At 66.5% G+C, this 54,565-nt stretch carries 58 protein-coding genes, 2 tRNA genes, 1 pseudogene and 1 riboswitch (1 of these 62 cut by a window edge); of the genes and pseudogenes, 31 read left to right on the top strand and 30 right to left on the bottom strand.

The window, feature by feature from the left end:
• The 3 genes in view from KIP79_RS49690 to KIP79_RS29020 are tightly spaced (at most 17 nt apart) and all read right to left on the bottom strand, a layout consistent with a single transcriptional unit that may run on beyond the window.
• Positions 1-985: the 5' portion of a Stp1/IreP family PP2C-type Ser/Thr phosphatase gene (locus KIP79_RS49690; RefSeq protein ID WP_214108112.1), read on the bottom strand. 296 nt of this gene lie to the left of the window's left edge; only the first 985 of its 1,281 coding nucleotides appear in the window; its start codon is at positions 983-985; the stop codon falls past the left edge of the window.
• Complete coding sequence (locus KIP79_RS29025; RefSeq protein ID WP_214108111.1) at positions 982-1,446, bottom strand: FHA domain-containing protein FhaB/FipA; 465 nt, start codon at positions 1,444-1,446, stop codon at positions 982-984. Before KIP79_RS29025 ends, KIP79_RS49690 begins: the two co-directional genes overlap by 4 nt.
• A gap of 17 nt (positions 1,447-1,463) precedes the next feature.
• A complete protein-coding gene (locus KIP79_RS29020) occupies positions 1,464-2,204 on the bottom strand; it encodes an FHA domain-containing protein (protein ID WP_214108110.1) in 741 nt (246 codons plus the stop codon).
• Between the two features lie 108 nt (positions 2,205-2,312).
• Here KIP79_RS29020 and KIP79_RS29015 point away from each other — a divergent pair.
• Positions 2,313-2,395 (top strand) — tRNA-Leu (locus KIP79_RS29015).
• Positions 2,396-2,896: 501 nt separating this feature from the next.
• Here the strand turns inward: KIP79_RS29015 and KIP79_RS29010 are convergent.
• The gene (locus KIP79_RS29010; protein ID WP_214108109.1) at positions 2,897-3,895 is read right to left on the bottom strand and encodes a hemolysin family protein; all 999 of its coding nucleotides are present in this window, start codon (positions 3,893-3,895) and stop codon (positions 2,897-2,899) included.
• Entirely contained in the window at positions 3,892-5,319 is a 1,428-nt protein-coding gene (locus KIP79_RS29005; RefSeq protein WP_214108108.1) for a hemolysin family protein, read from the bottom strand. The genes KIP79_RS29010 and KIP79_RS29005 overlap by 4 nt, the downstream gene beginning before the upstream one ends.
• A gap of 244 nt (positions 5,320-5,563) precedes the next feature.
• Between KIP79_RS29005 and KIP79_RS29000 the strand changes: the two genes are divergently transcribed.
• Positions 5,564-6,793: an LCP family protein gene (locus KIP79_RS29000; protein ID WP_308169943.1), complete on the top strand. Its 1,230-nt coding sequence runs from the start codon at positions 5,564-5,566 to the stop codon at positions 6,791-6,793.
• Here KIP79_RS29000 and KIP79_RS28995 read toward each other — a convergent pair.
• Together KIP79_RS28995 and KIP79_RS28990 are read right to left on the bottom strand one after the other, a co-directional pair.
• Positions 6,783-7,427, bottom strand: a complete 645-nt coding sequence (locus tag KIP79_RS28995) for a GOLPH3/VPS74 family protein (RefSeq protein ID WP_214108107.1) — start codon at positions 7,425-7,427, stop codon at positions 6,783-6,785. The two genes, KIP79_RS29000 and KIP79_RS28995, sit on opposite strands and share 11 nt — an antisense overlap.
• A 9-nt stretch (positions 7,428-7,436) precedes the next feature.
• The gene (locus KIP79_RS28990; RefSeq protein ID WP_214108106.1) at positions 7,437-8,045 is read right to left on the bottom strand and encodes a TenA family protein; all 609 of its coding nucleotides are present in this window, start codon (positions 8,043-8,045) and stop codon (positions 7,437-7,439) included.
• Positions 8,046-8,107: 62 nt separating this feature from the next.
• Between KIP79_RS28990 and KIP79_RS28985 the strand changes: the two genes are divergently transcribed.
• Positions 8,108-8,986 (top strand): Fpg/Nei family DNA glycosylase, encoded by an 879-nt coding sequence (locus tag KIP79_RS28985; RefSeq protein WP_214108105.1) that lies wholly within the window; start codon positions 8,108-8,110, stop codon positions 8,984-8,986.
• A gap of 6 nt (positions 8,987-8,992) precedes the next feature.
• Here KIP79_RS28985 and KIP79_RS28980 read toward each other — a convergent pair whose 3' ends face one another.
• The gene (locus KIP79_RS28980) at positions 8,993-9,367 is read right to left on the bottom strand and encodes a cupin domain-containing protein (RefSeq protein WP_214108104.1); all 375 of its coding nucleotides are present in this window, start codon (positions 9,365-9,367) and stop codon (positions 8,993-8,995) included.
• 57 nt (positions 9,368-9,424) lie between these two features.
• Between KIP79_RS28980 and KIP79_RS28975 the strand changes: the two genes are divergently transcribed.
• Together KIP79_RS28975 and KIP79_RS28970 are read left to right on the top strand one after the other, a co-directional pair.
• Positions 9,425-9,892, top strand: coding sequence for a MarR family winged helix-turn-helix transcriptional regulator (locus KIP79_RS28975; protein ID WP_214108103.1), 468 nt, complete (start codon positions 9,425-9,427; stop codon positions 9,890-9,892).
• A gap of 27 nt (positions 9,893-9,919) precedes the next feature.
• A complete protein-coding gene (locus tag KIP79_RS28970; RefSeq protein WP_372453702.1) occupies positions 9,920-10,243 on the top strand; it encodes a rhodanese-like domain-containing protein in 324 nt (107 codons plus the stop codon).
• 125 nt (positions 10,244-10,368) lie between these two features.
• Here KIP79_RS28970 and KIP79_RS28965 read toward each other — a convergent pair whose 3' ends face one another.
• Positions 10,369-11,214: an alpha/beta fold hydrolase gene (locus KIP79_RS28965; RefSeq protein ID WP_214108101.1), complete on the bottom strand. Its 846-nt coding sequence runs from the start codon at positions 11,212-11,214 to the stop codon at positions 10,369-10,371.
• A 143-nt stretch (positions 11,215-11,357) separates the two neighbouring features.
• Here KIP79_RS28965 and KIP79_RS28960 point away from each other — a divergent pair, with 143 nt between their 5' ends.
• From KIP79_RS28960 to KIP79_RS28950, 3 genes are all read left to right on the top strand, one after another.
• Positions 11,358-11,849, top strand: a complete 492-nt coding sequence (locus KIP79_RS28960) for a winged helix-turn-helix transcriptional regulator (RefSeq protein WP_214108100.1) — start codon at positions 11,358-11,360, stop codon at positions 11,847-11,849.
• 41 nt (positions 11,850-11,890) lie between these two features.
• Positions 11,891-13,057, top strand: coding sequence for a thiolase family protein (locus KIP79_RS28955; protein WP_214108099.1), 1,167 nt, complete (start codon positions 11,891-11,893; stop codon positions 13,055-13,057).
• A gap of 237 nt (positions 13,058-13,294) precedes the next feature.
• A riboswitch (TPP riboswitch) is annotated at positions 13,295-13,406 on the top strand.
• The gene (locus tag KIP79_RS28950) at positions 13,396-14,724 is read left to right on the top strand and encodes a purine-cytosine permease family protein (RefSeq protein ID WP_214108098.1); all 1,329 of its coding nucleotides are present in this window, start codon (positions 13,396-13,398) and stop codon (positions 14,722-14,724) included. It overlaps the preceding riboswitch by 11 nt.
• 21 nt (positions 14,725-14,745) lie before the next feature.
• Here KIP79_RS28950 and KIP79_RS28945 read toward each other — a convergent pair whose 3' ends face one another.
• The 3 genes from KIP79_RS28945 to KIP79_RS28935 all read right to left on the bottom strand — a co-directional run bounded on the left by KIP79_RS28945 (position 14,746) and on the right by KIP79_RS28935 (position 16,727).
• On the bottom strand, positions 14,746-15,294 hold the full coding sequence (locus tag KIP79_RS28945; RefSeq protein WP_214108097.1) for a hypothetical protein: 549 nt from the start codon (positions 15,292-15,294) through the stop codon (positions 14,746-14,748).
• 1 nt (position 15,295) lies between these two features.
• The gene (locus tag KIP79_RS28940; protein WP_214108096.1) at positions 15,296-16,063 is read right to left on the bottom strand and encodes a bestrophin-like domain; all 768 of its coding nucleotides are present in this window, start codon (positions 16,061-16,063) and stop codon (positions 15,296-15,298) included.
• An 88-nt stretch (positions 16,064-16,151) separates the two neighbouring features.
• A complete protein-coding gene (locus tag KIP79_RS28935; RefSeq protein ID WP_250214007.1) occupies positions 16,152-16,727 on the bottom strand; it encodes a methylated-DNA--[protein]-cysteine S-methyltransferase in 576 nt (191 codons plus the stop codon).
• An 88-nt stretch (positions 16,728-16,815) separates the two neighbouring features.
• On the opposite strand from KIP79_RS28935, the gene KIP79_RS28930 reads away from it, so the two are divergent.
• Together KIP79_RS28930 and KIP79_RS28925 are read left to right on the top strand one after the other, a co-directional pair.
• Positions 16,816-18,720 carry a PAS domain S-box protein gene (locus KIP79_RS28930; RefSeq protein WP_214108095.1) on the top strand — a complete coding sequence of 635 codons (1,905 nt, stop codon included), beginning with the start codon at positions 16,816-16,818 and terminating at the stop codon, positions 18,718-18,720.
• A 139-nt stretch (positions 18,721-18,859) separates the two neighbouring features.
• Entirely contained in the window at positions 18,860-19,312 is a 453-nt protein-coding gene (locus KIP79_RS28925) for an ATP-binding protein (protein WP_308169942.1), read from the top strand.
• Here KIP79_RS28925 and KIP79_RS28920 read toward each other — a convergent pair.
• Positions 19,309-19,482 carry a hypothetical protein gene (locus KIP79_RS28920; RefSeq protein WP_214108094.1) on the bottom strand — a complete coding sequence of 58 codons (174 nt, stop codon included), beginning with the start codon at positions 19,480-19,482 and terminating at the stop codon, positions 19,309-19,311. The two genes, KIP79_RS28925 and KIP79_RS28920, sit on opposite strands and share 4 nt — an antisense overlap.
• Before the next feature lie 120 nt (positions 19,483-19,602).
• Between KIP79_RS28920 and KIP79_RS28915 the strand changes: the two genes are divergently transcribed.
• Positions 19,603-20,304 (top strand): response regulator, encoded by a 702-nt coding sequence (locus tag KIP79_RS28915; protein ID WP_214108093.1) that lies wholly within the window; start codon positions 19,603-19,605, stop codon positions 20,302-20,304.
• On the top strand, positions 20,301-21,416 hold the full coding sequence (locus tag KIP79_RS28910; RefSeq protein ID WP_214108092.1) for a sensor histidine kinase: 1,116 nt from the start codon (positions 20,301-20,303) through the stop codon (positions 21,414-21,416). Before KIP79_RS28915 ends, KIP79_RS28910 begins: the two co-directional genes overlap by 4 nt.
• Positions 21,417-21,562: 146 nt before the next feature.
• On the opposite strand, the gene KIP79_RS28905 is transcribed toward KIP79_RS28910, so the two are convergent.
• On the bottom strand, positions 21,563-21,934 hold the full coding sequence (locus tag KIP79_RS28905) for a hypothetical protein (protein WP_214108091.1): 372 nt from the start codon (positions 21,932-21,934) through the stop codon (positions 21,563-21,565).
• A gap of 231 nt (positions 21,935-22,165) precedes the next feature.
• Here KIP79_RS28905 and KIP79_RS28900 point away from each other — a divergent pair, with 231 nt between their 5' ends.
• The 3 genes and pseudogenes from KIP79_RS28900 to mptB form a co-directional block, all read left to right on the top strand.
• On the top strand, positions 22,166-22,504 hold the full coding sequence (locus KIP79_RS28900; protein ID WP_214108090.1) for an STAS domain-containing protein: 339 nt from the start codon (positions 22,166-22,168) through the stop codon (positions 22,502-22,504).
• Positions 22,501-23,241, top strand: a complete 741-nt coding sequence (locus tag KIP79_RS28895; protein WP_214108089.1) for a glycosyltransferase family 2 protein — start codon at positions 22,501-22,503, stop codon at positions 23,239-23,241. The genes KIP79_RS28900 and KIP79_RS28895 overlap by 4 nt, the downstream gene beginning before the upstream one ends.
• 514 nt (positions 23,242-23,755) lie before the next feature.
• Positions 23,756-24,715: pseudogene (gene mptB, locus KIP79_RS47485) on the top strand (polyprenol phosphomannose-dependent alpha 1,6 mannosyltransferase MptB); the annotation flags it as partial.
• Positions 24,716-25,028: 313 nt separating this feature from the next.
• On the opposite strand, the gene KIP79_RS47480 reads toward mptB, so the two are convergent.
• Entirely contained in the window at positions 25,029-27,659 is a 2,631-nt protein-coding gene (locus KIP79_RS47480; RefSeq protein ID WP_308169941.1) for a hypothetical protein, read from the bottom strand.
• 350 nt (positions 27,660-28,009) lie between these two features.
• Here KIP79_RS47480 and KIP79_RS48635 point away from each other — a divergent pair, with 350 nt between their 5' ends.
• The 4 genes from KIP79_RS48635 to serS all read left to right on the top strand — a co-directional run bounded on the left by KIP79_RS48635 (position 28,010) and on the right by serS (position 32,697).
• Positions 28,010-29,413: a glycosyltransferase family 87 protein gene (locus KIP79_RS48635; RefSeq protein ID WP_372453705.1), complete on the top strand. Its 1,404-nt coding sequence runs from the start codon at positions 28,010-28,012 to the stop codon at positions 29,411-29,413.
• 136 nt (positions 29,414-29,549) lie between these two features.
• Positions 29,550-30,014 (top strand): DUF4446 family protein, encoded by a 465-nt coding sequence (locus KIP79_RS28875; RefSeq protein ID WP_214108088.1) that lies wholly within the window; start codon positions 29,550-29,552, stop codon positions 30,012-30,014.
• A gap of 419 nt (positions 30,015-30,433) precedes the next feature.
• Positions 30,434-31,354, top strand: a complete 921-nt coding sequence (gene pheA, locus KIP79_RS28870; RefSeq protein ID WP_214108087.1) for a prephenate dehydratase — start codon at positions 30,434-30,436, stop codon at positions 31,352-31,354.
• Positions 31,355-31,434: 80 nt separating this feature from the next.
• Positions 31,435-32,697, top strand: a complete 1,263-nt coding sequence (serS, locus tag KIP79_RS28865) for a serine--tRNA ligase (protein WP_214108086.1) — start codon at positions 31,435-31,437, stop codon at positions 32,695-32,697.
• A gap of 71 nt (positions 32,698-32,768) precedes the next feature.
• On the opposite strand, the gene KIP79_RS28860 is transcribed toward serS, so the two are convergent.
• Positions 32,769-32,972, bottom strand: coding sequence for a cold-shock protein (locus KIP79_RS28860; protein ID WP_030455233.1), 204 nt, complete (start codon positions 32,970-32,972; stop codon positions 32,769-32,771).
• A gap of 239 nt (positions 32,973-33,211) precedes the next feature.
• On the opposite strand from KIP79_RS28860, the gene KIP79_RS28855 reads away from it, so the two are divergent.
• Positions 33,212-34,039 carry an HAD family hydrolase gene (locus KIP79_RS28855; protein ID WP_214108085.1) on the top strand — a complete coding sequence of 276 codons (828 nt, stop codon included), beginning with the start codon at positions 33,212-33,214 and terminating at the stop codon, positions 34,037-34,039.
• A 56-nt stretch (positions 34,040-34,095) separates the two neighbouring features.
• On the opposite strand, the gene KIP79_RS28850 is transcribed toward KIP79_RS28855, so the two are convergent.
• Both KIP79_RS28850 and KIP79_RS28845 read right to left on the bottom strand, forming a co-directional pair.
• On the bottom strand, positions 34,096-34,614 hold the full coding sequence (locus KIP79_RS28850) for a bacterial proteasome activator family protein (protein WP_214108084.1): 519 nt from the start codon (positions 34,612-34,614) through the stop codon (positions 34,096-34,098).
• Positions 34,615-34,619: 5 nt separating this feature from the next.
• Positions 34,620-35,567 (bottom strand): NAD(P)H-quinone oxidoreductase, encoded by a 948-nt coding sequence (locus KIP79_RS28845; RefSeq protein ID WP_214108083.1) that lies wholly within the window; start codon positions 35,565-35,567, stop codon positions 34,620-34,622.
• 114 nt (positions 35,568-35,681) lie between these two features.
• On the opposite strand from KIP79_RS28845, the gene KIP79_RS28840 reads away from it, so the two are divergent.
• From KIP79_RS28840 to KIP79_RS28825, 4 genes are all read left to right on the top strand, one after another.
• Positions 35,682-37,841, top strand: a complete 2,160-nt coding sequence (locus KIP79_RS28840; protein ID WP_308169940.1) for a MinD/ParA family ATP-binding protein — start codon at positions 35,682-35,684, stop codon at positions 37,839-37,841.
• Positions 37,842-37,935: 94 nt separating this feature from the next.
• Positions 37,936-38,024: transfer RNA gene (locus KIP79_RS28835), tRNA-Ser, on the top strand.
• Between the two features lie 507 nt (positions 38,025-38,531).
• On the top strand, positions 38,532-39,665 hold the full coding sequence (locus tag KIP79_RS48630; RefSeq protein ID WP_214108082.1) for a DUF262 domain-containing protein: 1,134 nt from the start codon (positions 38,532-38,534) through the stop codon (positions 39,663-39,665).
• 1 nt (position 39,666) lies between these two features.
• Entirely contained in the window at positions 39,667-40,167 is a 501-nt protein-coding gene (locus tag KIP79_RS28825) for a HEPN domain-containing protein (protein ID WP_214108081.1), read from the top strand.
• A gap of 365 nt (positions 40,168-40,532) precedes the next feature.
• Here KIP79_RS28825 and KIP79_RS28820 read toward each other — a convergent pair whose 3' ends face one another.
• From KIP79_RS28820 to KIP79_RS28805, 3 genes are all read right to left on the bottom strand, one after another.
• Positions 40,533-41,333, bottom strand: a complete 801-nt coding sequence (locus KIP79_RS28820; RefSeq protein WP_214108080.1) for an AbiTii domain-containing protein — start codon at positions 41,331-41,333, stop codon at positions 40,533-40,535.
• Between the two features lie 330 nt (positions 41,334-41,663).
• Entirely contained in the window at positions 41,664-43,067 is a 1,404-nt protein-coding gene (locus KIP79_RS47475) for a tyrosine-type recombinase/integrase (protein ID WP_308169938.1), read from the bottom strand.
• Positions 43,060-43,389, bottom strand: coding sequence for an SCO3933 family regulatory protein (locus KIP79_RS28805; protein WP_214108079.1), 330 nt, complete (start codon positions 43,387-43,389; stop codon positions 43,060-43,062). The genes KIP79_RS47475 and KIP79_RS28805 overlap by 8 nt, the downstream gene beginning before the upstream one ends.
• 97 nt (positions 43,390-43,486) lie before the next feature.
• Here KIP79_RS28805 and KIP79_RS28800 point away from each other — a divergent pair, with 97 nt between their 5' ends.
• Positions 43,487-43,852, top strand: coding sequence for a winged helix-turn-helix domain-containing protein (locus KIP79_RS28800; RefSeq protein ID WP_250214004.1), 366 nt, complete (start codon positions 43,487-43,489; stop codon positions 43,850-43,852).
• A gap of 177 nt (positions 43,853-44,029) precedes the next feature.
• Here KIP79_RS28800 and KIP79_RS28795 read toward each other — a convergent pair whose 3' ends face one another.
• Entirely contained in the window at positions 44,030-44,248 is a 219-nt protein-coding gene (locus KIP79_RS28795) for a hypothetical protein (RefSeq protein ID WP_250214003.1), read from the bottom strand.
• A 146-nt stretch (positions 44,249-44,394) separates the two neighbouring features.
• On the opposite strand from KIP79_RS28795, the gene KIP79_RS28790 reads away from it, so the two are divergent.
• Together KIP79_RS28790 and KIP79_RS28785 are read left to right on the top strand one after the other, a co-directional pair.
• The gene (locus KIP79_RS28790) at positions 44,395-45,135 is read left to right on the top strand and encodes a DUF5919 domain-containing protein (protein WP_214108078.1); all 741 of its coding nucleotides are present in this window, start codon (positions 44,395-44,397) and stop codon (positions 45,133-45,135) included.
• A 2-nt stretch (positions 45,136-45,137) separates the two neighbouring features.
• Positions 45,138-45,614 carry an NUDIX hydrolase gene (locus KIP79_RS28785; RefSeq protein ID WP_214108077.1) on the top strand — a complete coding sequence of 159 codons (477 nt, stop codon included), beginning with the start codon at positions 45,138-45,140 and terminating at the stop codon, positions 45,612-45,614.
• Here KIP79_RS28785 and KIP79_RS28780 read toward each other — a convergent pair.
• Complete coding sequence (locus KIP79_RS28780; RefSeq protein WP_214108076.1) at positions 45,582-46,154, bottom strand: HD domain-containing protein; 573 nt, start codon at positions 46,152-46,154, stop codon at positions 45,582-45,584. The two genes, KIP79_RS28785 and KIP79_RS28780, sit on opposite strands and share 33 nt — an antisense overlap.
• Before the next feature lie 35 nt (positions 46,155-46,189).
• The gene (locus KIP79_RS28775; RefSeq protein WP_214108075.1) at positions 46,190-46,699 is read right to left on the bottom strand and encodes a GntR family transcriptional regulator; all 510 of its coding nucleotides are present in this window, start codon (positions 46,697-46,699) and stop codon (positions 46,190-46,192) included.
• A gap of 238 nt (positions 46,700-46,937) precedes the next feature.
• Between KIP79_RS28775 and KIP79_RS28770 the strand changes: the two genes are divergently transcribed.
• On the top strand, positions 46,938-47,663 hold the full coding sequence (locus KIP79_RS28770; RefSeq protein WP_214108074.1) for a phospholipase D-like domain-containing protein: 726 nt from the start codon (positions 46,938-46,940) through the stop codon (positions 47,661-47,663).
• 484 nt (positions 47,664-48,147) lie between these two features.
• Here KIP79_RS28770 and KIP79_RS28765 read toward each other — a convergent pair whose 3' ends face one another.
• From KIP79_RS28765 to KIP79_RS50200, 4 genes are all read right to left on the bottom strand, one after another.
• The gene (locus KIP79_RS28765; protein WP_214108073.1) at positions 48,148-48,780 is read right to left on the bottom strand and encodes a hypothetical protein; all 633 of its coding nucleotides are present in this window, start codon (positions 48,778-48,780) and stop codon (positions 48,148-48,150) included.
• Positions 48,781-49,000: 220 nt separating this feature from the next.
• On the bottom strand, positions 49,001-49,801 hold the full coding sequence (locus KIP79_RS28760) for an SMODS domain-containing nucleotidyltransferase (RefSeq protein WP_214108072.1): 801 nt from the start codon (positions 49,799-49,801) through the stop codon (positions 49,001-49,003).
• On the bottom strand, positions 49,776-50,096 hold the full coding sequence (locus KIP79_RS28755) for a GntR family transcriptional regulator (RefSeq protein WP_214108071.1): 321 nt from the start codon (positions 50,094-50,096) through the stop codon (positions 49,776-49,778). The genes KIP79_RS28760 and KIP79_RS28755 overlap by 26 nt, the downstream gene beginning before the upstream one ends.
• 534 nt (positions 50,097-50,630) lie before the next feature.
• Positions 50,631-50,927 (bottom strand): helix-turn-helix domain-containing protein, encoded by a 297-nt coding sequence (locus KIP79_RS50200; RefSeq protein ID WP_214108070.1) that lies wholly within the window; start codon positions 50,925-50,927, stop codon positions 50,631-50,633.
• A 105-nt stretch (positions 50,928-51,032) separates the two neighbouring features.
• On the opposite strand from KIP79_RS50200, the gene KIP79_RS28745 reads away from it, so the two are divergent.
• The 3 genes from KIP79_RS28745 (at position 51,033) to KIP79_RS28735 (ending at position 53,124) form a co-directional block, all read left to right on the top strand.
• Positions 51,033-51,788 carry a DUF5131 family protein gene (locus KIP79_RS28745; RefSeq protein ID WP_214108069.1) on the top strand — a complete coding sequence of 252 codons (756 nt, stop codon included), beginning with the start codon at positions 51,033-51,035 and terminating at the stop codon, positions 51,786-51,788.
• Between the two features lie 89 nt (positions 51,789-51,877).
• Positions 51,878-52,861: a three-Cys-motif partner protein TcmP gene (tcmP, locus tag KIP79_RS28740; RefSeq protein ID WP_214108068.1), complete on the top strand. Its 984-nt coding sequence runs from the start codon at positions 51,878-51,880 to the stop codon at positions 52,859-52,861.
• 77 nt (positions 52,862-52,938) lie between these two features.
• Positions 52,939-53,124: a transposase gene (locus KIP79_RS28735; protein WP_214108067.1), complete on the top strand. Its 186-nt coding sequence runs from the start codon at positions 52,939-52,941 to the stop codon at positions 53,122-53,124.
• Here KIP79_RS28735 and KIP79_RS28730 read toward each other — a convergent pair.
• Both KIP79_RS28730 and KIP79_RS28725 read right to left on the bottom strand, forming a co-directional pair.
• A complete protein-coding gene (locus KIP79_RS28730) occupies positions 53,103-53,411 on the bottom strand; it encodes a hypothetical protein (protein WP_214108066.1) in 309 nt (102 codons plus the stop codon). The two genes, KIP79_RS28735 and KIP79_RS28730, sit on opposite strands and share 22 nt — an antisense overlap.
• A gap of 266 nt (positions 53,412-53,677) precedes the next feature.
• Positions 53,678-54,394, bottom strand: a complete 717-nt coding sequence (locus KIP79_RS28725) for a GntR family transcriptional regulator (protein WP_214108065.1) — start codon at positions 54,392-54,394, stop codon at positions 53,678-53,680.
• Positions 54,395-54,565 lie beyond the last annotated feature (171 nt).

The raw sequence follows: 54,565 nt of genomic DNA, 5'->3' as shown, positions 1-54,565 counted from the left end.
AATAGCCGCCGAGCCCAAGCGCGGCGGCGATAACGGTAAGCAGGGTGACCACAAGCGGCCACGATCGTTTCTTCCTGGCCCGGCGGCCGGACGCGAGCGCCTCCGGCCGCGGACTCTCGTCCAGGTCCAGGTCGGTGATCACCGGTTGCGGGGCGGTCGCCGTGGCCGCCCGGCCGGCCGGTGTGTCCGGCGAAGGCGAGCGCATCCGGCCGGACCCGGCCGCACCCACCACTGCCGCGGCGTGGTTGAGCGCCGGCACGTCGTCGCTCTCGACGACGTCGGCCAGCACGCAGGTGATGTTGTCCGGCCCACCGCCCCGGTTCGCCAGGTCGATGAGCTGGCGCACCACGTCCTCCGGATCCTCGATCGTGGAGAGCGTGTGGTGCAGGGTCTCGGCGCTGACCACGGTGGACAGGCCGTCCGAGCAGAGCAGGTACCGGTCGCCCAGCTGGGCCTCCCGGTCCTGCAGGTCGGGGTCGACCTCGCCGCTGCCGTCCAGGGCGCGTAGCAGGATCGAGCGTTGCGGGTGGTTGGCCGCCTCCTCCTGGGTGATCCGGCCATCGTCCACCAGCGACTGCACGAGTGTGTGGTCGTGGGTGATCTGGTACAGCTCGTTGTTGCGCAACAGGTAGGCACGTGAATCGCCGACGTGCACCAGCGCGAACCTGGCGCCGTTCCACAACATCGCGGTGAGCGTGGTACCCATGCCCTTGAGGCTCGGATCGCGGGCGACCATCGTGTGCAGCTGATGGTTGGCGTCACGGACCGCGGCCTCGATCGTGCCGAGCAGATCACTCCCGTAGGCGTCCTTGTCCAAGGACGACAGTGCGGCGATGGCGACCGAGCTGGCCACCTCGCCGTGAGCATGCCCGCCCATGCCGTCGGCGACGGCCAGCAGGCGGCCGCTAGCGTACGCCGAGTCCTCGTTCCCTTCGCGGAGGAGGCCGACGTCCGAGCGGGCGGCGTAGCGGAGTGCGATTGTCATTTGCGCAATTCGATGACGGTCTTGCCGATGCGTATCGGGGTTCCGAGAGGCACCGGCGTCGGGCGGGTCACTTTGGAACGGTCAAGATACGTGCCGTTGGTGGAACCGAGATCTTCCACGATCCACTGGCCGTCCTGGGGGAAGAGCCGGGCGTGCCGGCTCGATGCGTAGTCGTCGCTGAGGACGAGCGTGGCGTCAGTCGCCCGGCCGATGGTGATGGGCGTCTCCGTGAGGTTGATGATGGTCCCTTGCAGAGGGCCACCCGTGACGACCATTTGACGAGGTTCCCCCCTCTTGGGCTTTGACACCGGTTTCGCCGGTTTGGCGGGCTTCCGTGGCGATGCCGGGGCCGTACGTGGACCGAACAAGTCTGTCCGGATCACACCGACCGCGGCAATGACAAAGAACCAGAGCACCGCCAGAAAAGCGAGCCGGATCAGCAGCAGCGTGAGCTCGGACATGGACCGTTTGTCTACCTTTAATCGCGCCGGAACACCAGAGTCGTGCGACCCAGTGTCACCCTCGTCCCGTCCTGCATCTCGATCCTGCGGACCGGTTGCCCGTTGACGAAGGTGCCGTTCGTGGAGCCGAGATCAACCAGGACCACTTGCTGACCTTCGACCCGTAGCTCGGCATGATGCCGCGATACGCCCGGATCCACCAGCCGTAGATCACAATCGGTACCCCGGCCGAGCAAAGTGACCGGAGTGGTCAGCTCGTAGGACCGCTGGCCCTGCGGATCGTCCTGGGTGGAGACCAGCAGCCGGGGATGCCCGCCGAACGCGCTCTGCCGGCCGACCGGCACATCGCTGACCGGCTGGCGGATCTCGTCCTGTTCAACCGTCGCGCCGCGGATCACCCCGGACCTGATCCGGAACAACCCCACCGCCAGGTCTTCAGCGGTCTCGAAGCGGACCCGGACCGGGCCCACGAACGAGTACCCCTGCTCCTTGGCGTACTCCCTGGCGAGATTGGCAAGTTCGTGGCTGATGCTGTCGGCGTACACCTCCAGCCGTTCGCTGTCGGTCGTGGACAGCTCCACCACGAAGTCGTTCGGCACGAGCGTGCGGCCCTGAGCGACGATCGCGGCGCGCTCGTCCATCTCTCGCTGGACGGCACTCGCGACCTCGACCGGTTGAAGGTCGGACTTGAACGCGCGTGCGAAGGCGCCTTCAACCAAGCCTTCGAGCCTGCGCTCGAAGCGCTGAAGGACTCCCACCGGTTACCTCCCTTCCTCCATCGTCTACAGGGATCGTATCCGGGTTCAGTAGCACTGGCGGTTCCGTGCTAACCTTTCACAGCACCCGAAGACGGGGGCACCCGCAAGGGGCAAGTGGCGGAATGGCAGACGCGCACGGTTCAGGTCCGTGTGTCCGAAAGGACGTGGGGGTTCAACTCCCCCCTTGCCCACGAACGACCGGCCTTGGCTGTTTGGAAGCTTCGCTTCCTTCCCGCCAGGCCGTTCTTTGTTTGTACGGGGGGGCGACCCCCCGAACCCCCCGATGTGGGGGGCTCTGCCCCCCACGCCCCCCGGCTCGTTGCCCTCTTGGGGGGTAAAATTGGTTGCCGGGTTGGCTTGTAGGTCATGTGGGTGCCCTCGCGCTTCTTGTTCCTGGTGCCCGTTGTATCTGTGATTCGTTTGGTTGCGGGCTTTGGTTTTTTTGCTGATGCGAGGGTTGTCCGCATCTTTGCGAATCCGTTGCCTTTGGTGCGTGTGACCTGGTGGGTGCGAGGTTGCTGCGGTGTCGGTGGGGTCAGTCTGGTGATCGCGGCTTTCAAATTGCTAGCTGGTTGCTTGCGAGGCCGTCTTCATTCGAATGCCGCGGACAACGCCCGGCTGCCACGGACAACGCCCGGCCCCTCCTCGCACCCCGGCAGTGATGACCTAAGAAGGCAAATGGTTCAGATGGTTCAGACGGTCAGTAGTTGTGCGGTGAGTGTGTTGAGGCTGATCACCCCTACGGGACGGCCGACTTGGTCGGTTACGGCCGCTAGGTGGGCGTGAGCGTCCTGGAGGGTGGTCAGGGCGTCGGGGATGGTGGCGGTGGCGGGGATGTGGGGCGCTGGGGTTACCAAGGTCGCCAGAGGGGTGGCGGGGTGGATGAGGGTGTCTCGGAGGTGGAGGACGCCGCAGATCCGGTCGTTCTCCGTAACCAGCATGCGGAGATTTCCTGTGGCGGCGGCCAGGTCGTGAATCTCGTGGGCGGGGGTTGTGGAACGCACGATGGGGGCCTCGGTCAATGGGGTCATGAGGCGGCCCACCGTCTGGGTCTGCGCGCGCAGAGCTCGGGTGAGCAGGTCATGTTCGTTGCGGTCGAGCATGCCCATGCGACCGGATTCGGCGACCAGAACGGCCAGCTGGTGGGGGGTGCGGGTGGTTGCCAGCTCGTCCTTGGGTCGTACGCCGCAGGCGCGGAGCAGAGCGTTGGTGAGTCCGTTGAGGCTGGCCAGAACAGGTCGAACCAGCCAGACGAAGCCGCGGAACGGGATAGCCAGGGCCAGAGCCGACTGTTCGGGGTGGGTGAGGGCCAGCGACTTGGGTGCCATCTCACCGACCACCATGTGCAGGAAGGTGACGATGGCCAGGGCCACCACATAGGAGAGAGCGGTCTGCACGCCCGCGGGCAGCGCCCCCAGAAGGGGTTCCAGCAGATGGTGGATGGCGGGCTCGGTAACCATGCCGAGGCCCAGCGAACACAGCGTGATGCCCAGCTGGGCGCCGGCCAGCATGATCGAGAGTTGTCGGCTGGACCGAACCGCGGCACGGGCCGCCAGCCGGGCCATACGGCCGCTTGAGGCCTCTTCCAGGCGGTGACGCTTGGCGGAGATCACGGCGAACTCGGCGGCCACGAAAACGCCGTTGAGCACGAGCAGGACGATGCCGAGCAGGATCGCGGTCAGGCTGTTCACGCGGGCCTCCCCTGGAAGAGCGCCGAGAACAGCTCAGGGGCGTAGTCGGCCCCCGCACCGCCCACCGGTGGGGAATCCTCAGGCTGGAGGGGGGCCTCCGGAACACCCAGCGAGAGCCGTACCCACTCGGGCACGCGGCGATGGACCTGAAGAACGGTCAGCTGTGCGTGCGGCGCGGGGGACTCGTCCTCCAGGATGTCGGTTTCCGTCAGCGTCGGAACGGTGACGGTGTCCCCGGTTTCGGCCATCCGGCCGAGTTCGGCGAGGATCAGGCCGCCGATGGTCTCGTACTCCTCGCCCTCGGGAAGCTCCACCCCCGTGGCGCGCTCGACCTCGTCGATGCGGAGGGTGCCGGGCACGTCCCAGGAGCCGTCGGCGTTGGCGCGCACCCCCAGCGGCTCGGGGTCGTTCTCGTCGACCAGCTCGCCGACCAACTCCTCGGCCAGGTCCTCCATCGCGACCACGCCGGCCAGCCCGCCGTACTCGTCGATGACGCAGGCGAAGGTGTCGTTGCCGACCATGCGCTTGAGCAGCTCGGTGACCGGCAGGGTGGCCGGAACCAGCAGCGGCGCGCGGGTGATGTCGCTGATGGTGCCCGCACCGGGGGAGCGCAGGTACTCCAGCAGCCCGGTGACGCCCACCACGTCGTCGTCACCGTCGTCGCCGAGGACGGGGTAGCGGGAGTGCCCATGCTCCCGTACGGCCTCCAGCAGGTCGCCGACCGGATGGGAGGCCCGCAGCCAGACCACCCGGGTCCGCGGGACCATCACCTCCTCGGCGGTCCTGTCACCGAACTCCAGGGCGCGTTCCAGCAGTTCGGCCAGGCGCGACGGCAGCTCGCCGGCGGCGCTGGACTCGGCCACGATGCGGGACAGCTCCTCCGGGGTGGCGCCGTGCTCCAGCTCTTCGACCGGCTCGATCCCGGCCAGCCGGACCAGCCGGGTGGCGGCGGAGTCGAAGAGACGGATCACCGGACCGGCCACCTTCAGGTAGATCAGCGTGACGCGGGCCAGCGCGGTCGCCACCTGCTCAGGACGGGCGATACCAAGGTTCTTGGGGGCGAGTTCCCCAAGAATCATTTGCACAATGGTCGCGATCGCCACACCGATTGCCACGCTCACCCCGGGCACCGCCCCCGCGGGCAGGCCGAAGTCCTCCAGCGGGACGCGGATCACGTCCGCGATGGCGGGCTGGGCGATGAAGCCGACCAGCAGGGTGGTGACGGTGATGCCCAGCTGGGCGCCGGACAACATGAACGACAGACGGCCGGTGACCTCGACCGCCCGGGCGGCGGCCGGATCGGCCTCGGCGCGCTCGCGCAGCATGGTCCGGTCGGCGGCGACGTAGGCGAACTCCTGGGCCACGAAGAAGCCGGTGGCCAGGGTGAGCAGAAGAACAGCGAGGAGACCGAGGGCGATGCTCATCAGGCACCGGCCTCACGGGAACCCGTGCGCAGGCACGGGCCGGTACTCCAGGGGTCCGAAACGGACACGATGGTCCTTTCAACGTGGGGTCTACCACCGTAACGGCTCAGCCGCCGTTGGTGTTTCCGGGTTCTCGTTTGTGTACTTTTCCATAAGAAAACCTTGGCGCCAGATCTGCGGGCATAGCGGGCTACCGCGTACCGTCAAGGTAAGTGCGGTACTGGGCAAAGTGGGGGTTTGGACCGTGGCACAGGACGACGACCCGACGCGTGCGATGCGTCGGCCGGGGGACGCTCGATCAGCGGGCACACCGGCCTACCGCGTGCCCCAGGCACCCCCGCCGCCACCCCCGCCCCCGGTGGCCGAGACCCGGATCGACAGCGATCTCGCGAACCAGTTCCGGAGCGCGCCCACCGCGCCGCCGGGACGCTCCAAGGTGTACGGCAAGGTGCGTTCGGGTTCCAGCCCGGTCAAGCCGTTCTCCAGCGGGGGCGGCTCTGCCCCCGAGGAACCCCGCCGCCCCCGGCGGATCGGCCGCAAGATCGCCATCGGGTTCGTGATCTTCCTGGTGGTGCTGCTGGCCGGCGGCGTGGGCACCTTCTTCTGGGTCAGCTCCAAGATGAACAACGTCGAGGCGTTCACCGACTACGACGGCCGTCCCGCGGAGACCCCCGGGCAGGACTGGCTGCTGGTCGGCTCCGACAGCCGGGCCGGCCTCAGCGCCGCCGAGCGCAAGAAGCTCCGCACCGGCAAGGCGGTCGGCAAGCGCACCGACACCATGATGCTGCTGCACATCCCGGAGGGCGACGGCCGCCCCACCCTGGTCAGCCTCCCCCGGGACTCCTACGTCCCGATCAACGGCCACGGCAGCGACAAACTCAACGCCGCGTACGCCTTCGGCGGCCCCAAGCTCCTCACCCGGACCGTGGAGGAGGTCACCGGCATCCGCGTCGACCACTACATGGAGATTGGTTTCGGGGGCTTCGTCGGCATCGTGGACGCCATCGGCGGCGTGGAGATCTGCGTCAAGCAGGACATCAAGGACCCCAAGGCCGGCATCAACCTGAAGAAGGGCTGCCAGGAGATGGACGGCGGCACCGCGCTCGGCTACGTCCGCACCCGGGCCACCGGCGCCATCCCCGACTTCGAGCGCACCGAGCGGCAGCGGCAGTTCTTCTCGGCCGTGGTGCAGAAGGCGGCCAGCCCCGGCACCCTGATCAACCCGTTCACCTCGATCCCGCTGGCGCTCAGCGCCGCCGAGTCGGTCGCGGTCACCCCGGGCACGGGGATGTTCGACCTGCTCTCACTGGGCATGGCCATGAAGAACAAGCCGTTGACCACCGCCGTGCCGATCGGGTCGCTGCCCACCATCAACGGTCAGGCCGTGGTCAAGTGGGACAACGCCAAGGCCAACAAGCTCTTCGAGGCCCTGGCGCAGGACAAGGCCGTGCCGAAGGACGTGATCACGAAGTAGAGCCGGCCACCACCGCGGCGATCACGGCGGACATGATGGCCGCGTTGACCGCGGCGATGGTGGCGCGGACCGCCTCGCCCGCCCAGGCGCCCTCGGTGATCTCCTTGACCCGGTCCTTGGGGGCGTCCGGGAAGGTCTTCTTGAGCACCCCGGACGCCTGGAGCACGGCGATCAGCATGGCCAGCCGGGCGTCGGGCTCGGCCCCGGCCAGCACGCTCGCCACGCGCTGCCGGAGCTCCCGTTCCACGCCGCCGTCCTGCTCCGGGTAGCGGGTGGCGGGGAAGATGCCGAGCACCTTGACCTGCTGGGCCGACAGGATGCCCCGCTCGGCCAGCCGGCCCAGCAGGCGGCGCCGTACCTTCTCGGAGCTGATCCGGCCGACCCACCAGGCGGGTTTGCGCACCTTCGCCTCGCCCGCCATGCGGGCGAGCACGGCGTCCAGTTCGTCGTCGCCGAGCGGGGACGGGTCGACCACGGCCACCTTCTTGCCGTCCAGGTCGATCCGCCCGTTGATCGCGAGTTCGGCCACCAGCGCCCCCGCGATGGCCACGTTGAGCTCGCCGCCGACCAGCGCTTTGCCGGTCTCGTCGTGGTACGCCAGGAGCAGGAGTTCTTCCGCGAGGATGACGCTCATTGCCCGACCTTATGCCGCCACATCCCAGAAACTCAGCTCGTGCGCCATGCCCTGGGTGAACATTTCGGCCGCCCGGGCCGGGTCAGGACCGGCCTCGTCGATCATCACCCCGATACGGTCGGCCAGCGCCGCGAAGCCGGGGTCGGCGTAGGTCTCCACCCAGGCCCGGTAACGCGGCTCGGCCGGGGGATCGGCGGCCAGGCGCCGGCCCAGCGTGGAATATCCCCACATGCAGGGATAGAGCGCCGCCAGCCCCTCGCCGTACTCGGCCGCCGACTCCAGCAGAAAGGCCGTGTACGCGGCGCAGGCCGGCCCTTTCCGCGCCCCCGCCAGATCGGCCCCGAACTCGGCCGCCAGCGACCGGTGCAGCCGCAGCTCGTCGTGGAAGGTGGCGTGCGCCAGATCCACCAGGTCGCCCAGGTGCCCGTCGGGCGCCTGCCAGGCCAGCCGCGAGAACACCCGGACGTAGTCGAGCAGGAACAGGTAGTCCTGTTCCAGCCAGGCTCGGAACACCGGCTCCGGCAGGTCGCCCCGGGCGATCCCGGCCACGGTGGGGTGCGCCAGCTGCGCCTCCAGCAGCGGCGTGCCGATGCGCCGCAGATCTTCGGATATGCCCATGGGCGATCATCCTGCCGCACGTTGTCCACAGCCTGTGGACAGGGGCTCTGTACTGTGGAGGCATGCCGGAGCTACCCGAGGTGGAGTCACTCGCCGAGTTTCTCCGTGACCGCGCCGTCGGCCGTACCGTCGCCGCAGTGGACGTGGTCGCCTTCCAGGCGCTGAAGACGGTGGACCCGCCGATCAGCGCGCTGGGCGGGCTGACCGTGACCGATGTGTCGCGGCACGGGAAGTTCCTCGACCTGGACTGCGACGGCCTGCACCTGGTCGTGCACCTGGCCCGGGCGGGCTGGCTGCGCTGGCGCGAGGACCTCTCGGGCGCCAAACCGGTCCGCCCCGGCAAGGGCCCGCTCGCGGTCCGGGTACGGCTGGCGCCCGACGAACTGGGCCTGGCCCCCGGCTTCGAACTGACCGAGGCGGGCACCCAGAAACGCCTGGCCGCCTATGTCGTACGGAATCCGGAGGACGTCCCCGGGGTGGCCGGCCTGGGCCCCGATCCGCTGGCCGAGGATTTCACGGCGGACGCGCTGGCGGCGATCCTGCGCGGCAACCGTACCCAGATCAAAGGGCTGCTCCGGGACCAGAAGGTGATCGCGGGCATCGGGAACGCGTACTCCGACGAGGTGCTGCACGTCGCGAAGATGTCCCCCTTCAAGATCGCGTCATCTCTGACCGAGGCGCAGGTCGCCGACCTGCACGAGGCCATCGTCACCACCCTGCGCGACGCGGTCGGGCGCGCCAGGGGCCTGGCCGCCAAGGACCTGAAGGCGGAGAAGAAGTCGGGCCTGCGAGTGCATGGCCGTACCGGCGAGAAATGCGAGGTCTGCGGCGACACCATCAGGGAGGTCTCCTTCGCCGACTCCTCCCTCCAGTACTGCCCCACCTGCCAGACCGGCGGCAAGCCGCTGGCCGACCGCCGCCTGTCCCGCCTGCTGAAGTAGTCCGCTTTACTGCGCCCAGGGCGGCGAGATGACCGTGCCGTCCACCGTGCCCTGAATACCGGCCGAGGTGCAGACCGTCACGCGGACGGGCTCCGCGTCCGAGCCGTTGCCCAGCCAGAACATCGTGCGCACCGGAACGATCAGCGCGTCCCCCGGACCTGCCACGTGCTCCCGGCCGCCCACGTGCGCGACCAGGCGGCCGCTCTGCACGACGAAGACCTCCTCCCGGTCCACCGAGTGCTCGGGCGAACGCGCGCCCGGTTCGAACTCCAGCGACCAGACGGCCAGTTCGGTGGACCCACGCGAGGGCACGGCCAGCGAACGGATGGTGGACCCGTCCCGCTCGAAGACCGGCGCGTCGGCCAGGGTGGCGGTGGTCATGGTGATCCTCCCTATAATGGTCAATCTAGTTGACTACATTCGAGAAGGTAAACCGAGTTGACCAGTTCGTCAAGACGCCGAGGCGAGATCCCGCTGCTGCTCGCGATGGTCTACCGGGCCATGACCGACGAGCTGCACGAACACCTGCGCACCGAGGGCCGCGAGCCGCTCCGCCCCGCGCACGGCTACACCTTCCGCCTGCTCACCGAGCGCGCCGACGTCACCGCCGTGGACCTCGCCGACCACCTCGGCGTCACCAAACAGGCCGCCTCCAAAATCGCCACCGAACTGGAGACCTGGGGCTACCTGGAGCGCCGCCCCCACCCCACCGACGGCCGCGCCCGCGTCCTGGCCCTCACCGCCAAGGGCGCGGACTACGTACGCCACGCCGACGAACTCTGGGCACAACTCGAAGACCGCTGGGCGGCCCAGATCGGCACCGACCGGCTCGACCAGCTCCACCACGACCTGCGGGCCTACGTGTCCGCTTCCGGCGGACGGGCCGCGCTTCGCCCTGTCTGGTAACCCCCCGAGGTCCATAGGATGGGCGCCATGACCCTTCGCGAGATCGACGTGCACTCCATCCCCGAGCACGCGCACCTGCTCGACGTGCGCGAACTCGACGAATGGCGGGCCGGTCACGCCCCCGAAGCCCAGCACATCCCGCTGATGGAGCTCCAGGCCCGGGTGGGCGAGGTCCCGCAGGGCCAGCCCGTCTACGTCATCTGCCGCGTCGGCGGCCGCTCCGCCCAGGCCACCGCCTGGCTCAACCACGTCGGCTGGGACGCCGTCAACGTAGGCGGCGGCATGCAATCCTGGGCCGCCGCCGGCAAACCCATGACCAGCGAAAGCGGCCACCCGCCCTACGTGGCATAACCCTGATCAACGGAGCGGTCGGCTCGCGGGAGCAGACGACGCGTCGCCCGCGGGGCGGCGCGGATCCGGCGCCGGGCACCAGCAGGTTGAAGTGAGTCTCATGCCCGCTCGACATCACGGCCGTTTCAGCCGGCGTCTGCGAGGAACCAGTCGATCTGTCGGGCGAAGTCCTCGATGTGCTGGAACAGGAAGGCGTGGCCGGCGTCGCTCCAGAAGACCGTGCGTGCGTTGGTCAGCTTGCGGGCTGCCGCGTAGGTGTGGTCAGCGTCGATCATCACGTCGTTCGTGCCGTTGGCGAGCAGGACGGGAATGGTCAGCTCATTCAGGCGCTTCCAGTAGCCCTCGAAGGAGCCCAGGGCCGTCAGCTGACCGCGCGCGGCCTCGGGGCTGATTGCCGCGTTCGAGGTTTCGAGGCGGTAGCGCAGGCGCTCCAGAGACTGCTGGCCGGACTTGCGGCCCTCAGGGGTCTCGGGGAAGAACAAGTAGAGGAAGTCCTCGTCGTCGGCGACCGGTTTGGTCACGATGCTCAGCACGCGCTCGCTCATGCGCGGCATTTCCGGGATGCCGCCCGGGGTGCTGCCGGCGACGATGAGCCGACGGACCAGTCCCGGCTCGGTGAGGGCGATGCCCTGGGCCACGGTTCCGCCGAGCGACCAGCCGAGCAGGTCCACCTTCTCCAGGCCCAGGGCGTGGATGAACGCGATGGCGCCGTCGACAAGCTCGGGCACGGAGGATGCGGGCGTGCCGGTGGAGGCGTTCAGGCCGCGGTTGTCGAACACGATCACCTCGCGGTCGCGGGAGACGGCGTCGAGGAAGGCGGGATCCCAGTGGTCGATGGTGCCGCGCAGGCGCAGCGTCAGCACCAGCGGCGTGGAGCTGGGGCGGCCGAGGCGCCGGTAAGCGAACCGCTCACCCAGCGGTCCGTCAACGTACTGGGTGGGGGCGAGATCCGCCTGATACTGCGAGGTCATGTCTGTGCGCTCCTGACGCGACGGGCGCGCGACCGGAACCTGCCGGGACTCCCGACGGATGGCCGCATGCTGACTTCGGAATAGTGCAGTTAGAGCCTGCACCCTGACTACGCAAAACGCAAGTCAGGCGGTAGAGTGTTGCCATGACGCTGCAGATGACGGGCCGGCTGGCCGCGGAGGATCGAACGGAGCTCGGGGATCTGTGCCCGATCGAACGGGCGAGCGAACTTGTCGCGCGACGCTCCACGGTGCTGCTTCTGCGTGAGGCGTCCTACGGCACGGCGAGGTTCGATGATTTCGTGCGGCGTACAGGTCTGACCGAGAGCGTCACGGCGGCGCAGCTGCGCACGCTTGTGACCGAGGGGCTGATGGTCAAGCAGCCGTACCGGGAGCCGGCGCAGCGGCAGCGGTTCGAGTACGTCCTCACTGAGGCCGGCCACGACTTCGTTCCGATCTTGCTCGCGCTGGCGTCGTGGGGCGACCGCCATCGGCCTCGCCCGCACCGGCTTCGCATGGTGCACGCCGGATGTGGAGCGGCAGTCGAAGTCGAGGTGCGGTGCGCGAACGGTCATGTCGTCGGCGATGACGATGTGACCGTGGCGTTGCGGTCGCGCCAGCGGGCTGCCACCGACTAGCCGTACGGGCCGCGGGCCGGCTCACCAAGAAAGGCAACGCCATGACCTCTGCAGTCATCGTCGACGCAGTCCGTACCCCGATCGCGAAGGGCAAGCCCGGCGGAGCCTACTCTGACATCCACCCCGTCGATCTCCACGCCGTGGCGCTCCGCGCCGCGACAGAACGCAGCGCGCTCGACCCCGCCGTTGTCGATGACGTCATCAGCGGAGCCGTCGGCCAGATCGGCGAGCAGTCTGCGAACACCGCGCGCTGGGCTCTGCTTGCGGCCGGTTTCCCGGAGTCTGTCCCCGGCGTCACGGTGGATCGTCAGTGCGGGTCGAGCCAGCAGGCCATCCACTTCGCCGCGCAGGGCGTCATCGCCGGCGCCTATGACATCGTCATCGCCTCGGGCGTCGAGTCGATGAGCCGGATTCCGATCGGTTCGCAGACCATGGGCAAGGATTTCGCCGGGCCCGCGGTCCAGGCTCGATACGACGGCGGACTCGTGCCGCAGGGGATCAGCGCCGAGCTGATCGCGGACCGCTGGGCACTGTCGCGGAGCGAACTCGACGAGTTCGCCGCGGAGTCGCATCGACGCGCGGCTGCCGCGTGGAAGGACGGACGGTTCGACTCCCAGGTCGCGCTCGTGAACCACCTTCGCGTCGATGAGACCATTCGCCCGGACACCGACGCCGCTGTGCTGGCCGGACTGCGGCCGGCTTTCAAGAACGACCACTGGGAGCAGCGGTATCCGCAGCTGGATTGGAAGATCACGGCCGGGAACAGTTCCCCGGTCAACGACGGAGCGGCCGCCGTTCTGATCACCAGCGAAGAGGCCGCAGCGCGTCACGGCCTGAAGCCGCGCGCGCGGATCCATTCCTTCGCGGTCGCCGGTGACGATCCGATCTTCATGCTCACGGGCATCATTCCCGCCACGCAGAAGGTGCTTGCCCGCGCGGGCCTCTCGGTTGACGACATCGACGCCTTCGAGGTCAACGAGGCGTTCGCGTCGGTGGTCCTCGCCTGGCAGAAGGAGACCGGCGCGCCGCTGGAGAAGGTCAACGTCAACGGTGGCGCGACCGCCATCGGTCACCCGCTCGGAGCGTCCGGCGTGCGCCTCATGACGACCCTGCTCGGCGTCCTGGAACAGACGGGCGGCCGGTACGGGCTGCAGGTCATGTGCGAAGCGGGCGGACAGGCGAACGCCACGATCATCGAGAGGCTCTGACATGGGCTGGCCTACGGGGACCCCTTGCGGCTGTATGGTTCCGAGCTGATCGATCTGAGCTCTGATCAGGTGTGATGGGCCGAAAAGTACAGCTACCGCAGCGCACGCAGCTGTACGGTCGTGGACGTCTGCGGACGATTGTTCGAAATCCTCGAACCCTGAACCCGGGGTGGATCTTTGTCCGCTTGTGGGGCATTATGGGGATCGCACGCTGGGTTGATGCCGGGCGTGTATTCAACTTAAGACCGCGGGAGCTTGGGCGTAACCAGGCTGAGAGGGCAACCAGCGTTGCCGACCGCATGAACCTGTCCGGGTAATGCCGGCGTAGGGAGCGTGTGATGGCGCATGGCGTCGTGAAGTCGCAGGTTGAGGCACCGCTGACGCTTGATGAGGCGCCGCCGAGGGCGTTGGGGCTGCTCGATCAGGGGGCGCTGTGGGGGAACCTCGGGGTTAGTCTGCTGGGGTTCTCCGGGGCCGTCGCGTTGGTTGATCCGTTGGGGGATCGGCCGTTGAGTTTCGCGGCGGCGATGGTCGCGGCGGTGGTCGGGAGCCTGGTCGGGACGGCCATGGTGGGGCTGGCGGCGGTGCCGGGGACGCAGACGGGGGCGCCGGCGATGGTGCTGCTCCGGGGGTTGTTCGGGGCCAGGCTGTCGTATCTGCCCACCGTGCTCAACGTCATCCAGATGCTGGGGTGGGGGGCCTTCGAGCTCTGGGTGATCGCGCAGGGGGCTCAGGCCATCGCGGGGAGCATGGGCGCGCGGGTGCCGTACGAGGTCTGGGTGGTGCTGGCCGGGGTGGTCACCACGGCGTTGACGATCAAGCCGCTGGGGGCGGTGCGGCTGCTGCGGCGGTACGTCACCGTCGGAGTGATCGTGGCCATGGGGTACTTCACGTACGAGTTCGTCGGCCGGGCGCCGGAACTCGGCGGCGGGTCCTGGGAGGCGTTCGCGCCGGCCGTCGACTATGTGATCGCGTTATCGGTCTCCTGGGTGCCGCTGGCCGCCGACTTCTCGCGGTTCTCGCGGTCCAGCCGGGCGGCCTTCGGCGGCGTGGTCGGCGGGTACACGGTCGCCCAGGTGGCCTGCCTGGCGCTGGGCATCGGGGCGATGGCGCTGGTCGGCAACGACACCGCCAAGGTCTGGGACCCGTTCGTGAGCGCCTCGCTGGGGGCGGTCTTCTTCGGGATCCTGGTGCTGCGGGAGAGCGACCAGTCGTTCGTCAACGTGTACTCGACCACGATGTCGATCCAGAACCTGCTGCCCCGGGTGGACCGGCGGATCATCTCGGTGGCGACCGGCGTCTTCGTCACGCTGCTGGCGATCTTCGTGAGCGCCGACACCTACGCGGCGTTCCTGGGGATCATCGGGGCGGTGTTCGTGCCGATGTTCGCGGTGCTGGTGGTGGACTACTTCGTGCTCGGCGGGGCCGCCCGCTGGGACGTCTCGGCGACGGCGCCGTCCCGGTGGCCGATGGTGGTGCCGTGGGCGCTGGGCTTCGTCACCTGGTGGCTGCTCGGCGCCCTGCCCCCGGTGGCCTGGTGGGAGTCGTGGTGGCTGTCGGTCCGGGACTGGCTGGGCTTCACCCCGGCGCCGTGGATGAGCGCCGCGCTCGGATCGTTCCTGGTCGCGGCGCTCATCACGCTGGCACTACCGCGCCGGAGGCGCTAACCCGGCGGCTGGGCCTCCCCGTCAGCGCGCGCCCGCGAATGCGATCCCGGCCGCGGCGGCGATCACCGTGGTGAGCACCACCAGGACGAGCGGCGAGCGTAGCGGGTTGGGCCGCTTCAGCGGCGGCGCCGCCTGCCGGTGCCGGATCACCACAGGGGACGCGCTGGGGGACGGTGAAGGCGAGGGGCTGGGCCGGATCACGGGCTGGATCACCGGGACCACCCGGCGCGGCACCACCCTCGGGGACGGCTTCGGCGCGGGCGGCGGCTCCGGGGAGGGCTCCGGCGGCTCGGGCGACGGCTCGGGTGGCTCCGGCACCACCGAGGGCTCCGGCGGCTCCGGCGTCGGAGAGGGCTCCGGGGGAGGCGGCGGCGGATCCTGGTGCACCGGCGGGCAGGGGTAGGTCCCCAGCCCCACCCCGACCTGCACGCTCACCACGACGTTCACATCCAGGCAGACCCCGACCTGAACCAGCCCGTGATCGTCGTGGTCCCCCTCGGCCTCCGCGGGCCCCGCCATGACGGTGAGCCCGACCAGCATGCCCGTCAGCACCACTACGGGAAGGCGCATCTCAGCTCGTCCCGGAGATCCGCTGGAACTCCTGCAACGCGGCGGTGAACGCGTCCGGCCGCACGGCCAGGCCGCCGTCGAAGACGCGGACGATGTCGAAGGTGAGGAAGATCCCGATCCCCAGCAGTGCGGCCATGGCCAGCATCGGCACCAGGGAGGCGCCGCGCGGCCGGGCTCCCGCCATGAACGGGAACAGCAGCACCACCAGGCCGGTCACCACGGTCAGCACCAGGATCCCGGTGGGCGGGGTGGCCTGGGCGTCGGCGGCGCGCTGGCGGCGGGACGAGGAGAGGTTCTGCACCTGCTCCAGCACCGCCGCCTTCGCCTCCTCGGCATCGGCCCCCTTCACCTGCAGCCCGGCGATCTGCTCCCGGATCGTGCTCAGCCGGGCCGCGCCCTCGGGGCTCAGATTGCCCGAGGCCATCAGCCGCCACTCCTGCTCGATGACGAAGCCGACGTAGTCCCGCAGCTCGGTCTGCACCATCCCGGCCGCCGGGTACGGCAGCTGGCCGGCCGCCCAGTACGCCTCGACGGCGGCCTGGCTCTCGGTGTAGGTGTTCTCCCTGGCCGCGTCCGCCGTGGTCCACGGGACGATGATCGCGATGGCGAAGACCAGCAGGAACAGCGCGGACAACATGGCTCCCGCGTGGCCCACCGAGGGGCCGCCGGGGTCGCGGTCGTCGACGCCCCGGTCGAGCTTGCGGAACAGGAAGGCGGCCAGGGCCACCACGGCGATCGCAGCGGCGATCGCGAGAACAGGGGCCAGCATGGCCACTCCCCAAGAAAGCTAGGTCACTTTGCTGACTGCGTGCCGTGACATAGCTATCACATTAAGTGACCGGCGCAAAGCCGTGAGGTCAGGAAAACGCGCCCTCCATCCGGAGCAGCTGCTCCTTGGCCGCCGCGCCCCCCGCGTACGAACCGAGCGAACCCGACGAGTCGATCGCCCGGTGGCAGGGCACGATCAGGCAGACCGGGTTGGCGGTCACCGCGTTGGCCACCGCGCGCAGCGCCTGCGGCCGTCCGATGCGCTCGGCCATCTCCTGATATGTCGTCACGCTGCCGTACCCGACCCCGGTCAGCATGGACAGCACGGTCCGGGCGAAGGGTGTGGCCAGTCGCAGGTCGAACGGCACGGTGAAGGCGCGCAGCCGGCCCGCGAAGTAGGCGTCCAGCTCACGCCGTACCGGATCCAGGCGGTTGGGGTCGGGGCCGATGAAGCGGCCGACGTCGCGGGAGACGCGGGCGAAGACCGCGTGTTCCGGCTCGAAACTGACGGACACCACACCGCGCCCGGTCACCGCCAGGACCAGTCGCCCGACCGGAGTGTCGGTCGTGCCGAACGCGATGTCGGGCGCAGTTTTCCCGACATAGCCGGGTGCGGTCACCCGGAGCAGGGCTTCGAGGTCCCCGGAGGACACCTCTTCCGACATGGCCCCACTTCCTCTCGCTGTCGGGAGCACTGTAGCGGAGCCGGGAAAAACACCAAGATCACGATCGGAAACCAGGCACGATGGAGGGATGGAGAGTGATCACAGGGACGAATGGGACGCCGAGGACGAAGGATTGGCCAGGGCCGTACTGGCCGGATCGGCCAACGCCATCGTCGCCTTGGACCGTGACCTCTCCGTGCTCAGCTGGAATCCGGCCGCCGAGCAACTGTTCGGCTGGTCCGCCGCCGAGGTGCTCGGCCGCCGTGCCCCGCTGGTGCCCGGTGAGCTGATGGCCGAGCACAACGCGGTGCTGGAACGGGTGCGCAACGGTGGCCAGGTGTCGCTGCGGACCAAACGCCTGCACCGGGACGGGCGGCTCATCGACGTGCAGGTGGACACCGGCGCGCTGCGCACCGACGCGGGCGCGCTGCTCGGCTACGTGAACGTCTACCACGTGACCAAGGAGGACGAGGCCGCCAGGGACCGGGTGGTGCGCCGGGCCAGACTGGTCCGCCGCCTCACCGACGTGGTCGGCGACATCAATGCCGAACTGGACCTGCCCGTCGTGCTGGACCGCATCGCGGCCAGCCTCACCGAGCTGACCGGCGCGGACGCGGGGGGTTTCGTGCAGATCGAAGGGGACCGGCTGCGCCTGGTCGGCTCCCACCAGCTGCCCACCTCGATCCGCGGCGCCACCGCCGACCTGGGTTCCAGCCTGGTCGGCAAGCTCCTCAGAACCGGTAAACCGGTCATGCTGGAGACCGGGCACGACGGCCTCCAGGACCTGATCTGGGCCCAGCTGGACGGCCTGCACACCATCGCGGTCGGCATCGCGGCCGTCGGCGGCCGCCCGTACGGCGCGCTCTACGCCCTGTTCGCCCGGCGCAAGGCCGGCCACCTCGAACTGGAGCTGCTGGAACTGCTGGCCGGTCACGCCGGCATCGCCGTCGCCAACGCCATGGCGTACCAGGACGCGGTACGGCAGCGCGCCCACGAGCGCGCGGTCTTCGACGCCAGCGCGGACGGCATCGCCGTACTGGACGGGAAGGGCGCGGTCATCCAGTGGAACCCGTCGGCGGCCGAGCTCACCGGGTTCCCGGCGCACGAGGTGATCGGCGGGCCGCCGCCGTTCGCGCTGCCGGTGCCCGGGGAGAAGCTCACCATCCAGCTGCCCTCGGGGCGGTGGCTGGACGTGCTCTGCGCAGAGATCAACGAGACCGGCGAGATCGTGGTCGACTTCCGGGACGTCACCAGGGCCAAGGAACTGGAGGAGGCCAAGGACCTGTTCCTGGCCACCACCAGCCACGAGCTGCGTACCCCGATCACCATCGTGCGCGGCTTCGCCAGCACGCTGGCCACCCGCTGGGACAAGCTCTCCGACGACGAACGCCGCTCCGCCGTACACACCATTGCGGAACGCGCCAAATCCCTCGGCCACCTCATCGACCAGCTGCTGCTCGGCTCCCGGGCCGGCGCGGCCGAGCCGAGCGTACGCGCCGAGCCGTTCGACCTGGCCGAGCGGGTGCGCGCGGCCACCCTCGGCCTGCCGGTGCTGTCCGACCGGCACCGGATCGAGGTGAGCATCCCCGACGACCTGCCCGCCGCCCACGGCGACGAGCTGGCCACCGACATCCTCCTCGGCCAGCTGCTGGAGAACGCCTTCAAGTACTCCCCGGACGGCGGCCTGATCCGGGTCGCCGCCTGGCCCGAGGGGGATCGGGTGGTCCTGGTCGTGGACGACGAGGGCATCGGCATCCCACCCGCCGATCGGGAGCGGGTCTTCGAGCGTTTCGTCCAGGGCGACAGCGGCGACCGACGCCGGTTCGGAGGGGTTGGTTTGGGCCTGTACATTGTGCGAAGCCTGGCCAAAGCCCAAGGCGGCGAGGTGACCGCGCTGGCCCGCCCCGGCGGGGGAACCCGGATGCGCGTGGTGCTGAACACGACCGCGCACGTCGAAAACCCCGTTACAGGAGTGGACTCAGCACTGCGGTAACGGGCCGGTCACGGTACGTGCGGCCTATTCTCCAATGTTCACAAGCTGTAATGGTCGGTCGGTTTCCGCTGTCGGCTAACGGGGCATTTCGGTCGTATCTGGGGTGTGTGACTCCTCAGGGGGTACGGGAGACGGGGAGGTGAGTGCGTCGAGCGTCATCATGGTGCCGTACGCGCTGGCAAGCGTCGCCGTCGCCCGGCAACGCCTCAGCGCCGACCTGATCGCCTGTGGCGTGTACGCCGGTGCGGTCGACGACACCGTCCTGGTGATGAGTGAGCTGCTCAGCAACGCCCTCCGGCATGCGCATCCCCTGGCCACCGGCCAGCTCAGGGTCGCCTGGGCGTGCTCGGAGAGCCATGTCGAGATCTCGGTGAGCGACGGCGGCGCGGCCACCGAACCCCGGGCCGGACGGCCCACCCTCTCCTCGCTCGGCGGGCGGGGCCTGGGCATCGTGGAGTACCTCGCCGTCCGCTGGGGAGTCCGGCACGAGGACGAGGCGACCACGGTCTGGGCGGTGCTGCACGCTCCGCAGCCTGCCCGAAACGGTCAACCGAGGACGACCGGAATGGGCACGCTGCGCGAGGTTGTCTAATCTCTGCGTGAACTCCGTCCGAGCACAGTGATCGTCGCCACCACCGCGAGCGCGATGAGTGCGAAGACCAGCAGGAACTTCAGGGTCGCGAAGAGGGCCGGGATCAGGAAGCTGACCACCAGCCAGATGGCGAGAATGATGCCGACGACGGTTAACGCGGTGCGGGCCATAGCCACAAAAATACGCGTTCCGCCGGGCCCTCGCTGAGAAAGATCGACGTTTCACGTGAATCACTTACGGTGTGGTGACGAAGGCGTGGGGGTAGGGGTCTCCCGCCCTAATCTGAAGTGGTGACAGCCAATCCCGCCGCGCGCATCCTCGTCGTGGACGACGATCCCACTGTCGCCGAGGTGGTGGCCCGGTATCTGGAGCGGGACGGCCACGAGGTGGAGTGCGTGGGCGACGGCGCGGAGGCGCTCCGGCGCGCCCTGGCCAGCCCGCCTGACCTGCTGGTGCTGGACCTGATGCTCCCCCGAATGGACGGCCTCCAGGTCTGCCGGAAGCTCAGGGAACGCTGGCCGGTGCCGGTGATCATGCTGACCGCGCTGGGTGAGGAGATCGACCGGGTGGTCGGCCTGGAGACCGGCGCCGACGACTACGTGACCAAGCCGTTCAGCCCGCGCGAGCTGGCCCTGCGGGTGCAGTCGGTGCTGCGCAGGGCGCGCGGCGCGCTGGTGCCGGCCGGGACCGGGGTGCTCCGCGACGGCGACCTGGTGGTGGACGTGGGCGCGCACGAGGTACGCCTGGGCGGCGCCGAGATCACGTTGACCGCTCGTGAGTTCGATCTGCTGGCCTACCTGCTCCGCAACCCCCGCCAGGCGTTCAGCCGTACCGCCCTGCTCGACCAGGTCTGGGGCTGGTCGTTCGGCGACTCCTCCACGGTGACCGTGCACGTGCGGCGGCTTCGCGAGAAGATCGAGGCCGACCCCACCGACCCGCGACGCATCGTCACGGTCTGGGGGGTCGGGTACCGGTACGAGCCACTGTCATGATCGTCCAGATTCTGGCGGTCTGCGCCGGGCTCGGCCTGGTCATCGCGCTGCTCGGGCTCGCCGTGCTCCGGGTGCTCCGCCGCCGGTCCATCGGCGTGATGCTCGGCGTGGTCGCGGTGGTCACCGTACTGGCCACGCTGGCCGGGATCGTGGCGATCACGATGGCGATGATCATCGACCGGCGGCCCAGGGACGTGGTGCTCACCGTGCTGGCCATCGGCGGCCTGGTCGGTCTGGGGGTGGCCCTGGTCATCGCGCGCCGGGTGGTCGCCGCCGGGCGGGCCCTGGTGGACGCCGTGGAGCGGACCGGCGAGACCGGCGACTACGTGGCCCCGCCCCGGGGGGTCCTCCCCGCCGAGCTGGAACGGGTCAGCCAGGCGCTGGGTCAGGCGTACGCGCGGATCCAGGCCGGCCGGGAGCGGGAGCGCACCCTGGAGAGCGCCCGGCGCGAGCTGGTCTCCTGGGTCAGCCACGATCTGCGTACGCCGCTGGCCGGGATGCGGGCGATGGCCGAGGCGCTGGAGGACGGGGTGGTGGACGATCCGGCGACGGTCCGCCGGTACCACACCCAGATCCGGCTGGAGGTGGACCGGCTCTCCGGCATGGTGGACGACCTGTTCGAACTCTCCCGCATCCACGCCGGCTCGCTCCGCCTGGCCCGGACCCGGGTGGGGCTGGCCGACGTGGTGGCCGACGTGCTGGCCGGGGTGGAGCCGCTGGCCCGGAGCGTACGGCTGACCGCCGAGGTGGAGGGCGGGGTGCCGGTGCACGCCGACGCGGGGGCGCTCGGGCGGGCGCTGCGGAACCTGGTGGTGAACGCCATCCGGCACACGCCCTCGGAGGGCACGGTGACGGTGGTGGTCCGGTCGGACGGGGAGACCGCCAGTCTCTCGGTGCTGGACGCCTGCGGCGGGATCCCGGACGACGAGCTGGCCCGGGTGTTCGACGTGGCCTTCCGTGGCGAGACCGCCCGCACGCCCGGGCCGGACGGGGGTGCCGGGCTGGGCCTCGCCATCGCCAAGGGCCTGGTGGAGGCCCACGACGGGACCGTCACCGTGGTCAACGAAGGCCCCGGCTGCCGCTTCGAGATCCGCCTGCCGACTCGGCTCTGACGGCGCCTGCTTGCTCGGCTCTACGCGGGGCCTGCCCGTTCGGCTTCACGCGAAGCACTGCCCGTTCGGCTTCACGCGAGCCACTGCCCGTTCGCTTACGCGAGGCACTGCCCGTTCGTCTTACGCGGCGCCCTGCTCGCTCGGCTCTACGCGGGGAAAGCTTCGGCCATCGCGCGGAAGGTTGGGCAGGGCCACCGCCACATGCAGCTGCGGCAGCGCAGGATCGGGTGGGCGGTGTCGCTGGTGATGCCGCCGGCGTCGCGCGGCTGGTGCAGGTCGAGCAGGCGCAGCCCGAGCTCGGCGAAGCTGAGCAGCTCCTCCCGGGAGGTCGAGAGGAAGTCCAGGTCCTCCACCGAGAGCCGCGCCTTGACCGGCACGTACCCCGCGCGGTTGACCAGGGAGCGCAGGGTCTGCGCGGGCTCCTGCCAGGAGGTCGCCTTGTCGGTCCTGATCTGGATGAGTTCCAGCCGCTCACGCAGCCGGCGTCGTTGAGGATCTTCCGGAAGTTCAGTGTTCATGCGTGATCCGGGCCCGTGGGTCACCCGACGCCCGTGCCCCCTCCTGTGTTGAAGGCGGCCGGTTGGGTGAGGGTTCCGGGCCCCTCCCCTCCGGACCAGCCGGTGTCGTAGCGTCAAGCTTCGCGCACTCAGCGTTTACATGAGGCCGAAATCGGGGACAAAGGGCGAACGACTCTTCGGTATTCCCGCAGAAACGTGACCCCGGGCGGTGGCGGCGCTAGTGTGCGCGCTGTGGAGCTGAAAGTCTCGACCCGATCCCACGCCAGCCAGGCCGTCATGACCATCGCTGGTGAAATCGATCTATATACCGCGCCTCGCCTCCAGTCGGAGTTCACCCGGCTACTGGAGGAGACCAGTCCCGACCTGGTGGTCATCGACATGTCCGGAGTCGAGTTCTGCGACTCCACGGGCATGAACGTGCTGCTGTCGGCGCTCAAACGGCTCAAGGAACGCGGCGGCGCGCTTGAGGTGGCCGCACCGCGCCCGGCGGTCCGCAAGATCCTCCAGGTGACCGGCCTCGACTCGGTCTTCACGGTGCACGACACCCTGCCGGCGGAACACTCGCAATGAGCGACCTCGTCCCTGACGTCCCCACGCCGGACACCGCGGTGATCATCCCGGCCAAGGACGAGGGCGACCGGGTCGGGGTCACCGTGTCGGCCGTCCGGCAGCTGCCCGGGGTGGATCTGGTCGTGGTGGTCGACGACGGGTCGGCCGACCAGACCGGCCGGGCCGCGCGGGCGGCCGGCGCCAGCGTGGTCCGGCACAGCCGCAACCGCGGCAAGGCCGCCGCCATGGAGACCGGGGCGGAGGCCGTGCGGCTGCTGGAGGACGGCAGGGACGTTCCGCATAACCTGCTCTTTCTCGACGCCGACCTGGGCGAGACCGCGCTCGCCGCGGCGGCGTTGATCGCCCCTGTCCGGGCGGGCGAGGCGGACATGACCATTGCCGTCTTCACCACCCGGGTGAAACTCGGTGGTCACGGCATCGTGGTCAAGGTCGCCACCGAGGGCATCAAACGGGCCACCGGCTGGGAGCCCGCCCAGCCGCTCAACGGACAGCGCTGCCTCACCCGCGCCGCGTTCGAGGCGGCCCGGCCACTGGCCCACGGCTTCGGCGTCGAGGTCGGCCTCACCGTTGACCTCCTCCGCAAGGGGTTCCGGGTGATCGAGGTCCCGGTGGACATGGCCCACCGGGCCACCGGAACCGACTGGCGCGCCCAACTACACCGGGCCAAGCAACTCCGCGACGTCTCCCTGGCCCTGGCCGCCCGCGAACTGAGCGGGCTACGCACATCCAAAGCCTGACCAGGGTGTGTCTCTGCGCCGCAGGCGTTCGAGCGTGCGTTCCGGACGCCAGCTGTCCGTGACCTGACGCGCCGTGCGCGTCCGAGCCTCGATCAGAGTGTGTCCCAGGGCCCCTAACGCGTTGCGCGCCTCCAAGGGTGCCTGGGCGCCGTCTATTCGCGACCTGTCGTGCCGTGCCGTTTGAGCCCCAATCAGGGTTGGTTCCTGGCTTCTAACCCGTTGCGGGCTTCCGAGGGTGTGTCCCTGGTTCGCTGTCCGTGACTCGTAGCCGTGGGCGTTTTGAGCCCCGTTTAGGTTCGGGCGGATTCCGGGGGTCGTCCCAGAGCCCCTAACGCGTTGCTGGCTTCTGAGGGTGTGTTCCGGGGTTGGCTGTCGGTGACCTGTCGCGCCGTGCGCGTTCGAGTCCTGACCTTGTGGTGGAATTCGGCGGGTGAGACGAGACACGGTGGCCGTCGGCTGCGTCGGCGGGTCACTGCTGTTGACGGTCCTCATCGCGCTGCTCGGACCGTCCGCCATGGTGCCGAACCTGCCGGGGTCCGGTCCGCCGCCGTTCTGGCTGGACGTGCGGCCTGGCGGGCATCTGGTCATCGGGCTGGCCGCCGCCGCGCTCATCCTCGGCGCGGCAGGTCTGTTCACCGGCCTGTACGCCTCCCGCCTGCCCGCCCGGGCGCTGCTGGTCACCGGATGTGCCGTGGCCGCGCTGCTGGCCTTCCTGCCGTCCTTCGGGTCGGCCGACCATCTCAACTACGCGGCCTATGGGCGGATGGTCACCCTCGGGCTCGATCCTTATGTGACGGTTCCGGCGGATCTGCCCGGCGATCCCGTACTGGGGAGCGTCGAGGAATGGACCACGACGCCCAGCGTGTACGGACCGGTCGCCACCGCTGTCCAGGCGTTCGCCTCCTGGATCGGGGGCGACTCGGTGCGGCTGACGGTGTTCGTGCTGGCCGTGGTCAACGCGGCGGCGTTCGTCGCCACCGCCCTGCTCCTCCACCGAGCCACCAGCCAGGATCCGGTACGCCAGGGGCGGGCCGCCCTGCTGTGGACGGCGAACCCCCTGGTGGTGTACCAGTTGGCGGCCGGCATGCACGTGGACACCCTGGCCATCGCGTTCATGATCGCCGCATTGGTGTTCAGGGGCCGATGGGTCGCCTGCGGGGTGCTACTCGGGCTCGGGGTGGCAGTGAAGATCACGGCCGGGCTGGTGGCGCTGGGGCCCGCCTGGGAGGCGCGGCGTCAGCTGTCCCGGCTGGCGGTGGTGGCCGGGATCGCGGTGGCGGTGGCGGGCGTGGCGTACTGGCTGGCCGGGCCGCACGCGTTCGACCAGGTACTCAACGCCAGCCGATCGGTCTCACTGGCCACCCCGTGGAAGCTGGTGCAGCGCGGGCTACAGCTGGGGCTCGGGTCGGGCGCCTACCGGGTGTGGATCCAGCTTGGGTCGTTGATTCTGCTCGCGGTGCTGGTCTGGGGGTTGTCGCGCCGGTTCCTTTCACTAGACGGGCGCCGGTTCCTTTCACTAGACGGGCGCCGGTCCCTTTCACTAGACGGGCGCCGGTCCCTTCCGCTGGATGGGCCGATGGTCGCCGTGGTGTTCGTGGTGGCCTGGCTGTTCGCCACGCCGTACGTGCTGCCCTGGTACGACGGGCTGGCGTTCGCGCTGCTGGCGCTGGTGCCCGCATCGGCGTTGGACGGGTTCCTGGTGGTGCGGCTGGCGGCGCTGTCCCTGGCGTACCTGCCGGCCCGGCAGCTTGGGCAGCCCGGGGACCTGGGATGGCTGGTGGACGTGGTCAGGGCCCAGGTCGTGCCCGCGACCCTGCTGGGGCTGACTGGGGCGCTGCTGTGGTGGACCTGGCGAGGCGCAGGGCGTGCAGCGAGGCGGCCAGGGTCAGCGGCACCGCTACCGTCAACGCCATCGCCGGGATCGCGATCCCCGAGTCGTTGATCAGGAACCCGACCAGGGCGGCGGTGAGCGCGCCGAACAGGCCTGCGCGCAGGGTCGGCGCGTAGCCGTACGCCCGGCTCAGGGCGGGGGCGCCGAGGTGGGACGGCCGGGCCAGCACCAGGTAGAGGAAGGCCAGGGCGACCAGGGAGAGCAGGGTCAGCGGGAGGTTGCCGAGGGTGCCGAGCATGGCGCCGAGCTTGCGGCCGAGCACCGAGCCGGCCTCGCCGTCCAGCACCTGCTGGACGAACACGCCCAGGTGGGTGCGCTGCTCCGGCGGGCGGAGCCGGTCCGCGACGGCCAGCGCGCCGATCAGCAGGGTTCCGGCGGCGCCCACCGCGACCAGCTTCCCGATGGTGACGCGCCGACCGACCAGCATCAGCATGAACACGGCGAAGCCCAGCACGAACGAGGGCACCCCGCCGAAGTCGGCCCCCCATCCCGGCCAGCCGTCCGCGAAGATCGCCAGCAGTCCGTATCCGAGGCAGAGAGCCGTTCCGACGCGGTTGCGCAGGGCATGGGCGAGGCCTGCCAGCGCCAGGATCGTCCCCGTCGAATAGACCGCGAAGGCCATGTTGCCGAATCCGTAGAACCGGCCTCCGGTGACTGGCTCGTATCCGGTGACCGCGTTGACCTGCAGATGTGATCCAGTCATCACATCGATCAGCAATGCCACCGAGGACACGCCCGCGACGACGGTGAGCGGTCCCATCACACTCCGCCGCCAAGGCCCGGCCAGGGCGATCACCGTGATCAATCCGGCGAACCCCAGAATCGTGGCGATCAATGCGGGCATGGGATGTCCCACACTCCACCACGGGACAAGCTGCGCCAAAAAGGTACTGATCGGAATCGCTCCGCTGACCACGGCCACAACCCGCGTCGCGCTCATCGTCCGCCGCGTACCGTCCAGCCCGTTCCGCCGCACCACCAGCGCCGCCAGCCCATAGAAGACCAACTGCACAGCCACCAGACTCAAAAAGAACGGCTCCCGCACCTCCCGCAACACCTGACTGGCCAAATCCGCATCAGCCAGCCGCGCCACAACATCTCCCACATCGGTGACCTCAGCGTCGGGGTTCCCGGCGTTGGTGTTCCCGGTGTTGGTGTTCCCGGTGTTGGGGTTCTCAGCGTTGAGGTTCCCTGCGCTGGAGTTCTCCGCGTTGGAGGTTCCTGCGTTGGAGTTCCCCGCGTTGGAGTTCCCCGCGTTGGGGGTTCCTGTGTTGGGGGTTCGCGCATCGGCGCCTCCCTTGCCCCCCGACGCTGTTCCATCGCTCACCCAGGCCCGGCCCACGACTCCCTCCGGCACCCGCATCCCGAGCGTCCCGAGAACCGTCGCCGTCACATCGGTGATCGTGACCAGGGCGTCCTGCCGGGTGGACGCCGCGGTCATCAGCCCCGGCCGATATCCGGGCCCCTGCGCCATCGCAACGTGGAGGTGCGCCACCTCACTCGCATCCGAGACCCCCGCCAGCAGGAGCGTGCTCCCGACCGGAACCCGCCCAAGAATCTCCCCAACCGTGCGATCCACGGCCGCCGCAGCCTCCCGCCGCACCTCGGGGGCGAGATCAGTCGGCGTTCCCACATCCGCATCGGAGGGCGGCATGGTCGCCGTGCCCGTCTGCGCATCCATCCAGGCCGTCTGGAGTTCGTCGGCCTCGACGGTGATCAAGTTGTACGGGCTGAAGTCGGGAAGGTCGGCGGAGGTGGTGACGTATCTGGCGACATTTCCAGATTTGGTGGCTGCGGCCAGAGCGGCACCCGGGCCAACGGCCGCCACTTTGCCCCCGTTGTCCAGAATCGTCTGAGCAAGAAGGCCGATGTCGGCTTTGAAGGAGCCGGACTGCTGGTAGGCCCGCAGAGCCGACCAGGTCGGAATGGTGGCGGAGCCGTCGGCGGCCACGACAGGGGTGGGCGGGGGCGCGCAATCACCGGGTGACCCTGCTCGTTGACCTGCGGAGATGGTGAGCCAGCCGTTGAGAGGACAGGTGGTGGAGCGCCCAGGCGGCGGAATAGTCCGAATGGAGAGGGACGCCGCGGCGCTTCGCCCGGTCAGCGCCCACAAATTTGGCGTGGTCTCCGGATTGAGGTCACTCCATTGCAGGCCAGGAACGCCGATAAGAACCACACGACCGGTAGAGATAGTGGCCTTGCGTGCGGGGGCGGTGGCCTTGCCGGTGTTGAGGACCTCCCTGACCGTGGCAGTGGTGTTGAGAGTGCCAGGGGGGACCTTGCTGATCGCGGCGGCGGTGCTGGAGGCGCCAGGAAGGACTTCGCCGGTTGCCGTGGCGGCGTTGCTGGTGCCGTGAAGGCCCGCGGGGGTGATGGTTTTGAGGGTGTCAGGAAGGCCGCTGGCGGCGGTGGAATTGAGGGTGCTGGCGAGGAAGCCGCTGGTGGCGGTGGTGGCATTGGTCGTGCCAGGGAAGAAGAGGCCCAGCATGGTGGTGAGGGCGAGCCAGGTGAGGGCGCGCGTAAGCACGGGGCCGGGGCCTCCTCCGGTGGACGGGCGGGCGGACAGCGTCCACGGTAGCCTGCCTGGTCGTGAGCACTGTTCCGGTGAGGCGCCGCCTGTGGATAACTGGTGCGCTGGCGCTGGTGATCGTGGTTGTGGCCGCTTGGCTGTTGGTCAGCTATTGGCTCACCAATCCTGAGGACCAGCGGCTGGTTGACCTGGATGTGTACCGCACAGGTGGTTGGGCGCTGCTTCAGGGGCTTCCGGTCTATGAAGTGATCACTCCGGCGCCGCAGCTGTTGCCGTTCACCTATCCGCCGATCGCCGCGATGATGGCGGTTCCGCTCGCGCTGATCTCCTGGCCGGTAGCGCAGTGGGTGTGGATCGTCGCGATCCTGCTCACCCTCGCCGTGACGGTCTGGTACGCCTTCCGGGACAGCTTCCAAGCGGCGATTCCGCCAGCCCAAGGAGTCGTCCCACAGCGGTGGTTCCGGGACGGGTCGGAAGGGGCGTCCCCGCCAAGCCAGGCAGATGTTCCAAGTGTTCCCGCAGTTCCGGGCCAGGCTGCCAACATCCCCAACTCTTCTGCTGTTCCAGGTCAGCCCGGAGTTCCTAGTGCTCCCGCTGTTCCAGGTCAGCCCGGAATTCCCAGTGCTCCCACTATTTCAGGCCAGGCCAGCGTCCCCCGTTCTTCCGCTGTTCCAGGCCGTGGTTTTCGGGACGGGCTTCGACACGCGGCTCTCTCGGTCCCGGCCTTTTTTCTGCGGCGTGGTGGCCAGGGTTCGGCCGCCTGGGACGAGCGCGGATGGGGGCGTGGGTTCGGGGTCCCGTTGGTGTTCGGTCTGGTCGTGGTCGCCTGCCTGTACCTGATGCCGATCAGGGATCAGATCAGGTTCGGGCAGGTGGATCTGTTCCTGGTGGCGCTCTGTCTGTTGGATTCGGTGGTCCGGCGACCGTGGTGGCCACGCGGAATGCTGATCGGCATCGCGACGGCGGTCAAGCTCACACCCGGCGTTTTCCTGATCTATCTCGCCATCACGGCTTGGCGCGATCCAGACCAGCGGCGTCCGTTCTGGACGGCGGTGGGCACAGCGGCCGTGCTCACTTTGATCCCGTTCGCCGCGATCCCCCAGGACGCCACCGACTTCTGGTTCGGCGCGCTGCTCGACTCCGAACGCCTGGGCGCCAACACAGGCACCACCAACCAGTCGATCCGCGCCATGCTCCTCCGCCTCTACTGGCCGGACTCCGTCACCACCGCGCTCTGGCTCGCCGCCGTGGCCGCCGTCGGCTGGTACGGCTTCCGCGCCGCCCGCCGCGCGTACGACGAGGGCGATGTGCCGACGGCGATCGCTCTGACCGGCCTGATGGCGGTGCTGCTTTCCCCGGTGGCCTGGATCCACCACCTGGCCTGGATCCTCCTCGTCCTGGCCGCCCTGGCCCGGACCAGGGCGCTGCTGGCCGCCGGGGTGTGGCTCTACTACGTGATCCCGATCCCGTGGTGGGGCGCGTACATCAAGGGCTGGGAGATCCCGGTACTCAGCCCCACTCTAGGAAAGATCGTCCAGAACGCCTTCGGCCTGGGCGCACTCGCCCTCGTCTGCCTCCTGGCCAACCAGCGCCCACGCAACCAGCACCCGCCCCACGGGAGCCCGTCCCACCAGGGGCCATCCCAAGAGGGTCCGGGCCGTGAGGGTCCGGACCGTGAGAGTTCGGCTCGGCAGGGCTCGGCTGATCAACGTCCGGTTGACCCACACCCGGCCCACCAGCAGCCCGCTTGACGGGCGGGGCGCGGCGCGGCGCGGACACCCCGCCCGCCCAGTTCCGCGGCGCGGCAAGGACACCACGCCCGCCCAGTTCCGCGGAGCGGTACCGCCGACTTGGCGAAGCCTTGACCGTGCCGTTACTCTCAGTCGCGTGCTGGTTACTGTTGTGGTGGTTGTCGGAGTCGTTGCTGGGGTGACCGGCGTGCTCATCGGCCTGCTCGCTCTCCGGAACGCCCGCCGCGCCGTCGAGGACTGCCTCGACGTGCTGGCCCGGCGGACGGCGGCAGAGGGCGCGGTGGACGCCAAGGCGATCCGGGACGTGGCCGTCTACCGCTACGACGCGCTGGAAGAGATGACCGGCCGGCTGTCCTTCTCGGTGGCGATGATCAACGGCCTGGGCGACGGCATCGTGCTCACCTCCATCAACGGCCGCACCGAAACCCGCACCTACGTGCGCCCCGTGCGCGCCGGAAAGAGCAGCCAGCAGCTCTCCCCAGAGGAGGAGCAGGCGGTCCGCGCCGCCCGGCTCGGCCTGGGCCCGGATATCGAGCCAACCCTGACTTCGGGAGGCCTCTGGTTACGCCCCAGGAAAAGCCTGGCCTCAGGCGGCTCCTGATCGCGCCCGCCAACAGTCTGGCCTCAGGCGGCTTCTGGCCGTGCCTGCGAACAGTCTGGCCTCAGGCAGCTTCTGACCGCGCCCGCGAGCAGTCTGGCGCCGGGCGGCTCCTGACCGCCCTAGCAAACATCCTGACCTTCCGTTCGCAGCCTCGGGAGGAACGGCGTCCCACTGGTCCCGGGACAGCAAGCGCCTGCTCTTGGTTGGGTCCTGATCGCGCCCGAGCAGCCTGGCCTCGGGCGGCTCCTGATTGCCCCTGCGAACAGGTTTGCCTCGGGTTGGTCCCTGTCGAACAGCCCCGGACGGCCCTTGATCAAGGTTCGGGAAGCAGCCTGCCCCCCAGACAGTCACTGATCACGCTTCGGGAAATCGGTAAGTATTCACATACAACCACTCTGGCGACTCGCTAACCTGGAACTATGTCGAAGCTCGCCTACCTGGGCCCCGAGGGCACCTTCTGTGAGGCCGCCCTGCGCCTGCTGGCACCCGAGGCCGAGGGCCTGCCGTGCGCCAACGTCGGAGCCGCGCTGGACGCGGTCCGCAAGGGCGAGGCGGACGGCGCCGTGGTGCCGATCGAGAACTCGCTGGAGGGCGGGATCACCCAGACCCTCGACGAGTTCGCCTGGGGCGAGCCGCTGCTGATCATCGGTGAGCTGCTGCTGCCGGTCGAGTTCTCCCTGCTGGTCCGCCCCGGCACCGAGATCGGCCAGATCAAGCGCCTGGTCACCCACCCGGCCGCGCACACCCAGTGCCGCGGCTTCATCGAGCGCGAGCTGCCCGGCGCCGTGGTCATCCACGCCTCCTCCACGGCCGCCGCCGCGCAGGAGGTCTCCAACCCCGAGTCTCCGTACGACGCGGCGATCAGCCCCGCCATCGCCGGCGAGCTGTACGGGCTGGAGGAGCTGGCCTCCGGGATCGGGGACCGGGCCGACACCGTCACCCGGTTCATCCGGGTCGGCCCGCCCGGGCCGCTGCCCGAGCCGACCGGCGCGGACCGGACCTCCATGGTGGCCTTCCTCCGCGACGACCATGCCGGGGCGCTGCTGGAAATGCTGAGCGAGTTCGCGGTGCGCGGGGTCAACCTGAGCCGGATCGAATCCCGCCCGACCGGGGACGGCATCGGCCGCTATTTCTTCCATTTCGACTGCGAGGGCCATGTGGCCGACGCCCGGGTCGGCGAAGCCCTTTCCGGTTTGCACCGGATTTGTGGTGATTTGAGATTCCTGGGAAGTTATCCGCGCGCCGATCAGCTCAGCACCCAGATCCGGCCCGGAACCCGGGACACCGATTTCGCGGAGGCCGCCGACTGGTTGGCGCGAATGCGCACCGGACAGGCCTAGTTTCGAGCAATCCGAAATCTTATCCACAGGCGGGTGGCCGGAGGCGCGGGCGGTCGTCGTACCTCGGTAGCCTTTGACGTGTGATTGACCTGCGAACCCTCCGTGATGATCCGGACCGGCTCCGGGCGTCCCAGCGCGCCCGTGGTGAGGATGACTCCGTCGTTGACGCGCTGCTCTCGCTCGACGAGCGTCGGCGGTCCGCGCTGACCTCGTTCGAGTCGCTGCGCGCCGAACAGAAGAGCATCGGCAAGTCGGTGTCGAAGGCGTCCGGAGAGGAGCGGCAGGCGCTGCTCGACCGGGCCAAGGAGCTGGCCGAGCGGGTGAAGTCCGCCGAGACCGAGGCCGAGCGGCTCGGCGGCGAGCTCGACGAGCTGGCCCTGAAGGTGCCCAACATCGTCGAGGAGGCCGCCCCGGTCGGCGGTGAGGACGACTACGCGGTGCTGGAGGAGATCGGCACGCCCCGGGCGTTCGACTTCACCCCCCGCGACCACCTGGAGCTGGGCGAGCTGCTCGGCGCCATCGACATGGAACGCGGCGCCAAGGTGTCCGGCTCGCGGTTCTTCTTCCTCCGGGGCGTCGGCGCCCGGCTCCAGCTCGGCCTGCTCAACATGGCCATGCAGCAGGCCATCGAGGCCGGCTTCACGCCGATGATCACCCCGGTGCTGGTCAAGCCGGAGTCCATGCAGGGCACCGGATTCACCATCGCCCACGACAGCGAGATCTACCGGCTGCCCGAGGACGATCTGTATCTGGTGGGCACCTCGGAGGTCCCGCTGGCCGCCTACCACGCCGACGAGATCCTCGACCAGGCGTCCCTGCCCTATCGGTACGCGGGCTGGTCCTCCTGCTTCCGCCGCGAGGCCGGGTCGTACGGGAAGGACACCCGCGGCATCATCCGGGTGCACCAGTTCGACAAGGTGGAGATGTTCTCCTACTGCCGCCCCGAGGAGTCCCAGGAGGAGCACCGGCGCCTGCTGGCCTGGGAGAAGGAGATGCTGGACAAGGTCGAGCTGCCGTACCGGGTGATCGACACCGCGGCGGGCGACCTCGGCATGTCGGCGGCCAGGAAGTTCGACTGCGAGGCGTGGATCCCCAGCCAGGGGCGGTATCGGGAGCTCACCTCCACCTCCAACTGCACGACCTTCCAGGCCCGGCGGCTGAAGGTCCGCTACCGCGACGACGACGGGCGTCCGCAGATGGTGGCCACTCTCAACGGCACGCTGGCCACCACCCGGTGGATCGTGGCCATTCTGGAGAACCACCAGCAGGCCGACGGTTCCGTCGTGGTGCCCAAGGCGCTCCGGCCGTACGTGGGGCTCGACGTTCTGGAGCCGCTCAAATAACGCGAGAGCCACCCAAACAACGCTGAAGGCGGGGCCCTTAGGGAGGGCCCCGCCTTCAGTGTGTCAGTGGTTTAGAGGGCGCGCACCTGCGAAGCCTGGGGCCCCTTGGGGCCCTCGGTGACCTCGAACTCCACGCGCTGGCCGTCCTCCAGGTTCCGGTAACCGGAACCCGTGATCGCGGAGAAGTGGACGAACACGTCCGGCGCGCCGCCGTCCGGGGCGATGAAGCCGAAGCCCTTTTCAGCGTTGAACCACTTGACGGTTCCCTGAGCCATTAACGCTCTCCCTAAGGAAGTGAATCGTGGGGTACACACCTCGCGCACCCCGGTGTGTCGCACAGCTCCCCGGGTGGCTCATATCAGTCGAACTGGTTTCGCTTGCGGGAACAGCTAATACAACGCCATGCCATCTAACACTATGGCGGACCCGGGGTGTTCCATGTCCGGGGGAGAATTCTTCTCCCGACATGCCCTTGTCCGGCGCGTGAGCATCACCCGGCAAACTGGAACGTGTTATGGCCAACCCGCAGCTTCACCATCGACCGTCCCGCCCGCCCCGGCTGATCGCCACCGACCTCGACGGCACCGCGCTCCGCTCCGACGGCACCGTCTCGCCGCGTACCGCCGCCGCCTTCGCCGGGGTCGAGCGGGCCGGCGCCATGCTCGTCTTCGTGACCGGCCGCCCGCCCCGCTGGATGCACGCCGTGGCCGACAAGGTCCGCCACCACGGGCTGGCCATCTGCGCCAACGGCGCGCTCGTCTACGACCTGCACAACGAGACCATCGTGGAGTCCCACCTGATCGAGCGGCCCGTGCTCGACGAGGTGGTACGGCGCCTGCGCGAGGGCGTGCCGGAGCTCAGCTTCGCGGTGGAGTACGAAGTGGGCTTCGCCTACGAACACGCCTTCCGCGTCGGCGACTGGGACCACGAGGCCGTACACGGCACCAGGGTGGCGCCGGACACGCTCACCGCTCTGCCCTGCGCGAAACTGCTCGCGCTGCGCCCGGGAAACGACGCGGACAGCCTCTTCCGCCAGGTGGCGGACCTGGTGGGGGATCTGGTCACACCGACCCACTCCAGCGGGCGGGCGATGATCGAGATCAGCGCGCGAGGGGTGACCAAGGCGACCGCGCTGGCGGGGCTGGCCGCCCGGCACGCCATCCCGCCCGAGGACGTGGTGGCCTTCGGGGACATGCCGAACGACCTGCCCATGCTCAGCTGGGCGGGCACCTCGTACGCGGTGGCCAACGCGCACAGCGACGTGCTGGCCGCAGTGGACCATGTCACGGCGACCAACAACGACGACGGGGTGGCGCTGGTCCTGGAACAGCTCTACGGGTGAGCCGGGGGGTGTTGAACAAGAGATGAGGCCGGGGGGAAACCGGCCTCATCCGGTCGTCACAGGTAGGGGCCGGGCGAGCGCTGGTGGACCTGGTCCTCTGCGGCTTGGGAGAGGCCGCCGGGCAGGGCACGACGCATCTGCTCCAACTGGGCGCGAGCCGCCATCTGCTGGGCGAACAGCGTGGTCTGGATGCCGTGGAACAGGCCCTCCAGCCAGCCGACCAACTGGGCGTGGGCAACGCGCAGTTCGCCCTCGCTGGGCGGGTCGCCCTCGTCGGTGAACGGCAGGGACAGCCGTTCCAGTTCGTCCACGAGTTCGGGGGCAAGACCGTCTTCCAGCTCCTTGATGGAGCTGGCATGGATCTCCTTGAGCCGCTTGCGGCTGGGCACGTCGAGCGGCGCCGCGCGGACCTCCTCCAGCAGCTGGCGGATCATGCTGCCGATACGCATCACCTTGGCCGGCTGCTCAACCAGGTCAGCGATGGACCGCTCCTCGGGTTCCCCCTGGTCGGCACCGACCGAAAGCCCCTCGGGGCCGACGACCACCACGTGCGGGGTGCTCTCCTCAGCGTTCATAGCTCTCAACTTACTAGCAGGATCTTCCCGACGTGTTCCCCAGATTCGAGCAGCCGGTGCGCCTCGGCCGCGTCCGCCATCGGGATCCTGGCGTGCACGACGGGCCGGATGGCGCCCGCGCTCACCAACGGCCAGACATTGTCCGCCACACCCCGGCAGATGACGCCCTTCTCGTCCACCGGCCGCGCGCGGAGCCCGGCGGCGTGCACCGAGGCGCGCTTGGCGAGCAGCTTGCCGAGATCGAGCTCGCCGACGGCGCCGCCCTGCAACCCGATCACCACCAGGCGGCCGCCGACCGCCAGCGAGTTCACGTTCTGCTTGAGGTATTTCGCACCAATGATGTCGAGAATCACGTCCGCGGTTCGGGTAGAGAAGTCCTCTTCTCGGTAGTTGATTCCTTCATCCGCTCCCAGCTCCAGGCAGCGCCGTACCTTCTCGTCCGATCCGGCGGTGACGATCACCCTCGCGCCGTACGCCTTCGCCAGCTGGATGGCCATGGTGCCGATGCCGCTGGCGCCGCCGTGCACGAGCAGGGTCTCGCCCTTGCGCAACCGGGCGGCCATGAAAACGTTGGCCCAGACCGTACAGGCGACCTCGGGCAGGGCAGCCGAGTCCACCAGCGCGGTGGGCGCGGGCATCACCTGCTGCCAGGGCACCGCCACGCGCTCGGCGTATCCGCCACCGGCCAGCAGCGCGGTCACCTGGTCGCCGACCCTCACCGTGTCGACATTCGCGCCGACTTCGGAGACCGTGCCGGAGCATTCCAGGCCCGGAATCTCCGAGGCGCCCGGTGGCGGGGGATAGAAGCCCTGCCGCTGGAGGAGATCTGCCCTGTTCACGGCGGAAGCGGCCACGTCAATGACCACTTCGTCCGGTCCAGGAACCGGGTCGGGGACTTCCTGCCAGGTAAGAACTTCGGGACCGCCGGGGGCCGAAATGAGGATGGCGCGCATGTCACCTAAAGTAACGGAGCGGCGAACTCGACCGTTGGTCACGTTCGTTGTGTTACGGGGCGCTAACCTTCAATGTGGTTGCTGCCCCTTTAGCCCATCCCGAGGGGGAACACGGTGGCAAGACACGATCGTGAGGATCCCCATTCTCTCGAAGACCAGCTGGCCTGGCTTGACGCGATCAAGGAGATGCCAGACGAGGTCGACATCGCGGTGAGCGCGGTTACCGCTTCGTCTTTGGCGAGCGGTACGTCCACGCTGGGCACGCCGCCGCCTCCTCCCGCCGAGGAGGCTCCTTCGCCGTACCCCAAGGACCCGTGGCTGTCCGTACCCGCCGAGCCGGCGCCGCTCTTCCGGACCTCGGTCGAGGCCGACGCGCCCGCCGCTCCCGCGGACGACGACGCGCCGACCAACCCGCCCGGCGGGACGCCGCCCTTCGGCGCGGGGCGCGGGGCGTTCGGGGAGTCCCCGGTCGACACCGACTCCTACAACGTCGGCGCCTTCGCCGAGGAGAAGCGTGCGGCCCAGGCGTCGCCCGCCTTTGAGCCGTACGAGTCGTACGAGGAGAGCGCGGAGGAGCCGGTTCGGGGCTGGCTGGAACCCGCGCGACCCGTCACGGAACCCGACTCTGGTGAATCCGAACGCTTCACTGGACCGATCCCGGGATTCCCGGGCGAGCACAGCACCGAACGGTTCGGGTCCCGTGACTTCGGCAAGCGCGACTTCGCGGGGCGGGACACCGGAGAGTTCGGGTCACGCGGGGACTTCGGACAGCAGGACAACACCCTCGGCTTCGGCGCCGACTTACGCAAGCGCGAGGAGTTCGGCACCGGGGGCGAAACCCAGGACGATCCCTTCGCGGCACGGGACACCCCCTTCGGACTCGGCGACAACGCCTTCCGGTCGCGGGACACGCGCGAACCCCGGACCCTCGACTCGGCCGGATTCCCCGAGCCTCGTGATCTCCGCGCCCAGGCGCAGGAGTCTCGCGAGGTACGGGACCTGCACGACGTACGGGACTCTCGGGACGAATCGAGCGGGCCCTTCGGGGTCATCCCCGGCGCTCTCGGGACTTCCGGCGCTGATGAGGCGCGAGGCGAACGGTTCGGCGGCTCACTCCGCGACGACCTCGCCTTCGAGCGCGACCGGGATCGGGATCGTGACCACGATCGCGACCGTGGCCGGGATCGCGATCTGGGAGAGCAGGAGCGGGAGCCGTACCAGCCGCGGCGTCGTCAGACCGCCCCTCCCGTCTCCGCGTTCAACTCCCCAACGCGTACCACCTCAAGCCGGTCGAGTGGCAAACCATCCGCCGACAGCCTGGACCCGCTCAGCCTGCTCAAGGGCCGCCGCAACGCGCCCGAGAACGGCTGGCGCCGTCTGATCTACAAGGCCTCCGCCGGTCTGATCAAGCCAGGCGAATCCTCCGAGGTCCGCCGCCGCCGCGACCTGATCGCCCGGGCCCGTACGCCCGTCGCCGCCGGCCACCACCGGGTCGCCGTGCTCAGCCTGAAGGGCGGCGTCGGCAAGACGACCACCACCGTCGGCCTCGGCGCCACGCTCGCCCAGGTCCGCGGCGACCGCGTCATCGCCGTCGACGCCAACCCCGACCGTGGAACGCTCTCCGACAAGGTCGAACTCGAAACCTCCGCCACCATCCGCGACCTGCTCAACGAGCGGGCCCAGATCCGGCGGTACGCCGACATTCGATCCTTCACCTCGCAGACCCAGTCACGCCTGGAAATCCTCGGCTCCGACCGCGACCCCTCGGTCTCGGAGGCGTTCTCCGCCGCCGACTACCAGGCGGTCTCCCAGGTCCTGGAGAACTTCTACTCGATCTGCATCACCGACTGCGGAACCGGCCTCCTGCACTCCGCCATGTCCGGCGTGCTCGGCCTGGCCGACCAGCTCGTCCTGGTCAGCTCCCCCTCCGTGGACGGCGCCCGCGCCGCCTCCGCCACCCTCGACTGGCTGGAGGCCCACAACTACGCAGACCTCGTCAAAGCGGCCTCTGTCGTGCTGTGCAGCGTACGCCCCCGTTCCAAGTCCACGGTCGACCTCAACCGCCTGGAAGCCCACTTCGCGGCCCGCTGCCGGGCCGTCATCCGCGTGCCGTACGACCCGCACCTGGAGGAAGGCGCCGAAATCGACTTGGACCGCATGCTCGACTCCACCCAGGAAGCCTTCCTCAAACTGGCCGCCTCCGTCGGCGACGGCTTCGCCGGCCCCCAGTCCCTAACCGAACGCCGCTACTCCGAAATCCCCGACCAACTCTGACCCACCTTCTCTCCCGCTTCCCGCTCGAAGCGGGAGAGATCGTTTCCTGGTCGCGCCCCCACCCCTGACGCACTACAGTGCATCTGACACACCAGGAGAGCTCGCCTAGTGGACGATGGCGGCGGTCTTGAAAACCGCTAGGCCGGGCAACCGGTCTCGTGGGTTCGAATCCCACGCTCTCCGCCCTACCTCCTGAAACAGCATCTACCAGCGCATACGCTTCTTGGCAGCCATCGTTGATCGCCCGCTTGATGTGCAGCTATGAGCCAGTTGTAGCCCCTGTTCGTCGTTGCTCCCGGGATATGTCCGGGATGGATGATGGGCGTGTTTCCCCTGCTCAGCGGCGGAAATGGAAGAGGGCCCCGGGATGTCCCGGGGCCCTGCTACGGCTCGGCCGGCGCCGCCCTGGTCGAAAGCCTACGATGAATGGCAGATGGCCGACCGCTACCTGTCGGAAGGATCGATGGCACTGCTGACCGACACCGCCACCCAACTGGTGGCACAGCCCGACCTACTCACGGCATAGTCAAACCGGCAGAGCCGCACGCGACGCCTGAACTACACCACTCAGTGGGACGTGACCCGGTCGCGCCATCGCTGCTTCTCGGACAACAGGAGTGGTCAACTCTCTGCAATCACACGGCAGGTAAATCACAGACATCTGGACAGGACTGCCTGTACGCTTCCAGCGTGAACGATCAGCAGGAGTCCCCTCCAGAGAACGCCGATGTCGAAGAGCCGATAGAGCTAATCGAACAAGAAAAACTGGACTTGCTTGAGGCAGAGCCGACGCCAAAGCAGGTAACCTATTCTGGTCAAGACTTCGACGTAGAAGGCCTAGTGCGTCGTCTCAATAAGAACGATATTCTTGTTCCAACGTTCGGCCACGATGACAAACGAATCTCGTCGGCAGGGTTCCAGCGTGCATTTGTTTGGACGCGCCCTCAAATGGACAGGTTTATCGAGTCGCTGCTTCTGGGTTACCCCATCCCAGGGATTTTTTTGGTTCGTCAAGCGGATCGACGGTATCTAGTACTCGATGGGCAGCAGCGATTGCGTACGCTCCAGCGATTCTATGATGGAACATTTGAAGGCAAGCAATTTGCCCTGAGCAATGTGGGGGAACCGCTCAAAGGCCTAACATACGAGACCCTTCCAGAGGACCAGCGGCGCCTCTTGGACAACACGTTCTTTCAAGCAACTATCGTCGATACAGACGGTTCACGCGAATCCCTCGAAGTTGTATATCAGATTTTCGAGCGCCTGAATTCGGGAGGCACTCAACTCACCCCACATGAGATACGGGTGGCTCTCTATGCGGGTCCATTCATCGACTTCCTAGAGAAGTTGAACCAGGGCCAGGACTGGCGAGCAATCTATGGAAAGCCATCCCCTCGCCTGCGCGATCAGGAGCTTATCCTAAGAATCCTCGCCCTCTATGCCAGCGCTCCAACCTATAAAAGGCCACTAAAAGTATTTCTGAACAACTTCGCAGCGCAACACCGGACTCTGCAGCACCTAAATACAGCGGTGCTTGAGGACTTGTTCAAGCGCACGAGTCAGCTAATCGCAGAGGCCGTAGGGCGCAAGGCGGTGCGATTCCAGAGTAGCCAAGTAAACGCAGCGCTAACTGAGGCGTTGTTCGTTGGGCTTATGCGTCGTCTTGACTTCGACCGAGAAATTACTGCCGATGGCGTTGCAATCGCGATCCGAGAGATCCAGAGTGACCCAACGCTTCCTGCAGCAATTAGCCGCTCGACCGCCGACGAGGAGAGCGTTAAGGCCCGTCTAGAGACAGCAACGAGACGATTCGCGAGAGCTTAGAATGGGCGGCGTGATTGCATGGCCATCGCTTACACTTCAGAATCTCGATAGGAAGCTGAATTCGCTGGCCAAGCTCGTGGAGTATCCGGCACCCGAAGAGCCGGACCAGGTAACGCAAGCTTTAGCTAGATTCCTAGTTGTTCGCACTTGCGGGCATCTCGAGAAGACGGTACAAGAATGCTTTCAGGTATATATCGAGCATAAGTCCTTTGGGAGAGTACGCCTCTTCTCAAGGTCTTGGACCGCGCGCATTAACAATCCCGAGCCTGAGCGCCTGATCGAAATGGTTGGTAGGTTCGGGCCTGAATTGCAGCGGGATCTGCGTGAGTTATTTGAAAACAATGATTCGGAGTTAAAAAGAGAGATCTCTCTCCTTATCAATAAAAGGAATCTGATAGCGCACGGCGAGAGCGAAGGTGTTGGATCCCGGAAAGCGCTGGATCTGCTCAATTACTCTCAGTTATTGACAGATTGGTTCATTCTGAATTTCGACCCTCGCTGAGAGGGATCGCGACCCAATTGCCATGTGGAGTTGAAAGCCTTAGCGAGAACGCTGAAGAGGGGTGTGTATCCGCCTCTGGCACGGCCACGAAGAGATCAGTATACGCTTACGCTGCGTCCGCCACACCGCCGGCCCCCACCGCTTCGCTGCTCTACGGGTGCTTCGCATGGGCGTTGGCCGCTGTGGTCTGTTGGGTTCGCTCGTGACGCTCTCCGGTGGCCCGGGATTATCTTATGTGAGTAGTGGTGCACAGCTTGCGCTCGGATGCAGGTCAGAGCCTTTTGGTGAGGGATTCCGGCCCTGAGGTGACCGTGATTGAAAGACGCATTGGCTTGTAGCTGGTGGCGCATATCCGGGCGTAAGGGTCATCCAAACGTCCACCCCTGCACTTGCATCAAGGCAAAGACCGCTCCGGCGATGGTGATCAGTCCCACGATGACAGCTGCGGCGAGACGTAGCGAGTACCTAGGCTCTCCCTCTTCGTCTGCTGACAGGGTCGTCTCCACGGTGCTGCCACTCTGGGGAGCAACAAAATTGATTTTGTTGCGTTTCCCGGTCACGGCGAAGTTGATGGCGTTGGTTGCCACCTCCGCTGGCGGTGTCTCTGCGCCATCCGGGAGGTTCGCGTTGATTTCAGCCACCATAACGACGAGCGTCGTGCGGACTTGCTCGACTACGCCCTCAAATGCCACTGGCGCGACAGCCCAGTAAAGCCGTTCGATGTGTCCGTTAGCCATCTCCTTGAGGTTCATGTAATGCACCAGATCGGCGGCACCCCTTGGTTGCAGCTTTACGACCTCGTCTGAGCTGGTGGACTGACGAGCGAGCTTCTCGATCTCCGCGATTCCCATGTAGAGGTTCAGATCATTGTTGATGCTATCTTGGGCGAAATCCGGCAACTGCGAGGGGCTAACTTGCCGCCCCTTGATCGCCCACCGCATATTCATCATGTCGACATGCAGCGGTGCAACGATTTTTCGATACTCGGGCAGTTCTTCGTCAGGTTTGTAACCCCGCAGTTCTCGGGCGGCCCAGTCGCTAAGCTCAGCCGAGCCTGCTCGTCCGCCAAGGGCGATCACCTTCCGCAGAAGATCAGCGATGGCCGTGCGATGATCCAGGGCGCCTGCCTCGATTTCTTGGAGGAGACGATGCGAACGTTTGGTCACGTAGTGAGAATACCTTGACCGCCACAGCAGGCCGGTCAAGCATCGACGCCGAAGATTGCACGCGGTTTGGCGAGCTTGTATGTACGATCAGTCGTCGACACACGCTTGAGAAGGTTAGATCGCGGGGCTTCTGCCGCAGTTGGGCCCACGCTGAACGCCTGGATCACCACCCGATCTTCTAAACGCCATTTGACCAGCGCATACGCCTCTCATCAGCCTGGTTGAGCGTTTGCTCGATGTGCAGCAGTGAGCTGTGCGCAGTCCTCGTTTGTCGTTGTTCCGGATAGGAGGGACCCGAGATGGTCGAGACCCTCGGATGACTCCTCCGTCTCATGGCCCCAGCGCATCGCTGATGCGCTGATTGGCGATTTCGGCGCCACCATCGATGCACTTGGCGTAGACCTTCAAGAGGACATCAACACCGTGCCCTGCCCGGTCGGCGACCTCAGGCGCGGCCACACCTGCGTTGAGCCACAGCGAGACGGCCGCGTGACGCAGGTCGTATGGACGCCCAGCCAAAGGGGAGGCGACTTGCTCGGGCCTGAAGGCAGTGTGGCGCGCCTTCCTCCATACGTTGCAGTAGGTGCCGATCGAGATAACGCCCCCGCGTGAGGTACGGAAGAGTCGGCCGTCCGGGTTCACGCCGAACTCTTCGATATGGGCACGGAGGATTGTCACCAGTTCCGGGGGTATCGGCACGGGACGACCCTCTTCGCTGGCTCGGTGTTTCAGCCCTCGGTCGTCGTGTGCATCCCCACTGTTCGTCCATCGCTTGTTGGCTTGCGGCTTGGACTTGGCGAGGACGAGAAGGCCCCAGCCTGTCGCGGGTAGGTAGCAATCGGCTTCACGGAGGCCGAGCGCTTCTGCTGGGCGGAGCGCCGCGAAGTAGAGGCACGTGAAGAAAGCCCGGAGATGCCTGCCACGATCGAGGCGACCAACGTAGGTAACCGCGTTGAGAAGTTCGCGCGCCTGGCTCGGATTGACGACTACGCGCCTGTCCACCACTTCACGGACTTTAGGCGGCTTCCACGCCTTGACCTTGTCGATCGGATTGGATGGCAGTTCCTCTAGATCTACCGCGTACTGAAGAACGTTGTAGAAGACCGATCGCTTACGGGCGATCGTTGTTGCCGCCGCGGCTTCACCGTCCAGCTGTGGAACGATCTTGAAGTCGATCACCCACGGCGTACCGGATTCCAAGCGGCCCACCGTCACGCCGAGCAACTCGGTTGACGGCGGAAGCTGATCAATCTGTACGAGTGGGTCACGCACGGTCGCGGCGAGGACTACCCGACCCGGGCGAGGTGACGAGGCCCGTACGGCGTGGACTCCCCAGGAGTGCGCGAGTCGTTCCGCAGCTTCGGAGTAGTCAGCGGGAGTCTGGCCTTCAAGGGTGTGCACCGTGACGCGCCACCCGTGCCGGGTGGGCATCGGCAGCCACATGAACGGGCGAGTGTCGACCGCGACCCGCTGGAAACGCCGCTTGACCTTGACCAGGCCGGTGGAGGCGACGCTTCCAGGTACGAGGGTGAACCAGTAGCGTTGCCGCTTCTTGGTCAGCCCGCAGCCCAGGGCGACCCGCCGCCAGGAGGCCCACACCGACAGCGCGGCCAGCGGATAGCCGACCGCCGGCCAATAGGACCGGTAGTGGAGTCGGCGCCAGGTCGGCAGCCCCGCCGCCGCGATGAGCACAGCGGCGAGGACCATCAGCGGGAAGTGAGCGGACTCAGGCACCGTCGACCCCTCGGGCGGGTGTGAAGGCGGTGGCCCGGTAGGAGATCCCCCAGCGGCCGGAGATCTCCCAGACGTAGCCCGCCAGGTCGACCGGGATCACCTCGTCTCCGGAGGTGATGGGCGGCTCACCGGAGACGGCGACCTTGACCAGTTCGATCCGGCCCGAGGTGTCTTCCACCGAGCAGATGACCTCGTAGACGACCTGTCCGGTCTTGTCGGTCTTGATCTCTCCGGTGTCCTTGTTGATCAGGCGGGGGCGCGGCTGCTTCACGCAGGTGAAGGTGAGCCTGTTCGTGTCGACGGGGATCGGGATGGTTCGCATGTCGTAAACCTCCTTAGCTCACGGTCAACATAGTTGACCTAGTTGGCTTGGTTGTCAATGTGCTCGTGGTTGGCTTGGTTGGGTTGCGCGTGGTGAGATGAGCGCGATGGTCAAGAAGACGGGCAGGCCCGGATACCTTCAGATCGCCGACGAACTGCGGGAGCGGATTCGCGGCGGACTTCTCGCGCCCGGCGAACCGTTGCCCTCCACCGCCCAACTGGCCGAGCAGTTCGACGCCTCGCTGTCGGTGGTGAAGATGGCCGTGGGGATCTTGCGCAACGAGGGTCTTGTCGTCGGCCAGCAGGGCAAAGGGGTGTTCGTCTGCGAGGACGGGCAGCCAGCGCAGGATGCGGACCTACGGGCCGAGGTCACCGCCCTGCGTAGTGCCGTGCAGAACCTGACCCGCCGCCTGGAGCAGATCGAGGCCGCGTTGCCCGCCGCCGATCCGAAGGCGAGCGATTAAGGCGGTTGTCGCGGACGTAGCAACCGATCACCCGCCGGGCCAGTGCTGAGGAGACGGTCGGCGCGTGCGGTGGCAGGTGCCGGCTGTGGTCTTCCCGGTGCATTCCGACCAGGACCACGACGAAGCCGATCAGTACGGCAGCGGCCAAAATCACCGCGATGATCAGCGGAAGCCAGCTCATGACGCGGTCCCCACGATGGGCGTGCGGTGCGGGTCACGCGGAGGACGTCGGCTGAGGTTGCGACGCCGCTTGAGACGCAGCCGGGCCGCCTGACGCTTGGCCCAGCGCTCCCGGGCCGCGCACTTGCGGCAGAGCTTCTGACCTTCGGCCAGGGCCGCCCCGCAGATGCAGACCGGCGGGGGTTCCTCACCTGGGGCGGTAATCGTGTTGGTCAAGATCACTCCTCCTTTCCTCGGCGGGTTGGGGCTCCTTACCGAGGGTGCGAGGAAGTGTCAGGACGAGATCACTACACGACCGGACGTGTGCAAGACGTCCGGCTTAGGATGAACGAGTCCCCGAACGTCCCAGGCGGGCAGGTGAGATGGCGAACGAGCGACTACGCGCGGCTCTTCTGGAGCGCGGGGTGAGCGTCGCCGAACTGGCCGCAGCCATCGAGGTGGACCCCAAGACCGTCGAACGGTGGATCACCAAAGGCCGCGCCCCGTACCGAAAACACAGGTACGCGGTCTCCTCACATCTCGGGATGGACGAGTCCTATCTCTGGCCGGAAGCGCTGACACGTGAACAGGTGGCCTCAGCGTCAGAGAGCGAGATCGTCAACATCTACCCACATCGCTGGACGGTCCCTCGTGACACCTGGGGACGTCTGTTCTCCGACGCCGCCGAGCAAATCGGCATCCTGGTCTACAGCGGCATGTTCCTCGCCGAGGATTCCGGGCTGGTCCGGGTTCTCGGCGAGAAGGCCCGCACCGGCGTCCAGGTACGGATTCTTCTCGGCAACCCCGACAGCGCGGAAGTCGCCCAACGAGGCGCGGACGAGGGCATCGACGAAGTGATGGCGGCCAAAGTCCGCAACGCTCTGGTCCTCTACCGGCCCATCCTTCGGATCGACGGCGTACAGATCCGACTGCACAGCACGATCCTCTACAACTCGATCTATCGCGCCGACGACCAGCTTCTCGTCAACACGCACATCTACGGCGCCCCCGCGGCCAACGCCCCGGTTCTGCATCTACGACGGGTCGCCGGCGGTGACATGGTGACCACCTACCTGGAGAGCTTCGAGCGCGTATGGTCCGAGGCCACCCCGGTAGAGTCCTGACCATGAGCAAACGGATCGACTTCTACGACGACCCCGACGCTCCCGCACCCAACAGCCTCGTCCCCTCGGTCAACGTCGTGGTGACGAACCTGGCCGGGGACGTTCTGATGATCCGCCGCAGCGATAACGGGAACTGGGCCGTGCCCGGGGGTGCGATCGATCTCGGCGAGTCACTCCCCGCCGCAGGCGTTCGCGAGACCCTCGAAGAGACCGGCATCGTCTGCGAGATCACGGGCCTGGTCGGAACCTACACCGATCCCCGGCACGTAATCCTCTACACCAGTAACGGCGAGGCCCGGCAAGAGTTCTCCATCGTCCTCACCGCCCAGGCCGTCAGCGGCGAGCCCACCCCGAGCAGCGAATCAACCGAGGTTCAATGGGTGCCGCGCGACCAGGTGACCGGCCTGAAGATGGATCGCTCGATGCGCCTGCGGATCGGCCACTACCTAGACCAGGCAGTCAAGCCGCACATCGGATAGCGCCAACCGTGATTCAACGGATCGCACGGCCGACAGAATGTGCGGCTCAGCCCGATTGATGCACCAGGTGACTTCGTCGTCAGGTCCGTAGCGCGAGCGGATCTCGGCCAGCCGATCGATCACCGTCAACGGCAGCCCATCGGGGCTGGTGGTCATATCGCAGAACGTCAGCGCTTCCACCAGGTCGCCGCGCTCTTTGGGGAATTCACCGGTGAGGATGTCGAGGAGGCCACGCTGGCCGGCCTCGATCTCAGCGCAGGTGTGGTGAGCGACCAAGCGGCACAGGAGTTCGTCGGCGCCGTGGACATCGCGGAGGTAACGAGCACCGTCGATCGGATGGAATCCGGCGTCGATCAGGTCAGGGGCATACCCGATGTCGTGCAGCCACGCGGAAGCGGCCAGGATCTCAGCGTCCTTACGGAGAATCGGCGCCAGCGATTCAGCGCGACGCCCGACGCCCTGCGAGTGCTCCCAACGGCGCGGCAGATGCTGCTCCAAGACCTTGCGTGCCAGCTCACGAGCCCATTCGACTTGTCTCATGCTGTTCACGATAGGTAGGTGACCCCGGGGGACATCTAGTCCCGGTTACTGGACGTCCCGGGACGTCCTATTTCCGCAGGTGCGCGCCGGGTGACATACCGGCCCTTGCCTTGTCTCGTCTCCAGAAGTCCCTCACGTTCGAGAACCGCCAGAGCCGAGCGCACGGTGTACCGGGAAATACCGAGCTCCTGCCGCAACATTGCTTCGCTGGGCACCAGGGCACCTGGCGGCAGGAGACCGGTCTGGATTCGCTCGCGGAAAACCCGGGCGATGCCCTCGTACTTGTACCGATCATGCTGAGGATCGCTTCGTCCTACGACGCGCCACCCTTTGGACGGGATGGTGTCGAGTAGCCCTTCGTTCTTGAGTTCGACAAGCGCCCGACGGAGGGTGTTACGAGCGACACTGAATTCCTTACAGAGAACTCCCTCCGATGGGAGCAGCGATCCTGGCTGATACTCGGCCGCCACGATCCTCGCCCGGATCTCCTCGACGATCCTCGGGTAGATGCGCCAACCGCTCAGCCGCTCAGGATCGCTGTTCATCCGACCCTGCCCGGAACGCGTGACCTGACGTCACGATTGGCGTGCCGACGCTTCAGGGGATCTACCTCCAGCTTGGTCCAGCCGAGCGCCGGTTGGGCTGATCGGTAGGGCGAGCGGGCGGGGTTCATGCTGGTTGAGCCTCTGACAGGAAGAAGGACCTATCCACCCCACACGAGGGACGTCTAGGGACTTCTTATGTTAGCGTCGCTGGCAGAGCCCACGCCCACGAGAGGTGCCCGTGAGCGAGAACCTGCGATACGCCCTGATCAAAGCCCGCCTACGGCCCATCGACGTAGCATCCGCGCTCGCCGTGGACCCCAAAACCGTCGACCGATGGCTCAAAGGGCGCATCCCCTACCCACGACACCGCTGGGCCATCGCCGACCTCCTCCAACTCGACGAAGGCGAACTCTGGCCGGAAACGGTGCCACGCCGTCAACACCTCTCCAACGAGATCCTTGCCGTCTACTCCCACCGTTGGGCCGTCCCGCACGCCACCTGGCAAGCCCTCTTCGAGAACGCCACCGAGGAAATCGGCATCCTCGCCTACAGCAGCCTCTTTCTCGCCGAAGACACTGGACTCCTCCACACCATCGCCGACCGGGCCCGCAACGGCGTAAGAGTCCGCATCCTCCTCGGCGACCCGGAAAGCGAAGAGGTGGCCACCCGAGGAACCGACGAGCGTATCGGCAGCGACACGATCTCTGCCAAGATCCGCAACGCGATCACCCTCTTCCAGCCCCTTAGAGGACTCCCGGGAACCGAGTTCCGCTTCCACCGCACCGTGCTCTACAACTCGCTCTACCGCGCAGACGACGAACTACTCATCAACACACACGTCTACGGGACACCAGCCTCCGACGCCCCCGTCGTTCACCTCCGCGCCAACGGAGACCAGGGCAGCTTCCCCATGTACATGACCAGCTTTGAACGAACCTGGGAGACAGCCAACCCAGGTACATGATCGAAAGAAACTTATCCCTACACAATCAAGCCGCCGCCCCGTGGGCGTCGGCGCGCGGTACGGCCTGGCGCGGCCGGGCGTGCGGCCTCTCCGGGCCGGTCCCGGCCACGCCACCTCCCCGCGCCTGACTCAGAGACGGCGGGTTGACCTCGTAGCAGGAGGAAGCAGATCCCGGGACGCGACGACTTCGTCGACCAAGCAGGAAGAGCGGGCTTCCTTGCCTCCGGCGGGGAGCCCGAACCCGAGGTGATCGTGGGTGCACGAGGCGACGGGTTCATGGATGGATGGTGGCGGGGGATCACCTCGGACACCGTCGTCCCAGGCAAGCCCGCAGGCCGGCGACTCCGGCTCAAGCCCGGCTGTGCACGTAGGGCTACCAGCGGGCGAGGAAGGTCACCCGGGGACATGTACCCGCGAAGCCAGGCTCGCCCCTCCGGTGCCGGCATGCTGCCCCTCCAGGGTTGGACGACGGCGTAAGAGGTGATCAGGCGGGTTCTTCTTGCTGGCTTGTTTGCAGGTGAGGGCTGCGCCTCTTCCATAGCGCATTTAGGCTGTCGCGTTCTCGGAGATAGAGCTTCCTGGGAACAGGAGGGGTCAAAGCTGTGGCGACGGAGTAATCTCCGAAAACGGCATATAGTGCTTCGGCAGCGTCTCCCCTTAGCTGGACCTCCGAGTAGATTTCAAGGGCATTAAGACGTCGGTCTACAAGCTCGATCTTCGACTCTGCCGACCTCCACGCAATAATTTCGTTAATTTGAGTTATTGTCGCACCGAATACTGTGAGTGCGACGAGAATCCTGGCTGTTATCAGTTGATCGTCGTTTGATGCGAAAGGTATGGCAAGGAAGGTCGCGATAATGATAGCGACGAAGTAGATGGCCAGATTTCGGATCGCCTGCTTGGCGCTTGCGCCATACAGGCATTTCCCCCAGAATGCATTCTCTTGCAAGTGTTCGCGTAGACGAATGGGGCCATGCGGGGATTTGCTTGCAAAGTATGTGGGGTCTACTTCGGGCTTTTTGTCGGATTGAGGGCGATCGTTCATTCGGTGGAGAAGGTTGGTAAGGTCGATGCTCTCACTCGCCGAACCAAGAGCATCAGAAAGCAGGCCGCGCATCCGGCCTTCGTCGCCAATTGTTTGACGGTTCTTAGCCTGGTGCCTAATCACCCAAGACGCGCTTTGCGTGCCGAGGGATATTAGCGCCAATATGTAGGCGATTGTTGTCGGAGTGAATATTGAAACAATGGCGGAGGCGAGGGTTATTATTTGGACTTGCCGGCTAATGCGGAATCCTTTTGACGCCCTGTGTAGCTGATCATCGGCGAGTGCGATAAATTCAAGGGCGGGAGATGGGGAATTTTTCACCAAAGAGTGCTTTCCAGAGTGGTTCGGGGCGTGTTGCGAATGATGCCTTCTTCGCTAGGTCGTGTGCAGCCTGAAGCTCCTCGGCTGAGCCGCTTGACTTCGTGGCCTTCTGTGCTGCCTGGCCTAGGATGCTTACGATCCCGTCCGGGTATGATGGCATCTCATATTTGCACGCATCAAGTGCCATCTGTTCGATGTAATAGGCGCCGATGTTGTGGTCGTTGACCCGATCCCACCACTTCATAATGCGTATAAGTGTGGTGAATTTTGGGCCCAATATGTTGCTTTTTAGGTTGATCTCGATATCGCGTTGCCCTGCTGTGTATGGAAGCCACGCGGCGAGTGCCCTGTTGGGCATCAAAAGTTTCGTTTTAGAGGTATTGTCTTGAACTATTGGAATAAGGTCTACGGATGGCCAGTCCGGGAATATCAGCCTGACCGAGCCATCTGATGTTTGGATGTTTTTGGTTACCGATTTGCCAATATGCTCAGTCTCGGCAATTATTTCCGCTGGGCCGCCGTTTGTCGCCGCTCTCTCGTTGAACCTGACCGCCAGGTCGATATCTGAATAGATGCGGATCGCTGTAGATCTTGCTATCGATCCAGTTACAGTACAGGTCAACACTTGGGGATGTTGAGATATTTGGCTTCGCAGCTTCCTTGTCCTTTCTAGTGCCGTCTCTAGTTCCTTGTTGGCGAGCCTTATCTGGTTATCGAACCGTTCAAAGTTTATGTCGAGCGAGCTTTTAGTTGCGTTCCCGTTTAGACTCAAGGTTGACAGGCTCTTTCTGGTTGTTGGCTAGTTGGAGTCTTTTTCTATCTGTTATGTAGGTGCCCTTGGCCGGCAGCGTGATGACCAGACCGCGTTGCCTCAGTTCTTCCACGGCCCGGCGCACTGTGCCGAGAGCGACACCGTATTCTTCGGCAAGGTCACGTTCTCCCGGTAGCCGGTTCCCGGTAAGCAGTTCGCCAGCTTGGATTCGTGCGGTTATGTGGTCGGCTAACCGCATATAGACGTAGTTCACGACACCCGGTTCGTCCGGGTCGTAAGGGGGCACCTGGCTCATAGTGATTAGCCTAGAACGTTACTGAGCTGCATGACTAGTCAGGAAGCGTCATGCCGCTCTACACCGCTTCATGACGCGCTTAGGTCTAGCTATCGAGTATGCCCTAGACACAAGTGGGCTCGGTTCGAGAGCCCGCACACAGTTGGCTCTTTCGAAGAAACATGGGAAGCACGGGAGTTGGTGAGCGGAGATAGGGGAAGACCCTTGGGGCGCTGCCCCAAACCGCGAGGGCTCCTGCTCTGGGAAGCTTTCAAGATCCCGGGCTTGGGTTCTTAGGTAGTAGCTGAGGTGGGAAGCCCTGATGTTCCCGTCCGCCATCAACCTGGGCAAGCCCAGCAGACCCCGGTGTTCCTCCAGAACAAGCCCGGCTGTTTAGGTAGGGCAACCAGCAGGCGAGGAAGGTCACCGGGGAGCATGTACACGCGAAAGCCGAGCTTGACCTTCCGTCACCGGCCTGACGCCCCTCTGTGGCGGGTCGATAGCGGACGGGAAGATCAGTACAAGGGTAGCGGTGCGGACCGCACACGTTGCAAGTCAAGGGCGGTCCCGCGCTCGCTCGCCGGCCTCGTGCTTCGCCTCCCATACGGCAGTGTCGAAGTCTGCAGGTCGAACATTCAAAGCGCGGAGAAGGGCTAGCACAGTGAAGTAGCCAGGCTCTACGGTCCGTCCAGTCTCGATCTTGCGTAGCGTGGCCAAGGTCACCTGAGCTCGCGTTGCCAACTGCTCCTGTGTGTATCCGGCATCGACGCGAAGTGCTCTCAGATGGCGCGATAGGCGAACTGCGTGGTCTGCATACTGACTCGCTTCCCGTCTCTTCCGTCCTACAGCCACTGCCCAACCAGCCTCAGTGATAGTTTAATACCGCTATAAATTTATCACCTCTTCTATTGATCAACTCCAGGTGCGCGGGCTAACCTGCCCAAGGAGGTCGAGAGCATGGCGACACGGACAGCTATCGAATGGACCGAGGTCACATGGAATCCCACCACAGGCTGTGATCGGATATCGGCAGGTTGTGACAACTGCTACGCGCTTACTCTTGCCAAGCGGCTCAAGGCGATGGGTGCCGCTAAGTACCAAAATGATGGGGACCCGAGAACCTCGGGTGAGGGATTCGGCCTCACGGTCCACCAGGCTGCACTGCGTCAGCCGTACACATGGCGGACACCGCGGGTTGTGTTTGTCAACTCAATGAGCGATCTGTTTCATGCGAAGGTGCCCCTAGAGTTCATCCGTGACGTCTTCTCAGTGATCGCCGACACCCCGCAGCACACCTACCAGGTACTAACCAAGCGCTCAACGCGGCTCCGCAAGCTGGCGGACAAACTGGATTGGCCTCCGAACCTGTGGATGGGCGTCTCGGTAGAGAACGACAAGGTCCTCTACCGAGTCAAAGACCTCTGCACAGTCCCGGCCTACGTACGGTTCCTGTCCTGTGAGCCTCTTCTCGGTTCCCTGACTGGTCTCGACCTAGATGGGATTGGATGGGTCATCGCAGGCGGCGAGTCAGGGACTGGCCATCGCCCCCTGGATCCAAGCTGGGTGCTCGAGATTAGGGATGAGTGCGTACGAAACGACGTGCCCTTCTTCTTCAAGCAGTGGGGAGGACGGACGCCGAAGCAAGGTGGACGTCACCTTGAAGGACGACACTGGGATCAGATGCCAGCGCTGCCCAAAGTGGCCCGTGCATAAATGCCAGCGAAGGCTCTTCGCGATCTATAGACAGTGGACCGTTCCTAAGTATTTCATGTCTCCTAGGCAAGGAACCGCAAGGAGACGCGATGCCGCGAGACTGGGGATGGTGGACTGAGCAGAAGCTCGACATCCTGTCGGACTATCTGGCCGCTTTCACGACGGCCTCCACTCGAGCTGGGACAACCGTTTACCTGGACCTGTTTGCAGGTCAGCCAGAGAATGTCAGCCGCGAGCGCTCTGGCCACATAATCAGAGGCTCAGCACGTCGGGCTCTTGACACGAGCCCCCCGTTCACAGTGCTCAAATTCTTCGAGCTGTCCAACAACGCCGCTGCTTTGGACCGCACCTTACGCGGTGAGTATCCCGACCGCAACTTCCAGGTGGTGCCAGGTGACTGTAATCAGGCGATTGACCAGGTACTACACGACCTCCGCCCTCTCAACTGGGCGCCGACCTTCGCCTTCCTGGATCAGCAATCTACGGAAGTAAAATGGACCACGCTTGAGCGCCTGGCGGGCCATAAGAGGGCCAACAAGCCCAAGGTGGAACTATGGCTCCTGTGTGCAAGCGGGCTATTGCCTCGAGGCTTGCGGTTGCGTCAAGCGATGGTTGACGACGACGTCGCTGATCAAATGACCTTGATGTTCGGCACCACGCAGTGGCACGATGCGCTAATCGCGACACGTGAGCAGAGGCTATCTGGTGCTCAGTTTCGCGATGAACTCACCAATCTGATGCGGTGGCGCCTGGAACGAGATCTCGGCTACAAGAGCACCCGTGTTTTCAAGATCAAGAACACCGGAGGTAGTGAGATCTTCGACATGATCTTTGCGACGGATCACGCAGTCGGTGACAAGATCATGAAATCGGTATATTCCAAGGCCATGAAGCGACAGGGTGCCTTGCAGGAGAGAGCCAGGCAGCAACGTAAGCAGAGCCGCGAAGAGAAAGACGGCTATGTCGGGTTGTTCGATGTCGACGAGGTAATGCCGACTCAGACCCGTGGCTTCACGGTTCACACGGAAGACGTGCCGGCTCGGCCGCCATACAGGCGGGTAGATCGTGAGTGACCACCTGATGTTCCCCGGCTTCCGTGGAGTCGCTTTGCTTGACTTGTGTGCCATTGACCCCTCGAGAAGAGGTCGGTATGCCACGCAAGGGCTACCCATCGGAGTTTCGCCGTAAGGTGCTGGATCTGGTCGAGGCCGGACGGCCTGTCCGGGATGTTGCCCGTCTGGAGATCAGCGAGCAGACGATCTACGTCTGGCGCAGGCAGGACCTGATCGACAAGGGGCGGTTACCCGGAGCGATTCACTCATCTTTAGTGGTGTAGATCCCCAGACACGAAAGATGCCCGTCTTCGATGAAGAGAAGAACGCCGGCCTCGTTGCCTTGCACACTGGCAGAAACCAGTACGTCGTCCTGGATAGGGGAGTCGAGCGCGCGAGGTCCTGTTCCTGGGCGAAGATCCACCGTCGCGCATCCGCGTCCACAGCGCCCGGTGATGACTGCCGAAGGGACCTGAGCCCGAAGCTCGTTCGCGCCTGAGAAGTTCTGCCCGAGGAGCGCCAGAATGACCGCCTGCTCCTCGGTCGTCAGATGGCGTTCGCGGGTCGACACCTCGTCAAGGTAGCGGATCGGGTGCGCGGGATATGCCGGTCGACGCTTGCCTCTTTGTTGCTCGATCAGGCCTGGTCTGGCTTGACGCTCGCCTCAGCGTGATAGGGCGCGGCGGCACGGGACGACAAAGGGGAGAAGAGAGGAAAGACCCTCGTCGTGCGCTCATGCCGCCGCGCGGGTTCCTCCGCATGTCTACGACCACGCAAGCGACCGAGAAGACGCGCCCGCGAGAGGACTGGATAACTCAGGGCGTTTGCGGAGGAAGATTATTGGTGTGGATTCGCGCACCCCTCGGGCGGCTCCCAGCCAGGGAATCCCAGGTGCACGGCAAGTTGCATTTCCAGGTCTGGGATCGAGTCGGAATTTATGAAGTACGGCAGCTCCCGGCGGACTCCTGTAATGCTCTTGGTAGGCCAGAAATGTGGTGGCACTGCGAAGGTGCCCCAGTTGATCAGCATGTAGGCCCAGCCGCTGAAGTGAAGCCGCATCAAGATGGAGCGGGCGGTTTCGTAGCTCGCTCCGAACTCGGTACGCAGGCTCTTGAGAGTGGCCACGCGGGTGTGCGGAGCGATCTCTCCCCGCTGGATTCTCCCGATGATGGAGTCGACCGCGTTCTTCTTCTGGTTGGCTACTGAGGGCAAGGATTGGACCTCATCGCTGGGAGCACCGACCACGTACCCCAATCCGATGACCGCCCGGATGAGGCCGAGGCTGCGAAGTTCGCGCTGTGCGCGTACTGCCGTGCCCTTGCGAACGGAGTGGTCCCGCATCAGTTCCCGAACGGTCGGAATGCGAGCTCCCTCCGGAAGGTCGCCGTGGTCGATCCGCTCTATCAAGAGCTTGGCGATGTCGCGGAAATCACCGGAGGTGCCGGCCACACCGCATGACACGTCCGCCAGGACACTGCCCGTGCCCTGCATCGAGGAACGGGCGCTGTCTCGGCGAGCGGAATTATCGGGGACAATTATATCCAGCATGGTCATTCTGGGGATCGTCTCTCAGTTGTGGGGAAGAGCCTGATCATTCCTTAGCCTGGATCTTTCGTGATCTTCCCGTGGTCGGTTGAATGGTCCGGCTGAGCGTTGATTGCGTGATCGGGTCAGTGTTGTGGCCCGGCTGTCGTGCCGGGTTGACGGGGATCCACGGGCCCGCGG

The organism is Acrocarpospora catenulata, from assembly GCF_018476525.1.
Lineage (GTDB): Bacteria > Actinomycetota > Actinomycetes > Streptosporangiales > Streptosporangiaceae > Acrocarpospora > Acrocarpospora catenulata.
The sequence above is the reverse complement of the archived record's forward strand: the minus strand, read 5'-3'. Positions and strand labels throughout refer to the sequence as shown.

Excerpts from the sequence above, each read along its gene's own strand:
- KIP79_RS29025 (WP_214108111.1), bottom strand. The coding sequence starts at position 1,446 with ATGTCCGAGCTCACGCTGCTGCTGATCCGGCTCGCTTTTCTGGCGGTG.
- KIP79_RS29005 (WP_214108108.1), bottom strand. The coding sequence starts at position 5,319 with ATGAGCATCGCCCTCGGTCTCCTCGCTGTTCTTCTGCTCACCCTGGCC.
- KIP79_RS28995 (WP_214108107.1), bottom strand. The coding sequence starts at position 7,427 with ATGAGCGTCATCCTCGCGGAAGAACTCCTGCTCCTGGCGTACCACGAC.
- KIP79_RS28990 (WP_214108106.1), bottom strand. The coding sequence starts at position 8,045 with ATGGGCATATCCGAAGATCTGCGGCGCATCGGCACGCCGCTGCTGGAG.
- KIP79_RS28985 (WP_214108105.1), top strand. The coding sequence starts at position 8,108 with ATGCCGGAGCTACCCGAGGTGGAGTCACTCGCCGAGTTTCTCCGTGAC.
- KIP79_RS28980 (WP_214108104.1), bottom strand. The coding sequence starts at position 9,367 with ATGACCACCGCCACCCTGGCCGACGCGCCGGTCTTCGAGCGGGACGGG.
- KIP79_RS28970 (WP_372453702.1), top strand. The coding sequence starts at position 9,920 with ATGACCCTTCGCGAGATCGACGTGCACTCCATCCCCGAGCACGCGCAC.
- KIP79_RS28965 (WP_214108101.1), bottom strand. The coding sequence starts at position 11,214 with ATGACCTCGCAGTATCAGGCGGATCTCGCCCCCACCCAGTACGTTGAC.
- KIP79_RS28960 (WP_214108100.1), top strand. The coding sequence starts at position 11,358 with ATGACGCTGCAGATGACGGGCCGGCTGGCCGCGGAGGATCGAACGGAG.
- KIP79_RS28955 (WP_214108099.1), top strand. The coding sequence starts at position 11,891 with ATGACCTCTGCAGTCATCGTCGACGCAGTCCGTACCCCGATCGCGAAG.
- KIP79_RS28950 (WP_214108098.1), top strand. The coding sequence starts at position 13,396 with ATGGCGCATGGCGTCGTGAAGTCGCAGGTTGAGGCACCGCTGACGCTT.
- KIP79_RS28945 (WP_214108097.1), bottom strand. The coding sequence starts at position 15,294 with ATGCGCCTTCCCGTAGTGGTGCTGACGGGCATGCTGGTCGGGCTCACC.
- KIP79_RS28940 (WP_214108096.1), bottom strand. The coding sequence starts at position 16,063 with ATGCTGGCCCCTGTTCTCGCGATCGCCGCTGCGATCGCCGTGGTGGCC.
- KIP79_RS28935 (WP_250214007.1), bottom strand. The coding sequence starts at position 16,727 with ATGTCGGAAGAGGTGTCCTCCGGGGACCTCGAAGCCCTGCTCCGGGTG.
- KIP79_RS28930 (WP_214108095.1), top strand. The coding sequence starts at position 16,816 with ATGGAGAGTGATCACAGGGACGAATGGGACGCCGAGGACGAAGGATTG.
- KIP79_RS28920 (WP_214108094.1), bottom strand. The coding sequence starts at position 19,482 with ATGGCCCGCACCGCGTTAACCGTCGTCGGCATCATTCTCGCCATCTGG.
- KIP79_RS28910 (WP_214108092.1), top strand. The coding sequence starts at position 20,301 with ATGATCGTCCAGATTCTGGCGGTCTGCGCCGGGCTCGGCCTGGTCATC.
- KIP79_RS28905 (WP_214108091.1), bottom strand. The coding sequence starts at position 21,934 with ATGAACACTGAACTTCCGGAAGATCCTCAACGACGCCGGCTGCGTGAG.
- KIP79_RS28895 (WP_214108089.1), top strand. The coding sequence starts at position 22,501 with ATGAGCGACCTCGTCCCTGACGTCCCCACGCCGGACACCGCGGTGATC.
- pheA (WP_214108087.1), top strand. The coding sequence starts at position 30,434 with ATGTCGAAGCTCGCCTACCTGGGCCCCGAGGGCACCTTCTGTGAGGCC.
- KIP79_RS28860 (WP_030455233.1), bottom strand. The coding sequence starts at position 32,972 with ATGGCTCAGGGAACCGTCAAGTGGTTCAACGCTGAAAAGGGCTTCGGC.
- KIP79_RS28855 (WP_214108085.1), top strand. The coding sequence starts at position 33,212 with ATGGCCAACCCGCAGCTTCACCATCGACCGTCCCGCCCGCCCCGGCTG.
- KIP79_RS28850 (WP_214108084.1), bottom strand. The coding sequence starts at position 34,614 with ATGAACGCTGAGGAGAGCACCCCGCACGTGGTGGTCGTCGGCCCCGAG.
- KIP79_RS28845 (WP_214108083.1), bottom strand. The coding sequence starts at position 35,567 with ATGCGCGCCATCCTCATTTCGGCCCCCGGCGGTCCCGAAGTTCTTACC.
- KIP79_RS28825 (WP_214108081.1), top strand. The coding sequence starts at position 39,667 with ATGGGCGGCGTGATTGCATGGCCATCGCTTACACTTCAGAATCTCGAT.
- KIP79_RS28805 (WP_214108079.1), bottom strand. The coding sequence starts at position 43,389 with ATGCGAACCATCCCGATCCCCGTCGACACGAACAGGCTCACCTTCACC.
- KIP79_RS28800 (WP_250214004.1), top strand. The coding sequence starts at position 43,487 with ATGAGCGCGATGGTCAAGAAGACGGGCAGGCCCGGATACCTTCAGATC.
- KIP79_RS28790 (WP_214108078.1), top strand. The coding sequence starts at position 44,395 with ATGGCGAACGAGCGACTACGCGCGGCTCTTCTGGAGCGCGGGGTGAGC.
- KIP79_RS28785 (WP_214108077.1), top strand. The coding sequence starts at position 45,138 with ATGAGCAAACGGATCGACTTCTACGACGACCCCGACGCTCCCGCACCC.
- KIP79_RS28780 (WP_214108076.1), bottom strand. The coding sequence starts at position 46,154 with ATGAGACAAGTCGAATGGGCTCGTGAGCTGGCACGCAAGGTCTTGGAG.
- KIP79_RS28775 (WP_214108075.1), bottom strand. The coding sequence starts at position 46,699 with ATGAACAGCGATCCTGAGCGGCTGAGCGGTTGGCGCATCTACCCGAGG.
- KIP79_RS28765 (WP_214108073.1), bottom strand. The coding sequence starts at position 48,780 with ATGCGCGGCCTGCTTTCTGATGCTCTTGGTTCGGCGAGTGAGAGCATC.
- KIP79_RS28755 (WP_214108071.1), bottom strand. The coding sequence starts at position 50,096 with ATGAGCCAGGTGCCCCCTTACGACCCGGACGAACCGGGTGTCGTGAAC.
- KIP79_RS28745 (WP_214108069.1), top strand. The coding sequence starts at position 51,033 with ATGGCGACACGGACAGCTATCGAATGGACCGAGGTCACATGGAATCCC.
- tcmP (WP_214108068.1), top strand. The coding sequence starts at position 51,878 with ATGCCGCGAGACTGGGGATGGTGGACTGAGCAGAAGCTCGACATCCTG.
- KIP79_RS28735 (WP_214108067.1), top strand. The coding sequence starts at position 52,939 with ATGCCACGCAAGGGCTACCCATCGGAGTTTCGCCGTAAGGTGCTGGAT.
- KIP79_RS28725 (WP_214108065.1), bottom strand. The coding sequence starts at position 54,394 with ATGACCATGCTGGATATAATTGTCCCCGATAATTCCGCTCGCCGAGAC.